A 57671-nucleotide genomic window follows, 5' to 3' on the forward strand; every position below is an offset into this window, starting at 1 on the left:
CTTCATGAAGTTTGATCGCCTGTTTTTCCAGTTCATGAACAGTGTGGAGTATTTCCCGCCCTTTCTCTAATAGCATTTTTCCGGTGCGGGTAAATTTAGCGCGGTGTCCGCTACGATCGAGTAATTGAATATTAAGGTCGCTTTCCAGCTTATGAACGGTATAACTCAGAGCGGACGGCGTCTTGTAAAGTTTGGCCGACGCCGCCGCAAAACTGCCTTCCTTTTCTAAGGCATCGAGGATCATCAACACATCCAGCAGTGGTTTCATACACGCCCCCTTGCAGTGTATGCGGCGTCCTGCTGGCGTGATCGTTTACTCCAGCGGCATTACCAGCGGATCGGGATACTGGTATTCAAATCCCAGTTCATTACAGATCCGACTCCCATCAACAATTTTACCTTTGCCGCTGTCCAGACTGTTTCTGAACTGCGGAGGCTCCAGCCCCAGTAAACGAGCCATCTGCGGATAGAAAACATTGCGCGCAGGGTGAGCTGGCGCACATATATTATAGATGTGTCCGCCTTTAGGTGCCTGTAACAACAGAGTGATAGCGCCAATAACATCTTCTAAATGGACTAAATTCACACCATGTTCACCGTCCGGTGCTGTTTTTCCGGCAAAGAAGCGTCCAGGATGACGCCCAGGTCCGACCAGACCAGCAAGACGCAAAATATCAACCGAAGTACCAGGTAAATTGTGCAGCCAGTCTTCCAGCTCTTTTAACACTCGTCCACTATGGGTCAGCGGATTACGCGGGGTGGTTTCTTTCACAGTGCCTTGTGCGTCGCCGTAGACAGACGTTGAGCTGGTAAAAATAATGCGGGGAATATGGTGAGCCAGCGCACTGTCTACCAACTCCTGCACAGCTTGTAAATAGAACTCATCGCCGGAGCCGCTACGACGTGCCGGAAGCGTAATCACCAGCGCGTCAGCATCCATCAGGGCATCCAGATCGTCAGAATCGCAAACTAATTCGGGCTCCATGCGAAGCAGATAGCTATCAATCCCACTCATTTGGGCCGCTTCGACACCATCTTGTGTCGTTTTACTCCCGGTGACTTGCCAGCCTCGCGCTGAAAGTGACATCGCCAGCGGCATGCCTAACCACCCTAACCCGACAATTGCGACCTTTTTCATCCGTTTTCTCCTGATACACCTTAGATCTATAAGGCTACGCTAGCGTATCAAAACTGACAATTCATTCTATGAATGAATCTCTTCAATAATGATAACGACATGCTGCAATGAGCAGTGAATCATCAGTAACCGCGTATACCAGACGGTGTTCCTCTGTAACGCGTCGGGACCAGAAGCCTGACAAATTATGTTTCAGGGGTTCTGGCTTCCCCTTACCTTCAAATGGTGTTCTGCGGGTATCTTTGATAAGTTCATTGATCTTTTTAACAATTCGCTTATCTGTTTCCTGCCAGTACAGATAATCATCCCATGATTCCTCAGACCAGATTAGTTTCACTCAATAATGTCCTTTTCCGTTCCTTTGCCTGATTTCAGGCTATCGATTGAGTCCATCAATCTCCGGGCGTTAGCGGGGGAACGCAGTAGATAAGCCGTCTCTTCCAGCGAGTTGTATTCTTCGAGTGACATCAGAACACAAGCCTCTCCATTCTGACGAGTAATAAGGATCGGGGCATGATCTTCAACGGCTTTCATCATTGTTGCCGACAAATTCTGACGCGCTTCGCTGTAGCTAATTGTACGCATGTCAATCTCCTCTTTTGTACATTTCATTGTACAATGATGGGCGTTAATTAACTATTTATTAATTAGTTTGTAGATCAAGACATTGTCAGCGAGACGAAAAATCAGACTTTGCTATTTTTGGTGCCGTCAGGTTAGAGGACAGTCCTCTTAGCCCCCTCCCTTCCCTGCTCATTCATTAAACAAATCCATCGCCACAAAATATATAAAAAAGCCCTTGCTTTCTAACGTGAAAGTGGTTTAGGTTAAAAGACATCAGTTGAATAAACATTCACAGAGAATTTTATGACACGCGTTCAATTTAAACACCACCATCATCACCATCATCCTGACTAGTCTTTCAGGCGATGTGTGCTGGAAGACATTCAGATCTTCCAGTGGTGCATGAACGCATGAGAAAGCCCCCGGAAGATCACCTTCCGGGGGCTTTTTTATTGCGCGGTTGATAACGGTTCAGACAGGTTTAAAGAGGAAGAAGAAAATGACAGACAACACTCGTTTACGCATAGCTATGCAGAAATCCGGTCGTTTAAGTGATGACTCACGCGAATTACTGGCGCGCTGTGGCATTAAAATTAATCTTCACACACAGCGCCTGATCGCGATGGCAGAAAACATGCCGATTGACATTCTCCGCGTGCGGGACGACGACATTCCCGGTCTGGTGATGGACGGCGTGGTTGACCTTGGGATTATCGGCGAAAACGTGCTGGAAGAAGAACTGCTTAACCGCCGCGCCCAGGGAGAAGATCCGCGCTACTTTACCCTGCGTCGTCTTGACTTCGGCGGCTGCCGCCTTTCGCTGGCAACGCCGGTTGATGAAGCCTGGGACGGCCCGCTCTCCTTAAACGGTAAACGTATCGCCACCTCTTATCCTCACCTGCTCAAGCGTTATCTCGACCAGAAAGGTATCTCTTTTAAATCCTGCTTACTGAACGGTTCTGTTGAAGTGGCCCCGCGCGCCGGACTGGCAGATGCGATTTGCGATCTGGTTTCCACTGGCGCCACGCTGGAAGCCAACGGCCTGCGCGAAGTGGAGGTTATCTACCGCTCGAAAGCCTGCCTGATCCAGCGCGATGGTGAAATGGAAGAATCCAAACAGCAACTGATCGACAAACTGCTGACCCGTATTCAGGGCGTTATCCAGGCGCGCGAATCAAAATACATCATGATGCACGCACCGACCGAGCGTCTGGATGAAGTGATCGCCCTGTTGCCAGGCGCAGAACGCCCAACCATTTTGCCGCTGGCAGGTGACCAACAACGCGTAGCCATGCACATGGTCAGTAGCGAAACTCTGTTCTGGGAAACCATGGAAAAACTGAAGGCGCTGGGAGCCAGCTCGATTCTGGTCCTGCCGATTGAGAAGATGATGGAGTGATGGCCATGAGCTTTAACACAATCATTGACTGGAATAATTGTACTGCGGAGCAACAACGTCAACTGCTGATGCGCCCGGCAATCTCCGCCTCTGAAAGCATTACCCGCACCGTTAACGACATTCTCAATAATGTTAAAGCACGTGGAGATGACGCCCTGCGGGAATACAGCGAGAAGTTTGATAAAACCACGGTTACTGCGCTGAAAGTTTCTGCTGAAGAAATTGCCGAAGCCTGCGAACGCCTGAGCGACGAGCTAAAACAGGCGATGGCGGTCGCAGTAAAGAATATTGAAACCTTCCACACTGCGCAAAAACTGCCGACAGTAGATGTCGAAACTCAGCCTGGCATACGTTGTCAGCAGATAACGCGACCAGTGGCTTCGGTAGGTTTGTATATTCCTGGCGGATCTGCCCCGCTCTTCTCAACGGTATTAATGCTGGCGACGCCAGCGCGTATTGCGGGCTGTAATAAAGTGGTGTTGTGCTCGCCGCCGCCGATTGCCGATGAGATCCTCTACGCGGCGCAACTGTGCGGCGTGCAGGACGTGTTTAATGTCGGCGGCGCACAGGCCATTGCCGCGCTGGCGTTTGGTACTGAATCTGTGCCGAAAGTGGCCAAAATCTTCGGGCCAGGTAACGCCTTTGTCACCGAAGCAAAACGTCAGGTTAGCCAGCGTCTGGACGGCGCAGCGATCGATATGCCAGCGGGTCCATCGGAAGTGCTGGTGATTGCTGATAGCGGCGCTACGCCGGATTTTGTCGCCTCTGATTTACTCTCCCAGGCCGAACACGGCCCGGATTCACAGGTGATCTTACTGACGCCTGACGCCGATATGGCACGTCGCGTTGCAGAAGCCGTCGAACGCCAGCTGGCAGAACTGCCGCGTGCCGAAACCGCACGTCAGGCACTGAGCGCCAGCCGCCTGATCGTGACCAACGATTTAGCGCAATGCGTGGCGATCTCCAACCAGTACGGCCCGGAGCACCTGATCATTCAGACCCGCAACGCCCGTGATCTGGTCGATGGCATCACCAGCGCCGGTTCGGTATTTCTTGGTGACTGGTCACCGGAATCGGCGGGCGACTATGCCTCCGGCACCAACCATGTTCTGCCGACTTACGGTTACACCGCCACCTGTTCCAGCCTCGGGCTGGCGGATTTCCAGAAGCGCATGACCGTGCAGGAACTGTCGAAAGAGGGGTTCTCCGCGCTGGCTTCGACCATTGAAACACTGGCCGCCGCCGAGCGCCTGACCGCCCACAAAAATGCCGTTACTTTGCGTGTTAACGCCCTGAAGGAGCAAGCATGAGCACCGTGACTATTACCGATTTAGCGCGTGAAAACGTCCGCAACCTGACGCCGTATCAGTCGGCGCGTCGTCTGGGCGGTAACGGCGACGTCTGGCTGAACGCCAACGAATATCCCACAGCCGTCGAGTTTCAGCTTACTCAGCAAACGCTCAACCGCTACCCGGAATGCCAGCCGAAAGCGGTAATTGAAAATTACGCGCAGTATGCGGGCGTGAAGCCGGAGCAGGTTCTGGTCAGCCGTGGTGCGGACGAAGGTATTGAACTGCTGATTCGCGCTTTTTGCGAACCGGGTAAAGACGCGATTCTCTATTGCCCGCCAACGTACGGCATGTACAGCGTCAGCGCCGAAACCATTGGCGTTGAGTGCCGAACAGTGCCGACGCTGGAAAACTGGCAACTGGACTTGCAGGGCATTTCCGACAAGCTGGATGGCGTAAAAGTGGTCTATGTTTGCAGCCCCAACAACCCGACCGGGCAACTGATCAATCCGCAAGATTTTCGCACGCTGCTGGAGTTAACGCGCGGTAAGGCGATTGTGGTTGCCGATGAAGCCTATATTGAATTTTGTCCACAGGCATCGCTGGCGGGCTGGCTGGCGGAATATCCGCACCTGGCTATTTTGCGTACTCTTTCGAAAGCCTTCGCTCTGGCGGGTCTTCGTTGCGGGTTTACGCTGGCAAACGAAGAAGTCATCAACCTACTGATGAAAGTGATCGCCCCCTACCCGCTCTCGACGCCGGTTGCCGACATTGCAGCTCAGGCGTTAAGTCCGCAGGGAATCGTCGCCATGCGTGAGCGGGTGGCGCAAATTATTGCAGAACGCGAATACCTGATTGCCGCACTGAAAGAAACTCCCTGCGTGGAGCAGGTTTTCGACTCCGAAACCAACTACATTCTGGCGCGCTTTAAAGCTTCCAGCGCAGTGTTTAAATCTTTGTGGGATCAGGGCATTATCTTACGAGATCAAAATAAACAACCCTCTTTAAGCGGCTGCCTGCGAATTACCGTCGGAACCCGTGAAGAAAGCCAGCGCGTCATTGACGCCTTACGTGCGGAGCAAGTTTGATGAGTCAGAAGTATCTTTTTATCGATCGCGATGGAACCCTGATTAGCGAGCCGCCGAGTGATTTTCAGGTGGACCGTTTTGACAAACTCGCCTTTGAACCAGGCGTGATCCCGGAGCTGCTGAAGCTGCAAAAAGCGGGCTATAAGCTGGTAATGATCACCAATCAGGATGGTCTGGGAACGCAAAGTTTCCCACAGGCGGATTTCGATGGCCCGCACAATCTGATGATGCAGATCTTCACCTCGCAAGGCGTGCAGTTTGATGAAGTGCTGATTTGCCCGCACCGGCCTTCCGATGAATGCGACTGCCGTAAGCCGAAAGTAAAACTGGTGGAGCGTTACCTGGCTGAACAGGCGATGGATCGCGCCAATAGTTACGTGATTGGCGATCGCGTGACCGATATTCAACTGGCGGAAAACATGGGTATTAATGGTTTACGCTACGACCGCGAAACCCTGAACTGGCCGATGATTGGCGAGCAACTCACCAGACGTGATCGTTACGCCCACGTGGTGCGCAACACCAAAGAGACGCAGATTGACGTTCAGGTATGGCTGGATCGCGAAGGCGGCAGCAAGATTAACACCGGCGTTGGCTTCTTTGACCACATGCTGGATCAGATAGCCACACACGGCGGTTTCCGCATGGAAATCAGCGTTAAAGGCGATCTGTATATCGACGATCACCACACCGTCGAAGATACCGGGCTGGCGCTGGGCGAAGCGTTAAAAATTGCCCTCGGCGACAAACGCGGTATTTGCCGCTTTGGTTTTGTGCTGCCGATGGACGAATGCCTTGCCCGCTGCGCGCTGGATATCTCTGGTCGCCCGCACCTGGAATATAAAGCCGAGTTTACCTACCAGCGCGTGGGCGATCTTAGCACCGAAATGATCGAACACTTCTTCCGTTCGCTCTCTTACACCATGGGCGTGACGCTGCACCTGAAAACCAAAGGTAAAAACGATCACCACCGTGTAGAGAGCCTGTTCAAAGCCTTTGGTCGCACTCTGCGCCAGGCCATCCGCGTGGAAGGCGACACCCTGCCCTCGTCGAAAGGAGTGCTGTAATGAACGTGGTGATCCTTGATACCGGCTGCGCCAATTTGAACTCGGTGAAGTCTGCCATTGCGCGTCACGGTTATGAACCAAAAGTCAGCCGTGACCCGGACGTGGTGTTGCTGGCCGATAAACTTTTCTTACCTGGCGTCGGCACCGCTCAAGCGGCGATGGATCAGGTGCGTGAGCGCGAACTGTTTGATCTCATCAAAGCCTGTACCCAACCGGTGCTGGGCATCTGCCTGGGGATGCAACTGCTGGGGCGACGCAGCGAAGAGAGCAACGGCATCGATTTGCTGGGCATCATCGACGAAGATGTGCCGAAAATGACCGACTTCGGTCTGCCGCTACCACATATGGGCTGGAACCGCGTTTACCCGCAGGCTGGCAACCGCCTGTTTCAGGGGATTGAAGACGGCGCCTATTTTTACTTTGTGCATAGCTACGCGATGCCGATCAATCCGTGGACTATCGCTCAGTGCAACTACGGCGAACCATTCACCGCTGCAGTGCAAAAAGATAACTTCTACGGCGTGCAGTTCCACCCGGAACGCTCTGGCGCTGCTGGTGCTAAGTTGCTGAAAAATTTCCTGGAGATGTGATGATTATTCCGGCATTAGATTTAATCGACGGCACCGTGGTGCGTCTCCATCAGGGCGATTACGGTAAACAGCGCGATTACGGTAACGACCCGCTGCCGCGCTTACAGGATTACGCCGCACAAGGTGCCGAAGTGCTGCACCTGGTGGATCTGACCGGGGCAAAAGATCCAGCTAAACGGCAAATTCCACTGATTAAAACCCTGGTCGCGGGCGTTAACGTCCCGGTGCAGGTTGGCGGCGGTATGCGTAGCGAAGAAGACGTGGCGGCGTTACTGGAAGCAGGCGTTGCGCGCGTGGTGGTTGGCTCCACCGCAGTGAAATCACCCGACGTAGTGAAAGGCTGGTTTGAACGCTTCGGTGCGGATGCATTAGTGCTGGCGCTGGACGTGCGCATTGACGAGCAAGGCAACAAGCAGGTGGCAGTGAGCGGCTGGCAAGAGAACTCGGGCGTTTCGCTGGAACAACTGGTGGAAACCTATCTGCCCGTCGGCCTGAAACATGTGCTGTGTACCGATATTTCGCGCGACGGCACGCTGGCAGGCTCTAACGTCTCTTTATATGAAGAGGTGTGCGCCAGATATCCGCAAGTGGCATTTCAGTCCTCCGGCGGCATTGGCGACATTAACGACGTGGCTGCTCTGCGTGGTAGTGGCGTGCGCGGCGTAATTGTTGGTCGTGCATTACTGGAAGGTAAATTCACCGTGAAGGAGGCTATCGCATGCTGGCAAAACGCATAATTCCGTGTCTCGACGTTCGTGATGGTCAGGTGGTGAAAGGCATACAGTTTCGCAACCATGAAATCATTGGCGATATCGTGCCGCTGGCAAAACGCTACGCCGAAGAAGGCGCAGACGAACTGGTATTCTACGATATCACCGCTTCCAGCGATGGTCGCGTGGTAGATAAAAGCTGGGTATCTCGCGTGGCGGAAGTGATCGACATTCCGTTCTGCGTGGCGGGCGGGATTAAATCGCTGGATGACGCAGCCAAAATTCTTTCCTTTGGCGCGGATAAAATCTCCATCAACTCCCCTGCGCTGGCAGACCCGACATTAATTACTCGTCTGGCGGACCGCTTTGGTGTGCAGTGTATTGTGGTCGGCATTGATACCTGGTTCGACGCCGGAACCGGCAAGTATCACGTTAATCAATATACCGGCGATGAAAGCCGCACCCGCGTCACTCAATGGGAAACACTCGACTGGGTAGAGGAAGTACAAAAACGCGGCGCTGGAGAAATCGTCCTCAACATGATGAATCAGGACGGTGTGCGTAACGGTTACGACCTCGAACAACTGAAAAAAGTGCGTGACGTCTGCCACGTGCCGTTAATTGCCTCTGGTGGCGCAGGTACCATGGAACACTTCCTTGAAGCCTTCCGTGATGCCGACGTTGACGGGGCGCTGGCAGCTTCCGTCTTTCACAAACAAATAATCAATATTGGTGAATTAAAAGCGTACCTGGCAACACAGGGCGTGGAGATCAGGATATGTTAACAGAACAACAACGCCGCGAACTGGACTGGGAAAAAACCGACGGGCTGATGCCGGTGATTGTGCAACACGCGGTATCCGGCGAAGTGTTGATGCTGGGCTATATGAACCCGGAAGCCTTAGACAAAACCATTGAAAGCGGCAAAGTCACCTTCTTCTCGCGCACTAAACAGAGACTGTGGACCAAAGGCGAAACGTCGGGCAATTTCCTCAACGTAGTGAGCATTGCGTCGGACTGCGACAACGACACGTTATTGGTGCTGGCGAATCCCATCGGCCCAACCTGCCATAAAGGCACCAGTAGCTGCTTCGGCGACACCGCTCACCAGTGGTTGTTCCTGTATCAATTGGAACAACTGCTCGCCGAACGCAAATCTGCCGACCCAGAAACCTCCTATACCGCCAAACTGTATGCCAGCGGCACCAAACGCATTGCGCAGAAAGTGGGCGAAGAAGGCGTGGAAACCGCACTGGCCGCGACAGTACATGACCGCTTTGAGCTGACCAACGAGGCGTCTGACTTGATGTATCACCTGCTGGTATTGCTGCAGGATCAGGATTTGGACTTAACAACGGTGATTGAGAACCTGCGTAAACGGCATCAGTGAGTTGCAGGCTGACCGGATGCGACACTGTTGTCGCATCCGGCAACAAAAAACGGGCACGGTGTCGCCACCCTGCCCGTTTTCTTTAAAGCTAAAAAGATTACTTCGCGTTGTAATTACGCAGCGCGTTACGCCCAAGCACAATCCCCGCGCCGACCATACCGCCCAGCAGCACAGCCAGAACCAGAGTGATGCCCTTTTTCGGACTATCGCGACGTACTGGCAGTGTAGGTTTCATGACGTAACGGTAGGCATTTATATCAAGATCATCAACCTTCAGACTTTCGATATCCAGCAGGTTTTGACGAGTCTGATAGTAGCCAGGCGAGAAAACCAGAGGACGAGTTGATTCATGCTTGATCATCGACTCCAGTGCATCGCTACCTAACAGAAACAATGTGTCTTGCGTGATATCTTCACCAGTCTGCTGGATCTGCGGCTTTGCCAACTGCGCCTGATTTGCATATTGCAACGCTTCCTGAATCTGGCGGATACGCAGATCTTTTTGCTCCTGCGCCACCACTTCCTGCGTTTTCAAAGAGTCTTTCAGGTTTTTCATACCCAAAGCAATATTATCTTTCAGGTCCTTTTCCAGCTCTTTATTTACCTGGTCATCAACCTGTTGAATATATTCAGCCAGCTTCTTCTGTGCGCCCGCCGCAGTTTGCCCGACATAAGAAACAGCTAGCGGTAACGGCTGGTTTTTAACAGAAGGCTCAATGGTCAGTTTTTCTGGTTCTTCCTGATTATCCAGCGTTTCGGCTAATGCAGAGAAGGCAGAACTGAAGCGACCAATTAACGCCTCCTGTAAATCCGACACTTTCGGTGCAGCCTGACCATAGATAACATTCATGGCATTGTTATAACCAGCAATTTGCCCCACATCTGGCTGAGTAATAATGGCTGTCGACGTCCATTTCTCTTTCGCTACCGCCAGATATCCGATAGCCAGCGCGATAGCCACAATGACAGTGATGAAGATTGTCATCTTCCCACGCCACAGTTGCATCAGTAAATCAATTAAATCAATCTGCTCCGGGTCATTGTTATGCCCAGAAATATTATTATTTTCAACTTTCATCATTACCCTAACAGACGGAAAATTTCAGGTCGCCATAGTTTAGCGATAATCTGCATGAATGCTATAGGATAAATGATAAAAACAATGAATTGTTATACGAGTTACAAAAGACAATCAGGGCGAAAATAGCCCTGATTACAGAAGGTTAGTCGCTGCCAAAGAGATCGCGAGTATAAACCTTGTCTGTCACATCCTTAAGCTCTTCTGCCATACGGTTGGAAATAATGACATCGGCTTGTTGTTTGAAGGTGGCGAGATCACGTTCCAGTCGTGAATTGAAAAACATTTCTTCCTTCATTACCGGTTCATAGATAATCACTTCTACCCCCTTAGCTTTGATACGCTTCATGATCCCCTGAATGGAAGACGCACGGAAGTTATCTGAACCGCTCTTCATAATCAGGCGATATATCCCGACGACTTTTGGTTTACGCGACAAGATAGCATCGGCTATAAAGTCTTTGCGGGTACGGTTAGCATCAACGATGGCAGAAATGATGTTGTTTGGCACAGACTGATAATTTGCCAGAAGCTGCTTGGTATCTTTCGGTAAACAGTAACCACCGTAACCAAATGATGGATTGTTGTAATGGTTGCCGATACGCGGATCAAGACAAACACCTTCAATGATTTGACGGGTGTTCAACCCCAGGCTTTCTGCATAACTGTCCAGCTCGTTAAAGTACGCCACGCGCATGGCAAGGTAAGTATTGGCAAAAAGTTTAATGGCCTCTGCTTCTGTTGAATCAGTAAACAGAGTAGGGATATTTTTCTTAATCGCCCCTTCCTGTAATAACGCGGCAAAACGCTGTGCACGTTCAGAACGTTCGCCTATCACAATACGGGAAGGATGAAGGTTATCGTAAAGGGCTTTGCCTTCTCGGAGGAATTCAGGGGAGAAGATGATGTTTTCAGTCTTGAACTTTTTTTGCATCGCGGCCGTAAAACCTACCGGAACCGTGGACTTAATAATCATCACTGCATAAGGGTTTATTTCTGTAACATCTTTAATTACAGACTCTACGCTAGATGTATTGAAATAATTGGTTTTAGGATCATAGTCGGTCGGGGTTGCGATGATTACATAATCAGCATTCCGGTAGGCTTCTTTTTTATCTAACGTCGCATTAAAACGTATTTTGTCTGATTGCAAAAATTGCTGAATTTCTTTATCAACAATAGGAGATATCCGATCATTCAGCATTGCAACACGAGTTGGTAAAATATCTAATGCTGCAACGTTATGATTTTGTGCGATTAAGAGCCCATTAGACAGGCCAACATAACCGGTTCCGGAAATGGTGATTTTCATTTCATGCTCTCAGAATTAACTTAACTATGAATCATGATGTTTTTAGCACCCTGATAAGAGTTAAAAGTTTTAACGCCACGATGAACCTTGGTCAACGAAACGAAAAACATTTCAGATTTTCTTTATAAGAATAGCTGCTATTTATTAAGTTAGTATTAAGCAATGAAATTAAATCAATAAGATTGATGGCAAAAAAAAGCCCGGCGATAAATGCCGGGCCTTAGTGCATTGATAATTAAATCAGATTAATCCAACCATTCGGTATGGAATACGCCATCTTTATCAATGCGCTTATAGGTATGCGCACCGAAATAGTCACGCTGTGCCTGGATCAGGTTCGCAGGCAGTACTGCGGCACGGTAGCTATCGTAATAAGCAACCGCTGCAGAGAAGGTAGGTACGGGAATACCGTTCTGCACAGCATAAGCAACAACATCACGCAGAGCTTGCTGGTAATCGTCGGCAATTTTCTTAAAGTACGGAGCTAACAGCAGGTTAGCAATCTTCGGATTTTCGGCGTAAGCATCCGTGATTTTCTGCAGGAACTGAGCACGAATAATACAACCGGCACGGAAGATCTTCGCGATTTCACCATAGTTCAGATCCCAGTTGTACTCTTCTGACGCGGCACGCAGTTGAGAGAAGCCCTGAGCGTAAGAAACAATCTTACCCAGATACAGCGCACGGCGAACTTTCTCGATGAACTCTGCTTTGTCCCCTGCTGGCAGCGCTTGAGGACCTGACAGTACTTTAGATGCAGCTACACGCTGATCTTTGAGAGAAGAGATGTAACGTGCGAACACTGATTCGGTGATCAGCGACAAAGGCTCACCGAGATCCAGAGCGCTCTGGCTGGTCCATTTACCCGTACCTTTGTTCGCTGCTTCATCCAGGATCACATCAACCAGGTAGTTACCGTCTTCATCTTTTTTGGTGAAGATGTCTTTAGTGATGTCAATCAGATAGCTGCTAAGTTCACCGTTATTCCACTCGGTAAAGGTCTGTGCCAGTTCTTCGTTAGAGAGATTTAGACCACCTTTCAGCAGAGAATAGGCTTCAGCAATCAGTTGCATATCACCGTATTCAATACCGTTGTGAACCATCTTCACATAGTGACCTGCGCCATCAGCACCAATATAGGTAACGCACGGTTCACCATCTTCAGCCACGGCGGCGATTTTGGTCAGGATAGGCGCAACCAGTTCGTAGGCTTCTTTCTGCCCACCAGGCATGATGGAAGGCCCTTTCAGCGCGCCCTCTTCACCACCGGAAACACCCGTACCGATGAAGTTAAAGCCTTCTGCAGAAAGCTCGCGGTTACGACGAATGGTGTCCTGGAAGAAGGTATTACCACCATCAATGATGATATCACCTTTATCGAGATATGGTTTAAGGGAATCAATAGCAGCATCCGTGCCTGCACCTGCTTTCACCATTAACAGGATGCGACGAGGCGTTTCAAGAGATTCAACGAACTCTTTCACCGTATAGTAAGGAACCAGTTTCTTGCCTGGATTTTCGGCAATCACTTCTTCCGTCTTTTCACGGGAACGGTTGAAAATAGAGACGGTATAACCACGGCTTTCGATGTTGAGCGCAAGGTTGCGTCCCATCACTGCCATACCGACGACGCCGATCTGTTGCTTTGACATTGTTTACTCCTGTCAGGGGTGGTCACCGCGGGGTGTGCGGCTTGAATGTAATGCAGATGTTACGTGAATCATTGCAATAAAAAAACTGTAATTTTATTTATTACTTTGAAGAATCTGTTCTTTTTTAACTTTTCGGTCTCACTAATTATCATATAGCTGTCTGACCTTATTATTTCTTTTAACTAATCCATAATTTTTCAGAATAAATGATCGTGCATTGGTGGATTGCTGTGCAATCAGTTCTGGCTTACCAACATATGACATAATTTTTTGAGATAACAACTGATAATCTCTAATTTCAAACAAACAACCATTATAGCCATCTTCTATTAAGCTATTATTGCCTGGAATATTGGTGACTATACATGGTAGTCCACAGCTCAATGCCTCTAAAATTGCTAATGGCATGCCCTCCCAAAGAGAAGGCAATATAAACAGATCATTAACTTTCAAAACATTAACAATATTATCTGACCATCCATGAAAAATTATACGCCCATCTTGCCGTTTGAACCTGCTTTCTAACTGTTCTTTTAATTCACCATCTCCTACAAGTGTCAGCTTAACATTAACATTTTCATTCAATAGTTTTTCAACAGCAAGCAATAATGTCTCAGGATCTTTTTGCTTTGATAATCTACCAACCATTACTAAATTCAAGGCGCTACTATAAGTTTTATTTTCTAAAGGCGAAAACTTATCAGTGTCTACTCCATTAGGAATTAAAAAGACTTTATCCCGTTTGAATTTTAATTTGTTTATTGCTATATATTCATCATCTTTATTCAAGACAATTAACTTATCCGTAAAAAACTTTGCTATCCATTCCATGAAAAAATAAAGGTAATAACTTTTTTTACTAGATGCTGCTGGAAAAGAAAACCCATGTACAGTGTGGATCACCTTTCCAACACGAGCTAATTTGGCTGCAACTCGCCCCAAAACGCCTGTTTTTGAAGAATGCGTATGCACAATGTCAAATTTTTCTTTTTTTATAAACTTATAAAGCTTGAACAATGCTTTAAAATCATTCTTTACGGTAATTTCTCTCGTAAGTTCGGGGATACAATGACAATCGACATCATATTCCAGCAATGCATTGGTTAGCGGACCATTTTTTGAGCAAACTAGTGTATAATCATAGTCAGTATATAAAGCACTAATTTCGTTTAATGTTACCCTTTGAACACCACTTAAGAGTGGGAGTAATTGTAAGTGCAAAACTTTAGTTGTACTAGCTGTCATATAATAGTTTACCGTTTACGAAAAAACACCATTCAGAATTATTGTGGAGCATTGCTATAAAAAATTGGCAATTAAAATATAAAACACTTTAATATTATAATTAATAAATTATCATTGTTTATAAAATTATTTAAATGTGCACTAATAAAAAACGCTCTAAACAAACTTATCTACACATTTGCGCAAAAAAAACAAATAATATAATTTTCATTACCAAATTTTCAATGGCACATTACAAAAACACAATCGACCAGGGTTGTCTGGTATATATCAAAACATTATTTTCACACACTGCTACTTGCCCCAACATTTAACACAATACAATATATTAACATATAAGTTTGTGAGCATCTAATAGTTAAATAAAAACCTTTCCCTTTATATATTCAAGATGAGTTTTGGCTAATGAGTATAGATTTAAGCCCCGATAGCAAAAAGTGAATTATTAGTATTAAATATACTTTAGACACTACTTTTTCTTTGTGTTGATTATGGCACAGCAAATAAATGAATATCATCTATTATTTTTATAATTACCATATCTCCCACGAATGCCATCATATATTCCTTGACCTATTTTCGTTAACACATTAACTTTATTATCACTTATTGCCAAAGAAATTATAGAACGTAAAAAATTAAAGAAAATTTCGCGAATTTTATATCCCATAGGCACATAGTGCAACCTTAACATATAAAAACTATTTCTAACCAAATAATAACGTCTTAAGGGGCTATGCACCGATATTGTCCGACCAAGAATCGTAATTCTCGAATCACCAATTGTATGAGCCATTAAAGCCCTATTAGTCATGCACACTCTGTATCCCATATTTTTTGCTCTAAGAGACCATTCAACATCAATATAATCTACAAAAAGTTCAGATTTCATTCCTCCAATTTTTTTAAAAACATCTGATGAAAAAAAGGAGCCCGATGCAATGACAAAAGTCACGTCGGTAACCTCACCGATAGGTTTACGACTAATAAAAGGTCCTTTATAACAAGTTCCAAAATAAACTTTATTATTTTGAGGATCATAAAATGAAGGACCTAAAATGCCAACATTATACTTTGTATATATGTACTTCATATTCTCAGAAAATTTATCTTTCAAGATACTATCTTGGTCTAACAACAATAAATATTGTGTACCCAAAGACATAGCATATTCTATGCCTCTATTTTGTGCATATGCGAGACCATAATTCTCATTAAATTGAATAAGATAAAAATCAAACTCATGATTTAAATTTTTAATCTCGATAATATTATTTGAGCCATTATCAACAATTACACATAAATCAACCTGCTTACATACTGATAAAAGCTGCTGCCTGAGGCACTCAATATCTGGGTTGTATGTAACTGTAATCGAACTAATCACTTGGTTCTCCATTGGATGGGTTAATTTTGTCCATGCTTAATTATTTCAAAAAATCATATCTATCTTGTTCCAACATACTTCCCATAATTTCTTTTAATGCCATCCGACCAACCTTTTAGAATAAAATCAATATAAGTTTTCTTATTATTGACAGTTGATATAAATATCATTGTTCTCAACACTGAAAACAAAATCTCTCTTATTTTATACCCCAGAGGGACGTATGGTAAACGAAGCATATAAATAGAATTTCTTGCTAAATAATAACGTCTCAAAGGACTGTGAATGCTAATTTCTCTACCCAAAACTGATTTACGCTCATCACCTATGGCATGACTCATTGTTGCACCAGGAATTGCGTAAAAGTTAAACTTTTTACTTGCAGCTCGGAGACACCATTCAATATCGACATAGTCAATGAATAATTCCTCCTTCATTAGCCCAACATCTTTTAATGTGCTTACTGGTACTAGCATACCTGAGTTTATCAAGAATGAAACTTTGAGTGGCACATTATCTGTTGGAAAAACCTTCTTAGCTCGCATTCCTTTTAAGAGGATAAATGGATATTTGGTTCCTGTCCTTGTGTCGTAAAAAACAGGTCCAATAGCACCAATTTTTTCTCCCTGTAGGGCCAACTTCGACATAGACTCTATCAAATTAGTAAAAAATGCATCTGTGGGAGAAGTATCTTGATCAAAAAAAAGGACTGCTTCGCAGTCTGTTCTTAATATTTTTTTCAGACCTGCATTTTGTGCCCCAGCCAATCCCATATTTTCATCAAGGTATAATATATTGGATTCGTCCTTATATTTAGCTTTTAATATGTTTGAATTTTCACTAGCATTATCAACGAGAAATATATCTAAATTGTATTTTGCTTTTTTTATCTTTCCTATTAGATCATCCAATATACTTATAACCGGATTATACGTTACTATCAAAACTGCTATTTTCGACATCCCCCCTCCCAAGTCATTACATAGCCAGTAATTATAAGCAATAACCAGTTTGATAACCATGTAAGATATTGATCATCAAATAACTGCATTGCTATTGCATAAAAAGTTATCGGGTATACAATATAATAAATGCGTTTTTTCCTATACTTTTGCACATATATTCTTCCCGAAAAAAAACCAAAGATAATTGGGAATAATAATGAAAAATAACCAAAATCCATATAGTAAGGGCGAAGATACGTATATACATTGACAGGAAATGGGACATTTACCCATTCTTGAAGAATGTTGGCGATCTCCACTGGATAGAGCACATTTAACCAAAGGTAAACGTTTCTGAAAGAATAAAAACCAAAAACTTGATTATATGAATCTGGCAATTGGGAAAAAGCCAAAAAACCACCTGAAATATAATTATATAGGTAATATAAAATTAAATCAAAAGATGCTTCTGGGTATCGAAGTCTCATTATCCCAATAAAGAAAATAATAAATAAGCTAACAAAGATTAGTAGCTTTGATATTTTTAGCCTGTTTGGAGTTAAAATTAGTATCGTTATTAAATACAATAAAACCAAAGTTTTTGCACTTAGTATAATAATTATAGGAATGCTCAAAACGGTACTAATTAAGAAAAGTCTTCGACTTCTCAAAAGCAAAAAACAAGAAGAGAAGAGCGATAACATTGCGATACGCCCTAGTAAACCATAATTAGCCCCATCGTCAGCAACCAGATAATCTCGGAACGCTGATATGTTTGATAATACATTCAAATTATAGGTTATTAGTATAATCAAATAAAATAATATTATTAAACAAAATGGTAGTGCTTTTACATAAGATTCTTTATCAATATTTAACTTAGAAACTTTATTTTTATTAAAAAGACTAATTCCACCGATAAAAGAAAAAATAAAAAACATTGAATTTGCTATAACTATATAATAGTTATTCGGCAAGTATTTTTCTTCAGCAAAAACAAGAATTAAGCTTGCACTTATAAGCCAAATTATCGTATGTACAACTGCTGGATGTGTTATTTCAAGCTTAAAGTAGAAACATATAATTAGGTAACAAAGGTATATTATAACCATTGCTTGAACGACATTCATATTATATCCTATCCATGTTATAGATACCGATCCTTTCAACCAGGAATAGAATTATAAAATCTAATAATGATCTCAATGAAAAGGCAAACGCCGCTCCAAAAAAAGAATATTTGACGGTCAGTAAATACAAAAGAACTAAGTATGGTATAAATTCTATAATATGTACAATACCAGTCCATTTAGCAAATCCAGCAGACTGAATTCTAGCAAAACATATTTGTGCTACTGAATTGAAAATAAACCCAATTAACAATATGCGGAATACTACCGCTGCATCTCCTCTATACTCATTACCTAACCATATACCTAATATATCGCTTGAAAATAAGAAGAACGGTAACGCTAAAACAATAGATAAACAAAAAACGAGAATTAAAGATCGAAAATAAGTAATTTTGCTCTCTTCTTTAGTTTCAAAACTTAGTTTTGGAAATAGAGCTCTAGCTACAGCGCCCGGAAATAAAGTAAGTCGAGATACCATATCAGACGGCCCTGAATAGTAAGCAACAATATTAGCGCCAGCGAAATGTGAGACAGCAAAACGGTCAATAAACCCCATTAAAGGGCCTATAATATTACTCAGAGTTACCCAGCCACCAAAGCTAATAAGCTCCATCAAAACTTTTTGACTAAATATTCTTTTGAAATTTTTAAGATGGCGCGAACAAAGTTTCCAACTAATAAACGCAACAATCCAACGGCCCAGAATCAACCCTAAGACTGGTGAAATAAGCGTTTGTGAAAACCATGTTGTAATTAATGGTAATAATATTATGAAAGGACTTGTTAGAACTTGTTGAATGTTCAAAGAAGAAAAATTTTCGACGCCTTCAAGATATGCTCGCCATACTTGTGTAAGTAGCAATGCAGGCACACATGCCCCCAGTAATTGGAGAGCTATTACAACTTCATGTCGAATATCCTGTGACACTTTTAAAAAAACAACCAAGTGTGGCGATACTAAATAAGTTAATATTGCTATTAGGATACTTAAAACGGTTACTGTATATAAAGAAGAACCTAAAATAACATTTACTTTTTCATTGTCATTTCTATAAATAGATACAAACCGAATAACTGCACGAGATATCCCACCATCAAAAACACTTGCATATCCCATTAAAGCATAAGCTATAGTGAAAAGACCAAAACGTTCAACACCTAATAACCGAGCTAAGATCCCCATAACGGGGATCGCCATGATAAGTGGAATAACCAGGCCTAAAATATTCCAGCCGGTGTTTTTTAATAAACTCATATAATTCCATTACCGATTATTCTGTTGAAGTACGGCGCATTTTCATCCTTCTTTGATAGAATGATATCGAATGATGATGGCCAATTAATATTAATATCATCATCATTCCAACGTAATGAGCCTTCGGCCTCAGGATGATAATAATTTGTCGTCTTATACAAAAACTCAGCCGTTTCACTCAGTACTAAAAACCCATGCGCAAATCCTTCAGGTATCCACAACTGACGCTTATTCTCAGCTGACAAATTCACCCCAACCCATTTGCCAAAGGTAGGTGACGATTTACGAATATCAACCGCAACATCAAAAACTTCACCTACAACGCAACGTACCAGTTTTCCTTGCGCATAAGGTTCTAATTGATAATGCAGCCCGCGTAAAACACCTTTACTAGACTTCGAATGGTTATCCTGAACAAACTCAACCTTACGCCCTACAGCCTCTTCGAAAACTTTCTGATTAAAGCTTTCCATAAAGAAACCACGCTCATCACCAAAAACTTTTGGTTCAAAAATCAGCACATCAGGAATTTCAGTTTTAATTACGTTCATTTTATTAATAACCTTTAATCATTTTCAGCAGATACTGGCCATAAGCATTTTTCTTCAGCGGTTCGGCTAATACTTTCACCTGCTCAGCATCAATAAACCCTTTACGGTAAGCAATTTCTTCCGGACAGGAAACTTTCAACCCCTGACGCTCTTCAATGGTGGCAATGAAGTTACTTGCTTCAATAAGGCTTTGATGTGTACCAGTATCCAGCCATGCATAACCACGGCCCATCATAGCGACAGATAAACGTCCTTGTTCCATATAAATACGGTTAATATCGGTAATTTCTAGTTCGCCACGGGCAGATGGTTTAAGGTTTTTCGCCATTTCCACAACATCATTGTCATAGAAATAAAGCCCTGTAACTGCATAGTTACTTTTCGGTTGCAGCGGTTTTTCTTCCAGGCTTATTGCCGTACCGTTTTTATCAAACTCCACCACACCATAGCGTTCAGGATCATTAACGTGATAAGCAAATACCGTGGCACCGCTTTCTTTGTTAACAGCATCTTCCATTAGTTTCGGCAAGTCGTGTCCATAGAAGATATTATCGCCAAGCACCAGTGCACAATCATCACCACCAATAAAGTCTTCACCAATGACAAACGCTTGCGCCAGGCCATCCGGACTCGGTTGTACTTTATACTGTAGATTAAGCCCCCACTGGCTCCCGTCTCCCAACAATTGCTGGAAACGCGGTGTATCCTGTGGCGTACTGATAATAAGAATATCGCGAATACCCGCCAGCATCAGTGTTGAGAGCGGGTAATAGATCATAGGTTTATCATAAATCGGCAGCAGTTGTTTGCTCACTGCCATAGTCACAGGATAAAGACGAGTGCCGGAACCACCAGCCAGAATAATACCTTTACGCGTTTTCATTTCACCATTCCTTTTAATTCATCCCGCCCTGGCATCATGAGCGAGATGCAAAAATTTGTTAAATTGCCGTAGTCGTAAATAATTCGTTGAGCATACGTTTCACGCCCACCTGCCAGTCAGGCAAGACAAGCGCAAAGTTCTGCTGAAACTTTTCTGTATTGAGGCGAGAGTTATGGGGACGACGGGCTGGTGTGGGATAGGCCGTTGTTGGCACGGCGTTGAGTTTGTTAAGGGCAAGGTTGATCCCTGCTTTGCGCGCTTCTTCAAATACCAGAGCAGCATAATCGTGCCAGGTTGTTGTACCACCAGCAACCAGATGGTACAAGCCTGCGACTTCCGGTTTATTCAGTGCCACGCGAATGGCATGTGCGGTGCAATCAGCCAGTAATTCAGCGCCTGTTGGCGCACCAAATTGATCATTAATCACAGCCAGTTCTTCGCGCTCTTTTGCCAGACGCAACATCGTTTTGGCGAAGTTATTTCCTTTGCCTGCATATACCCAACTGGTACGGAAAATAAGATGCTTTGCGCAATGTTTTTGTAACGCTTTTTCCCCAGCTAGCTTGGTTTCACCGTAAACATTTAACGGCGCTGTTGCATCCGTTTCCAGCCATGGCGTGTCACCGCTGCCTGGGAAAACATAATCAGTGGAGTAGTGTATAACCCAGGCGCCGACTTCATTTGCTGCTTTTGCAATCGCTTCGACGCTTGTCGCGTTAAGCAATTGTGCGAAATCCGGTTCTGATTCCGCTTTGTCTACTGCAGTGTGAGCAGCCGCATTAACAATAACATCAGGACGAATTTTTTTGACGGTTTCAGCTACACCTTCGGGATTACTAAAATCACCACAATAATCAGTGGATTGAACATCAAGAGCTATCAGATTACCCAGCGGTGCCAGAGCACGCTGCAGTTCCCAACCCACCTGCCCTGTTTTGCCAAAAAGCAGGATATTCATTACTGACGGCCCTCATAGTTTTGTTCAATCCATGACTGATAAGCACCGCTTTTCACATTCTCAACCCAATTTGTATTGGACAGGTACCATTCCACCGTTTTCCGAATACCGCTCTCAAATGTTTCTTGCGGTTTCCAGCCCAATTCGCGGCTAATTTTATCGGCATCAATCGCATAGCGGCGATCGTGTCCCGGGCGATCGGCAACATAAGTAATTTGTTCACGATAAGATTTCTCTTTCGGGACTATCTCATCCAACAAATCACAAATAGTCAGTACAACATCGATGTTTTTCTTTTCGTTGTGTCCGCCAATGTTATAGGTTTCACCCGCTTTACCTTCAGTAACTACGGTATATAACGCTCGAGCATGATCCTCTACATACAACCAGTCGCGGATCTGATCTCCTTTACCATAAATAGGTAATGCCTTACCTTCCAATGCATTAAGAATAACCAATGGAATAAGCTTTTCCGGGAAATGGTAAGGACCATAGTTGTTCGAGCAATTAGTCACAATTGTCGGTAAACCATAAGTCCGCTTCCATGCACGAACCAGATGATCGCTTGACGCTTTAGAAGCAGAATACGGGCTACTTGGCGCGTAAGCTGTCGTTTCCGTAAATAGCGGTAACGCTTCGTTATTATTTACTTCATCCGGATGGGGTAAGTCACCATACACTTCATCAGTAGAAATATGATGGAAGCGGAAGCCTTTTTTCTTTTCATCATCCAGACCAGACCAATAATTGCGCGCAGCTTCTAAAAGTACGTAAGTACCTACAATATTGGTTTCAATGAATGCCGCAGGGCCAGTTATTGAACGATCAACGTGGCTCTCTGCTGCCAGGTGCATCACCGCGTCTGGCTGGTGCTGTGCGAAAATACGCGCCATCGCTACGGCATCGCAGATATCTGCATGCTCAAATGAATAACGTTCAGAATCAGAAATTTCAGCGAGCGATTCCAGGTTTCCGGCGTATGTTAATTTATCGACATTAACAACACTATCTTGCGTATTATTTATTATGTGACGAACAACAGCAGAACCAATAAATCCTGCGCCACCAGTAACAAGTATCTTCACTTTTTTATTCCATATAGCTATAGAGCATGCTGTGAAATAGACTGCTCGAGATTTGATTAATAGGGTATTAATGCACGCTACCGCCCCTGGCTTAACAGCTACCAGAGCACTGCATACATTTCCACGATGTGACGAGCGTAACCCACTCGTGCCAAATATGAAAAATTCAAACGCTAATTGTCTTACCAAACAGCTGTAGAAACAAGGAAAATCCTGGAAAAATTTGAACTATGATCGCATGCTAACATACTGTTTTCATTGTATTTATAAAAACAACAACGGCAGTAAGATTCAATGAGCAAAACTTATGCTACGAATCTTCACTGCCGTTTTTAATTACTTACTGACCGATACTTCCTGTCGGGAATTTGTTACTCGCTTAACAACTTCTCAATGCCTTTGCGAAATTTCGCCCCTTCTTTCAGGTTGCGCAGCCCGTACTTCACAAACGCCTGCATATAACCCATTTTTTTGCCGCAGTCGTAGCTGTCCCCTGTCATCAGCATTGCATCGACGGCTTGTTTTTTCGCCAGTTCAGCAATGGCATCCGTCAACTGAATACGTCCCCATGCCCCTGGTTGAGTACGCTCCAGTTCAGGCCAAATGTCTGCGGAAAGCACATAGCGACCTACTGCCATGATGTCTGAGTCCAGGGTCTGCGGCTGATCCGGTTTTTCGATAAATTCAACAATGCGGCTGACTTTGCCTTCGCGATCAAGCGGTTCTTTAGTCTGGATGACGGAGTATTCAGAGAGATCGCCCGGCATGCGTTTTGCCAGAACCTGGCTGCGGCCAGTTTCGTTAAAGCGCGCAATCATTGCGGCCAGGTTGTAACGCAGCGGGTCCGCACTGGCGTCGTCGATAACAACATCCGGCAGCACCACGACAAACGGATTGTCGCCAATGGCTGGTCTGGCGCACAAAATGGAGTGGCCTAAACCTAAAGGTTCTCCCTGACGCACGTTCATAATGGTCACACCCGGCGGGCAGATAGATTGTACTTCCGCAAGCAGCTGGCGCTTCACGCGCAGTTCAAGGAGAGATTCTAATTCATAAGAGGTATCGAAGTGATTTTCGACCGCGTTCTTGGACGCATGGGTTACCAGGAGGATTTCTTTGATCCCTGCAGCCACAATCTCGTCAACAATGTACTGAATCATTGGCTTGTCGACGATCGGTAGCATCTCTTTAGGAATCGCCTTAGTTGCAGGCAACATATGCATCCCAAGACCCGCTACAGGAATAACTGCTTTTAAATTCGTCATTATTTCATCCACCTGTAAAATGGTTGCTGAATTATAGCTTGTTCGTTTTTTTTCGCCAGCATCAATTACCCTGAACTGATTGCTGATTTCCTTTCGATGTTACGCCGCTTTGCTCAGGATTGCAGTAGAGTTATTCTTAAGTATGGTGCCATTTTTCCAGGAATGGTCGCAAATCTATCGCCCCCGTTTCGGTAACGTGAAGTTTATCTTTTCCACATTAACGATATGGTGATTAATCCTGTCGATATCGACGGAGCTTTGCCCATTTTCATTCACCGCATGAACACTTATCAGTGACAGCAGCGTCTCGTTCTTTGCCATAAAGACACCACGAACGTCCTTACGCAGGTCGAAATTCATGGTCAATGCCGGGCCCGCGGTGGATTCTTGCATTACGTTGATATTACGCATAAAAAGATGCTGCGGCTTGTTGTGAAGCTCCAGCGAAGCACGCTTCATTTCAATGTTGGTCAACGCCACGAATGAGACAGCATTCCCTGCGGAAATTTGGATTCCGCGCAATTTCCAGGCAAGGTGAGTATTATCAAGATGAATATTATTCAGTCTGAAGTTTTGTGGTATTGAGAGATACTTACCTTTAATGACTCCGTAACCGATTAACATTCCGGCACTATTGGTCATTTCTATATTGTCAATAACAAAGTTATCACATCCATATATCGCTACCGTGGCGTTATCAATACCCGCTTTCTTGCTGAAAGCTGGCGTAATATTATGAGCCTTGATATTACGGATGACGAAGTGTTTACCGTTCTCAACATGAATCAATTGCCGACAATCCGATCCCGTGATATTCGCCACGACAAAGTTTTTAACCGCCTGGTCTTCCGGGTAGTTATTATCATAAGTACTTCCTGCCAGCCCTATTCCGATACCCCAGTTGATTTTGCCATTAGTACAGTTGATGCGCTCAATAACGTGGTCTGATATCAAAATGTCGCGATCATTGATTGCCACGTTCCATTCGATGGCGTCGCCCTGTAAGTCGGTGAATTTACAGTTAGTGATTTTGGCACCGATAATCTGGTTATGAAATCCCTGGCGTAAGATGGCGTAGTTAGCGTGGCTGACAGTGAGGTTATCAATAGTCAGGTTACGCATGACCCGTTTGTTTTTGCCGCCGATATAAATTTGCGTTACCGGGCCAAAGCCGCTCATCGCCAGCCCTTTAATGGTGCAGTCAGAACCGCGCACATCAAGGGTGATGTTATGCATACTGCCGCCCTTCTCCCCTGTCACCTGGCTGCCGTCCTGCAAGACAAATCGCCCTCTGCCGTTGCCGCGCAGACTTCCCTGGACTCGCAGTGTTTTGCCTGGTGGAATGAAGATACCAGTGTTGATATTGTCGCAAACGAATCCGGCAGGCACGACGACCGTTTGCCCTTCGCTGAAGGCCTGCTTGAACGAGGCGATCCAGTCGTGCGGATTGTAGTCGTTGATATTAACGCTTTGTCGCGTAGAAAGTGCGCGGGCGAAAGGAGTATGGAGGAAGGCAAGCGCAGAGCTTGCCGTCAGAAAGGCGCGTCGGGAGAGTTTTTTCAATGGCATACGTTCTCCTCTATAAAGCCTGCAGCAAGCTGGCGAGTTCTCGGTTAATCACCTGCTGGTTAAAATCATGTTCGACTTTTTCGCGAGCGCGTTTGACCACCGGAGCCAGTTCGTCGGTGTCCAGTTGGCTAAACGCCGCCAGTCGTTGCGCCAGTGCGCGAGCATCGTTCTCAGGCACCAGCCAGCCAGATTTATCGGCCTCCACCAGTTCCGGAATACCGCTATGCAGAGTAGAAACCACCGGAATGCCGACCGCCATCGCTTCCATTAGCGCCACGGGTATCCCTTCCATATCGCCGTCCGCTCCCGTAACCGATGGCAACAGGAAGACATCCGCGTCGTCGAGCATCGCCTTAACTTCGTGGCTCGGTTTAAAACCCGGCATCTCCACCACATCTTCCAGTTGATATTGCTCGATGAGTGTGCGCAGGCGTCGTTCCCACGGGCCGATGCCGAGAATGCGATAGCGAAACGCCACGCCCTGCTCTTTCAACTGACGGCAGGCTTCGATCGCCACATGCAGCCCTTTCTTCTCGGTTAAGCGTGCGACGGAAATAATCTCCAGCGGTGTTGCGGGCGCTTTAACCGGACGCGGGCTAAAGCGCGTCGTGTCCACGCCCATGCGCGATACGGCGATTTTTTCCCTCGGACAGCCCATCTTTTGTAGCCTTCCGGCCCACAGATCGCTGATCGGTAACATCAAATCGCCACGGCGGAACAATTGCTGATATTCGGGTGTGTAGTGGTTGAGCACTTCCCGGCTGGAGATATCGATGCCGTGGAAGATGGTAGCGATTTTGCCGCCTATTACGCCAAGTTCGCGCAATTTTGCAGCGGTTACCCCCGCCGGACCAAAGTGAGCGATAAAGACATCGGCGCGAAACGGTGTTGTAACCTGCCCGCAAATGGCAGACAAAATCAGGTTCCGCGACTCGGCGCCATAGCGTTTTATGTTAAGCGCCTGCCAGGTATTTTTACGATGAATGCCGCGTAACGTCTGGCTGGCGCGGTGGCGCAGCTTCGCCACTTTGCCCGTAGGTTCGTCCTGCAACCAGCGGGTTCTGGCGGCAAGGTTGTATTTCGTCCACGCCGCATGGGTATTTTGCAAGTCCCCTTTTTGCAACGCGACAATCTCCACCTCAAAGCCCATATCAATAAACGCGGTAATTTGGTTGAGGACGAAGGTTTCCGACGACAGCGGAAATTTCAGTAAAAAGAAGCCGACCTTCATTTCACCTCCCCAATGCGTTCCAGTACGGATTGCACCATCTGCATCCCCGTCTTTCGCTCACGGTTGATGGCTTCGCTAACTCGTGCGTTCAGCGCCGGAAGCTGGCCTAAGGTATCCGCAACCATCGCTTGTAGGCTGCCGTCTAATAAATGACGGATATCAATCGCCAACTCAGGCAGTCCCAGTTGCTGCATAATCCCGGCGGATTTATGTTCGTAGTTGATAGCAATTGCCGGAGTGGCAAAGTTCATGGAGATAATGGCGGAGTGCAGACGCGTACCGACGGTGAGTTCACAGGCACCAAGAATTTTGCCCATTTCCAGATCGTTAAGTTCATCCATCACCACGTGGTAACGGGCAGGATCGTTGATATGCTGACGCAAGTTGAGCGCTACCATGCGGTCGTCTTTGTTATAGCTGTCGATACCCGTACAGGTTGAGAGCGCGATGACCTGATACCCTTCGTCGAGAATGCGATTGACCACCCCGGCAAAGGCTTGTTCATACGCGTGTTGTGTGGTGCCGAGGCGTTTGTCGAACGGTGCCAGTTCGCGCAGGGTAATTGCCACGGTTTTCTGTTGTGCGGCAACGTCCAGCCAGTGTTGAACAGCATAGCTGGCGGTGAAATCTTCGGTGTGATGATCGACCAGCCACGCAGTGTCGACGCCATGTTCGACTTTTGCGGTGGTGATATTGCTGCGTTTCATCAGATCATGACTGACCGATTCGCGCAGGATCAGCGCGTCGCAGTGACCGAAAACGTAGTTCGCCAGTTGGTTAAATTGCTCATCCTGGAACGGGCCGACGCTGTGACCAATCATAAACAACGGCTTTTTCGCCATAAACGTGCAAAGCGCGTGTTCAAACTGCGGCACGCCGTAGAGATCGACAAAAAACGATCCACCAACCTGGATAATGGCGTCGTAACCTGACAGCAGACGCACGAAGTCGGTGAATCCCTGGGCGATGGCGATATTACGCAGCTTGCCGGTGTCGGTCACACGGGAAAGCAGTACCTGGTGTTGATAGCGGCGACGGAGGACTTTTTTAACGCGCCCGACAACGCCCGCTGCGCTGTTGTGTTGTTTCATTTGCAGGAACAGCGGATCGCCCATTACCGGGCGATTAAGCAGCCAGGAAGAACTGACCGGATAGCGACTCATCACGTCCACTTCTGCGTTTGGATTGAGGATGTTGATGGCATCAAGTAAGCCGCGCAGGATGGCGCTGTCGCCGCGATTGCCGCAAGTGTGGTTGCCCAGAATAAGTAATTTCATTTTTCCCTCATAATTTTGATGCCAGGTGAGGTTGTGTTTGTTGTTTTCGTTGCCGCTTTTTGCCTGATGCGACGCTGGCGCGTCTTATCAGGCCTACAAAACCCGAGCCGGAACCGAAAACAACAACTCACCCCGCCCGTAAAAGCATTTTCATTTTTTCGCTGCGACAAAACTGACGCTTCACTTCTACCACCAGCGGATGGCGCGACAGCACAATCATCACCACAAACGCCAGCACGCCAGCGGCTATTTGCACCGCCAGCAGCGTCCCCAGCGTCAGTTGCCCTTTCAGCAACACGCCCAGCGCATAACTGACCATAAGCGTCGGTAACGAGAGATAAAACGGTAGCCACAAACTCAGGATGTACTGGCGATAACTGGAACCGAGCACCGGTTTAATCATCACGAAGTAACTGAGAATAGTGTTGATAATCTGCACCAGCAGGAAGCCGAGCGTGACGCCAATAGCGCCTGCCATCTGCCCCCCGATAACAATCGCCGGAATAAACAGAAAGGTTTTGAATACGTTGAATTTAAAGCTGATATCGACCCGCGCTTTCGCCATCAGCAGCGAGCCAATCGGGTTACCCACCGAACGCAGCAGCCCCACTACACACAGCAGCTGTAGCACCGGAATAATGCTGTTCCACTTTTCACCAAAGACCAGCGGCACAAAATTATTCGATACCACCATCAGCCCCAGCAGGGCCGGAAAGTTGATAATCCCCACCACCGACAGCAGCTTGTAGAAGTTAACGCGCAACTTTTCGGTGTCGTCCTGAATTTTGGCAAACGCCGGAAACAGCACGCGGGTGATGATTGGGTTCAGCTTCATCGGCGGCACAACAGCCACGTTGTACGCCAGGTTGTAGCCCCCTGCCACGCCCGCGCCGAGAATACGCGCCAGCACCAGCGTTGAAAGGTTGGTATTGAGATAGTTGATGATGCTGTCCGCCGTCAGCCAGGCACCAAAGCGTAAGTTCGGTGCCACCGACGCCAGCGAGAAATGCAGACCCGGGCGATAAATTTTGCGACCGAAGTAACCAAACAGCAGCGTTCTCACCGCACTATTGACCAGATAACCGAGGATCGCGGTCATCGCCAGCGGCCAGAAATGGGCGCTAACCACCGTAAAAGTAAAGCCCGCCAGCACCGCGCTGGTTTCGATCATGCCGATTTTGTTGAACTCCAGCTCCTTTTGCATCAACGCGCGGAACTGCTGCCCGTGGGGGATCACCACAAACGCCAGCGACAATGTTTTAATCAACGGCGCCAGATCCGAGTTATTCAGCACGTCACCAATAGCATCACTCAACAAAAACACCGCCACGCACACCACAATCCCCAGCCCGACGTTCAGCCAGTACAGCGTGGTGAGTTCAAGGTGGCTAATCTCTTTACGCTGAATAATGGAGTTAGCGATGCCAAAGTCAGAAAGCGTATCTGCCAGCGCAATGATCACCAGCGACACAGTCAGCAGGCCGAACTGGTGGTTGTCGATAATCCGCGCTAACACTGTCATCTGCACCAGCCCGAGGCCGATGATGATCACCGTGGCAATCGCCGACCACTTCGCGCCGCTGATGGTTTTTTCTCGTAAGCTCATATCAATATGCCGCTTTGTTAACGAAGCCTTTGAATACCGTCAGGAAAACGATTTTGATATCGAACCAGACACTCCATTCGCGGATGTACTCAAGGTCGAACTCGACGCGTTTTTCCATTTTCTCCAGCGTGTCGGTTTCGCCGCGCCAGCCGTTAATCTGCGCCCAACCGGTAATTCCCGGTTTCACTTTATGGCGCAGCATGTAGCCTTCAATGAGCTGGCGATACTGTTCGTTATGCGCCACCGCATGCGGACGCGGGCCAACAATCGACATCCCACCGGTCAGCACATTGATAAACTGCGGCAGTTCGTCCAGCGAAGTGCGGCGCAGAAAGTTCCCCACTTTAGTGACGCGCGGATCGTTCTGCGTCGCCTGAGTCACCACGTTGTCATTCTCCATCACTTTCATGGAACGGAACTTCCACACTTTGATCGGCTTGCCATCCATGCCGTAGCGAGTCTGGCGGAAAATAACCGGCCCCGGTGAACTGAGCTTCACCGCCAGCGCGATGCAGCACAGTACCGGGGAGATCAGCAGCAAAATAAGCGTCGCCAGCACAATATCTTCCGCACGTTTGAGCAGGCGGTTAACCCCGGAAAGCGGCGTGTCATACAGCGGCACCACTGGCACGCCGTTCATCTCTTCGATACGTGAATGGAGAATGTTGAAGGTAAAAACATCGGGGATCAGCAACACCGAACAGGTAGTGTCCGCCAGTTCATGGACCAGCTTCTTCACCCGCGCGCCGTCGCACATCTGCATTGCGATATAGACGTTATGAATCTTGCCCGCTTTCGCATCCTCGACCAGTTGTTGCAGATTGCCCGCCCAGTCGTTAGAAACGCCGCCCGGTTTCGGGTCGTGGTAAACGCCCACCACGTCAAACCCTAACCACGGCTGATTACGGAAGCTCTCCATCAGCATTTGCCCGGCAGCTAAATCCCCCGCCACCGCGACCATGCGCTTGTTATAGCCATGATTACGCAGCCAGCCCGCACCGATGCGAATGCATGAACGGCAAATCACCAGACCAATGCTGGTCAGCCCATACCATGCCAGCCAGATTTTCAGTTGCGTATCGAAATCATTATTAAACGCCACCAGTCCGGCGCTGAAAATCACGCTTAACGTCCAGTTTTGGAGCAACAGGGCAAATTCTGTCGTTGCCCGAACACCGCGCCAGGAGCGATAAAAATCGGTAATGCCGCCCAGCATCTGGAACACCACCAGCGTAATCAGCGCCACCGACAGGTGCATGTAGAGAAATGGCAGTCCGCTCACTTCACAAACCAGCCATAGCCCGGCAAACATGATGGTGATATCTGAAAAGCGTTGCACCATAGAGATTAACGATGCATTGGTTTTCGCTCTCTCGCGCTTTTTTAGATTTGTCATCGTTGTTCCTGTTATCAGCCCCCTACCCGCAATGGGGTAAGGGAAAAACAGACATTACTCGTTCAGCAACGTCAGTAGAGTTTGCGTTCGGGCTTCCATCAGCGGCACATCACCGCGCGATTCCACATTCAGACGCACTACCGGTTCGGTGTTGGAGGAGCGCAGGTTAAAGCGCCAGTCGGCAAAGGTCATGCTGATGCCATCGGTGCGATCCACTGCCAGCGCCTCGCGACTAAAATGCTGTTCCACGCGGTTAATCGCCTCAACGGGTTGCGCCAGTTTGCTGTTGATCTCACCGCTTGCCGGAAATGCCGCCATCCGGTCGCGCACCAGTTCGCCCAGCGTTTTCTCTTTCAGACACACCAGTTCGGCTACCAGCAGCCACGGGATCATGCCGCTGTCGCAGTAGGCAAAATCACGGAAGTAATGGTGCGCGCTCATTTCGCCACCGTAGATGGCGTCTTCCTTACGCATACGTTCTTTAATAAAGGCGTGTCCGGTTTTCGACATTACCGGTGTGCCGCCTGCAGCAGTCACCACATCAACGGTGTTCCAGGAAAGACGCGGATCGTGGATGATCTTTGCACCGGGATTTTTTTCGAGGAACGCTTCTGCCAGCAGGCCGACGATGTAGTAGCCCTCGATAAACTGCCCTTTTTCGTCAAACAGGAAGCAACGGTCGAAATCGCCATCAAAGGCAATGCCCATATCCGCACCGTGTTTGATAACCGCATTGCGGGTGTCGTCGCGGCATTCCGGCAGCAGGGGATTAGGAATACCGTTGGGGAAATTGCCGTCCGGCGTATTGTGCACTTTGATTAATTCCACAGGTGCGCCGAGGGCTTTAAAACGAGCTTCGATGGCATCCACCACTGGCCCCGCAGCGCCGTTACCGGAGTTGATCACCAGTTTGAGCGGCGTGAGGTTTTTGACGTTGATATAGCCGAGCAGGTGATCAACGTAAGCGTCGCGCAGGTTGATTTGCTGATAACTACCGCGCGTTGCTTCATCGACAGGCGGGAAATCGTTGGCCTCCGCCAGGCGCTGGACGTCGCGCAGTCCGGTATCGCCGCTGATCGGGCGAGCCCCTTCGCGCACCAGCTTCATGCCGTTGTAATCCATCGGATTATGGCTGGCGGTGACTTCAATACCGCCATCCACGCCGAGATGGAAAGTGGCGAAATAGATCTCTTCGGTGCCGGACATGCCGATATCCAGCACATCAACGCCCGCATCCTGTAACCCCTTCGCCAGCGCCATTTTTAAGGTTTCGCTGGTGAGGCGGACATCGCCGCCTAAAACAATGGTTTTCGGTTTAAGAAATTCGCCATAGGCGCGACCAATGCGCCAGGCGATATCTTCATTCAGTTCTTCGCCTAATTTTCCGCGAATATCATAGGCTTTAAAGCAGGTTAATTTTTTCATATCGTTACCCTTTTTCAGGCAATAGTTGACCCTGACCGAAGCGGCCAATTTTGTTTTTGTCGTTATTTACATCGCGATTCGGTATTCATTGCCTGATGCGACGCTGCCGCGTCTTATCAGGCCTACAAATCCGAACCGTAGGTCGGATAAGGTGTTTACGCCGCATCCGACAGCCAGCGCCTGATGCGACGCTGCCGCGTCTTATCAGGCCTACAAAATTCGAACCGTAGGTCGGATAAGGCGTTCACGCCGCATCCGACAGCCAGCGCCTGATGCGACGTTCACACCCGTCCGTAGCGATCCGCGAAGCGCACCACATCATCCTCTTCGAGATAAGAGCCGGAGCGTACTTCAATTAAATCGAGCGGAATTTTCCCCGGATTTTCCAGGCAGTGCGTTGCCCCCAGCGGAATATAAATCGACTCGTTTTCACCAAGCAGTTTGATATCACCGTCAATAGTGACTTTTGCCGTTCCCGCTACCACCACCCAATGTTCCGCGCGGTGATGGTGCATTTGTACCGACAAGCCTTCGCCCGGCTTCACGGTGATGCGTTTCACCTGGTAGCGGTCGCCTGCGTCGATAGAGTCATATTTGCCCCACGGGCGATATACTTCGCGATGAACCCGATGCTCATGGCGGCCATCGGCTTTGATCTGCTCGACCACTTTTTTCACATCCTGTACTGCATTACGGTCGGCAATCAGCACCGCGTCTTTGGTCTGCACCACCACCAAATCTTTCACCCCGACGGTGGTCACCAGGCCAGATTCGGCATACACATAGCTGTTTTCGGTTTTGTGATTAATCACATCACCGTGGCAAACGTTACCCTCGGCGGTGTGGGCGCTGATCTCCCATAATGAAGACCAGGAACCCACGTCGCTCCAGCCCGCATCCATCGGCACCACAACGGCATCAGCCGTACGTTCCATGACTGCGTAATCCACCGACTCTTCCGGGCAGGCGAGAAACGCTTCTTCATCCACGCGAATAAAATCGAGATCCGGATCGACGGCGCTCATCGCTTTTTCACAGGCGTTGTGAATATCCGGGCGATATTTTTTCAGTTCTTCGAGATAGCGTCCGGCGCGGAACAGGAACATGCCGCTGTTCCAGTAATAATCACCGCTTGCCACATAGGCCTGCGCGGTTTCCAGATTCGGTTTTTCGACAAACTGCGCCACTTCAAAGGCCACCGCATCCTGCTCGCCCGCAGACACTTCACCACGACGAATATAGCCATAACCAGTTTCTGGTAAGTCCGGCACAATGCCGAAAGTCACCAGTTTTCCCGCTTCGGCATACGGCATAGCGTTACGCACGGCGGCGCGAAAAGCGTCTTCATCAGCAATCACATGATCCGCCGCCAGCACCAGCATTAGCGGGTCGCTCTCCGGGCTATGACGTGTTGCCGCCAGCGCCGCCAGCGCAATAGCGGGCGCGGTGTTGCGCCCTGCCGGTTCGAGAATAATGTTCTCGGTAAGTTTATTCAGTTGACGCAACTGTTCCGCAACAATAAAGCGGTGCTGTTCATTGCAAATCACCACCGGGCTTTCGCACTCCACGCCGTTCAGGCGGCAGATGGTGGTTTGCAACATGGTGAGATCGCCTTTCAGGCATAAAAACTGCTTGGGATAAAGTACGCGGGAAAGCGGCCATAAGCGGCTACCGGAGCCACCTGCCATCACGACTGGATAGAGTTTCGACTGCGCCATAATTATCCCCGAATATCATTTATAAATTGACGTAACACGCTCTCTTTATCGAGCGTGCGTTCGGCATATTCACGTGCCACCGTGTTGTGTTTGGGCAGCAGCAGCGCCTGGCGAATCCCCGCCACCAGCGCCTCGACCGATTCCGGTTCTACGCAAACCGCAATCCCCGGAAAGGTTTCGCAAAGCTGCCCCAGTTCTGTGTGAGCTTCTGCGGTAATCACCGAGTTACCGCCTACCGCCAGAATATTGGTCAGCTTCGACGGCAATACAGCATCTGCCGCACCGCGTTTTTGCACCACCAGATGGCAATCGCCCATCTTCAGCAGCGCAGGCAAGGCTTCATACGATTGCAGCGGGAAAAATTGCAAATTGGTCAGTCCACGTTGCTGTGCCATTTTTTCCAGCCTCGCTTTGCCGCCGCCCTGCCCGACAATGGCAAAAATCAACGGTTCATCGCGCAGGCGATCGGCGGCTGCAATAACGTTTTCCAGCCCCTGCTTTTCACCAATATTGCCGGAGTAAAGAATGATTTTTTTGTTATCCGGCAGGCCAAGCTGGTTACGAAGGGCATCAACATCGGCCTCTGCGACATACTGAAAACGGGCAATTTCCGACCAGTTGGGGAAGAAGATGACGTTTTCCGCCGCCACGCCTTTTTCAACGGCTTTATTCATCATCGAGCGCGAAATCGTGGAGACGTTATCGACGTTATGCAGTCCGCTACGTTCGAAGGCTGTCGCCAGCTGTGCCACTTTGCCGCCTTTGCCTTTTCCGGCAAGGCCCAGTCCCAGCATGGCGTCCACTTCGTAATCCTGAATATGCAGCACAGTGCGCGCACCAGAGAGTTTCGCCAGCAGGCGCATTCCCGGTGTACAAAACAGCGTTGGCACCACGCCGATAATGCGATCCGGCTTCCAGCGACGTTGCGCCATCAGCGGAAAAAAACTACTGGCGGCAAAACTGCCGAGATGTAACAGGCGTTTCAGGGTGCTGGGCTGTTTTGGCACATACAGCGGGCAGCGCCACACCGTGGCTGCGCCCTCTTCTCGTTTGTAACGCCAGGCGGAATAATTCTCGCCCACCTGCCATTGCGGGTAGTACGGCGGTGCAGTAATGACCCGCACCTCGTGGCCTTGTGCCGCCAGCCATTCCACCATCTCGCCAGTATATTTGCCGATACCGGTTAATTCCGGCGAGTAGTTAATGCCGTAGACCAGTATTTTCATAATCCGGGTACTCCGGCACGCTTCTCTGCGAGAAAATAAGCGCGGCTGTTAGCGTGAACATTGTCACTGGCGAGCAGCGCGTCCGGCGTCAGCCAGCGGTAATCGTCATGCTGCTCATCCGGCAGAAACAGCTCCTCTTCCGTCACTTTCAGGCGAAAACCGAGCACCACATAGTGAGTGGTGAAATCCGTGCCGGAGAAGTTATCGTCATAAAAATGCTGCCAGACGCCGTAAAACTGGCCTGCTGTCATCGGCAAGCGCAGCCCCAGTTCCGCCAGCGTCAGCCGCTCAAATGCGGCGTCCAGCGTTTCGTCTTTCTGCACGCGCCCTCCCGGCACAAACCAGTAACCCTGCGCCGGGCGGTTGGTTCTTTTGCCAAGCAGAAACTCGCCGCGACTGTTCTCGACAATAAAGTCGAGAGAGACAAGCGGAGTCGAGCGCACTACCGTGGCAAAGTCTTCCTGACGTAAAAACATCATTACCCCCGAAAGCGGTCTTGATTCTCAAGGAACCACTGGTAGGTGCTGGCAAGCCCCGCTTCCAGTGAGATTTCGTGATACCAGCCAAGCTGATGCAGGCGCGTTACATCCAGCAGTTTGCGCGGCGTACCGTCCGGTTTGCTGGCATCGAAAACCACACGCCCTTTATAGCCCACCACTTTGGCGATGGTTTGCGCCAGTTCGCGGATGGTGCAGTCAACGCCCGTACCGACGTTAATGTGTGACAGCATCGGCTGGGTATTTTCCAGCCAGACTTCGTGCGCCAGCTCCATCACGTGAATGCTTGCTGCCGCCATATCATCGACATGCAGAAATTCGCGCATCGGTGTACCGCTGCCCCACACCACCACGTCCGGCGCATTCTGTGCCGTCGCCTCGTGGAAGCGGCGCAGCAATGCGGGGATCACGTGCGAGTTACTCGGATGGAAGTTGTCGTGCGGCCCGTACAGGTTGGTCGGCATGACCGAACGGTAATCGCGTCCATACTGGCGGTTGTAAGATTCGCACAGTTTGATCCCGGCGATTTTGGCAATGGCGTAAGGCTCGTTGGTCGGCTCCAGCGTACCCTGCAACAGCTCGCTTTCTGCCATCGGCTGTTTTGCCAGTTTCGGGTAGATGCAGGACGATCCGAGAAACAGCAGTTTGTTCACGTCGTTCAAGTGCGCGGCGTGAATGATGTTGCTCTCAATCATCATGTTCTGGTAGATGAAATCCGCCGGATACGTGTTGTTGGCAACAATACCGCCCACTTTCGCCGCCGCCAGATAAACCTGGTCAATGCGCTCGCGGGCAAAGAAATCATGCACCGCGCGGCTGTCCAGCAGATTCAGTTCGTCGCGGGTACGTAATACCAGTTCCACATCACCGCGCTGTTCGAGCTGCCGCTTGATGGCGGAACCGACCATCCCGCGATGGCCAGCGATAAAAATTCGTTGTTTACTCATGCTTATGACTCCAGCGCGATCGCCACGTCGTAGCCGTGAGATTTCAGCAGAGAGTGTTTTTTCGCCGCTTCGAGGTCATTAGCCACCATTTCAGACACCATCTCTCTGAGGGTGATTTCCGGTTTCCAGCCCAGTTTTTCGTGCGCTTTGGTCGGGTCGCCGAGCAGCGTTTCAACTTCAGCCGGACGGAAGTAACGCGGGTCAACGGCGATAATCACATCACCCGGTTTAACGCCCGGCGCGTCATGTCCGGTGACGGAAACCACAATGCCCTTCTCTTCAACGCCCTTGCCTTCAAAGCGCAGTTTGATGCCCAGCTGTGCCGCCGCCATTTCCACGAACTGACGTACGGAATACTGAACGCCGGTAGCAATAACGAAATCTTCCGGTTGTTCCTGTTGCAGCATCATCCACTGCATTTTTACGTAGTCTTTGGCATGGCCCCAGTCGCGCAGGGAATCCATATTGCCGAGGTACAGGCACGACTCCAGCCCCTGGGCGATATTGGCGATTGCGCGGGTGATTTTGCGGGTAACGAAGGTTTCGCCGCGGCGCGGGGATTCATGGTTGAAGAGAATACCGTTACAGGCGTACATGCCGTAGGATTCGCGGTAGTTAACGGTGATCCAGTAGGCGTACAGTTTGGCGACCGCATACGGAGATCGCGGGTAGAACGGCGTGGTTTCTTTCTGTGGGATCTCCTGCACCAGACCGTACAGTTCAGAAGTGGAAGCCTGATAGAAACGGGTTTTCTTTTCCAGACCGAGGAAGCGGATCGCTTCCAGCAGACGTAGGGTACCCATCGCATCAACGTCAGCGGTATATTCCGGTGATTCAAAAGAAACCGCAACGTGGCTCATCGCACCCAGGTTGTACACTTCGTCGGGTTGCACTTCACGCAAAATACGCGTCAGGTTGGAAGTATCGCTCAGGTCGCCATAATGCAGATGGAATTTCGGGTTGCAGGTGTGCGGATCCTGATAAATATGATCCACGCGCTCGGTGTTGAATGACGATGCACGACGCTTAATACCATGCACTTCGTAACCTTTCTCCAGCAGCAGTTCTGCCAGGTAAGAACCGTCTTGTCCGGTTACACCGGTGATGAGAGCGACTTTTGACATGTCTTATTCCTCTGTATTTTTTGAATTTATTCAGTTTCAACGCGTTCGCGTATCACCACTGCGGGATTCCCCCGGCAAATGGCATTTGCCGGAAGCGATTTAAAAACACTGCTACGCGCCCCCACGACGGTGCCGTCGCCAATCGTGACGCCAGGGGCAACAAAGACATCGGTTGCCAGCCAGCATTTCTCACCAATCACAATGGGCGTGGCGTTAATGGTGAAATGTCGACTTGCATGGTCGTGGCTGCCGGTGCACAAATAACTTTTTTGCGATATCACCGAATGCGCGCCAATGGTTATTTCGCCGAGGGTATATAAATTGACCTCATCACCAACCCACGCGTAATCCCCTAAGGTTAATTTCCACGGATAGGTAATTTTTACCGATGGGCGAATGACTACGTTTATTCCTATTTTTGCGCCGAATAAACGTAATAAAAATGCCCGCCAGCGATACAATACTTGTGGCGACCAGACAAATAATGTTGCCTGTACCGCCCACCATAATTGAACTTTAATAGCGTTGCCGCCCCGGAACCCTTTCGGCACCGAGAAACCACTTAAATCTTGCATCGTTTCCCCTTATATTCAGCTTTTGTTATATAAGGCTTTCGTCTTTGAGGTAGTACGTTGGCGTAAATGCCAGGATAATTCAGCCCAAAAGCCAGGCACATGTAATATTTGCCGTTGGACTTTTTTGGCGTCAACACACAACTCCATATTATTGGTGGTAGATACTCCACCCATAGAAAATTCAGACACCAGCCCATTGAGTTTTTTAAACGCATAACCAGCTTTATACATTTTGGCCGCCAACGCGTAATCGGAAGAAACTTTATATTCCAGGTCATAACGCCATTTTTTCAAGCCGGATACCGGGAAAAATATCGCCTGATGACTGGCGGGCAGGCTGTGATAAATATACCAACCCGGTTTGGCGCTACGTTTAATTTTATGACCGTCGCCAAAGTCCAGCAGCGCATCGCCGGTGATCATCACGTTATCTTGTTGCATTTTTAACTTACGGACAAAATTTGCGGCATCCTGATGAAAAATATCGCCCGAGTTGAGAAACAGCGCAAACTTACCTTGCGCCATCTCAATACCTTTGTTCATGGCGTCGTAAATGCCGTTATCCGGTTCACTAACAAAGCGTAGGTTATAGACACCATTGAGATTTTCCAGATACTCGCAGGTACCATCGTTAGAACCGCCATCCACAACAATCCATTCGAAGCTGATATCGTCCGCCTGCGCCAGATGCGCCAGCGAGGCATAGGTTTTAGCAATCCCTTCAAGATTACGAAACGCGACGGTGATTATACTAAGCAACATGTTCTTACCTCGTAATACCCGTCATACTTCAAGCTGCATGTGCGTTGGTTTTCCTCACTCACCCCAGTCACGTACTCGTGTACGCTCCTGGGGATTCGCTGCGTCACCAACTTCCTGCAACTCGAATTATTTAGGGTGTATATTTAACGCTTTTCGCAAAATAAACGGACAGACGATTAAAAATGCATATTCCGGGCTAAATATCGAACCGGTAAAAAACAGCGACACCGGCGTAAAAAGATAAAGCTGCACGCGAAAATTGCGATTATCGCCAAAAGCGTTGAGCATCATTTTTATCACTTTCCCCATGTACCACAGCGATAAAAACACAGCAAACCAGGAAAAATAAATAATCAGCAGATACAAACCATTGTCTATGGTTTTTCCGACATCCGCACCGTTAAATATTCCGAATGATGCGACATATTCATAAAGTGAGCCAAATCTGACTACACCGTCAATATGGGTCAAAGAATAACCGACCATCACCAGCGGACCGACAATACGATAATACGATGACGATCCTTCCGTACCTAAATCTCCCAGACGGGTGGAAATATAAGGAAAAGCAATTACCACACCAACCAGGAATACAGCCAGAGAAATCAATGCTAACGGTAACTTTTTCTTAATCGCTTCTTTGTTCAGATATTGAAATGCCCACTCCAGCAAATAAAACAGGATAAAAGTCATAACCCCTGAAAACGATCCGGATAATATTATTCCTGCGAGAATCATAGCATCTGTTTTAGGCGTTTTGATACCAAACTGTTTGATACTGAGCCAAATTGAGATTAATGCCAGAGCGAAAAATGCCGGTTCGAAATAAAGTGCCGTAGTTCGCTTGCCGCCGAATTTAATGAAATTCAGTACATAGCTATTGCTGTAAATCAGATATTTCGAAATCGACTCCATAATACTGCTGCCGCCAGTGAGGATAATTTGCGCCATCTCCACCGCCGCCAGCGCCACCACCAGCCCGACCACCAGATAAAAGAAACGTAATATCTTGCGATGGTTGTGTGGCGAAATCGTTTTAAAGCGAATACTCCACACCATGCCAATAATGATCACAATATAGACAAACAGCATGGTTGAAGTGACGTATTTACTGGCATCCAACGACTGACCAAACAGGTAGTTGAACGCAGTGAGTCCCGCACCAACCCCTAAGGCAATCATCAATTTTTTAACGCTGATGCGCTCTAAAAACAGCAGTAACAAGACGGGTAAAAAAGTGACGATGGTGATGGGGAAACTTTCGCCAAGTTGGGCGATTTTGACGTTAACCAGCAGGTAAATCAGCGGCAGCAGCAGGTAGCTACAGATTCTGATAGAAGTTGACATACTCCTCCAGCATCTGTTGTCCACTGTAGGCGGCGCGGCTGCGTTGGCTGAACTCAGCCAGCGTGGTACCAAATATCGCCTGTGCGATTTCCGGTTTGCTTAACTGCACCAGTTGCAGCACATCTTCTTCGCTGACGGTTTTACCACCGGATTTTTGCAGCACTTCCCGCGCCGCATCGCTATGGGTGGCGATCACCGGCACGCCAATCGATAGCGCCTCACACAAAATCAGCGGGTAGTTATCGACACGAGAACTGAACACCAGCGCATCCATCTGGTTGAGCGCACTCATCAACTTGCGCTTGTCAGTTTCAAAGCCGTGATTAACAACGTTACCAGCGGTGAACGGCGAGAACTTACCGAAAGTATGCAGTTCGATTTTGTCGCCCAGCGCCATCATCTCGCGTACCAGTTGCTGGTTAGTCTTGCCGTCGTAACGCAGGTCATGCGCTACCACCGCGATTTTCGGCTTGCCCTGAGTTTCCCGCACCGGAGGCAAGTCCGCCAGAATCGCTTCGGTTGCCACATCAATACCGTTATTGATAATCCGGCAGCGTCCTGGTCCGTACAGGCTATTAAAAGCATCAGCGACATGCTGACTGGGGGAAATAAACTGACAGCCCAGCGCCAGCATCTCGCGGAACAACTGGCGTTTACCCGCCACCAGCTGGTGTGCGCGATCAATCTTTACCGGCGGATAGTTATTTAAGGTCGGGCATTTCTGACAGCCCGTTTTCCAGCCTTCGCAACCGTCGGTAAAGGCGCAGCGCCCGGTAACACTCCAGTGGTCGTGCAGCGTCCAGACCAGGGTGACATCCGGTTTGTGGTTTTTCACCTTTTCGCAAAAGCGCACTACGCTGTTAAGATTCAACCAGTAGCTGTGCAGTACATGAAAATGCAGGACTACCGGCCCCGATGTGCGGGTAATGGAACGGTATAACTCATTGAAATTGCCGAACAGATCGCGATTAAACAGACGAAACAGTGCAATGTTCACCATCGCCGTCATCCGCGGCGTATGTTTGATTACCTGCGGATAGTTTTGATGGCTGACGCTCTCTTTGCCGCCTTTGCCGTAGCCGTAGACAAAATGTGACGCCAGCCCCTGTTGCAGCGCGCGCTGGTGGAGATCTAACGCCACGCCAGCCGCCCCGCCTTCCGCCAGTCGCACATTAAATTGCAGAATATTCATTTAATTACCTTCACTCGCGCTTTTTCTCCCACCACCAGCGCGTTGTCCGGGACAGAGTCGAGCACCACGCTGCCCGCGCCCACGGTGACGTTGTTACCAAGCGTGATATCACCAAGAATAATGACGTTGGCACCAAGTTCGACGCCGTTGCCAATTTGCGGACATGCCATGTTGTCGGCGCCTCGATTGCCAATAGTGACGCCGTGGCGAATGATGAAATCATCCCCCGCCACCACGTTTTTATTGATCACCACGGCGTAACCGTGATGGATAGTAAAACGGCGGCCAATAGTCGCGGCGGCCTGGATTTCATAACCGAAAAAGCCTTCGGTGATAATGCGATACAGCACCAGCAGCGGAGCCGCCCACAGATTGTTAATAATGTTCTTTTTGCGCCACACTGAGCAAAAATGGGCGACGCGATAGGCGAGAACCATACAGCACGGGCGTAAACTCCAGCTGTTGGCGCGCAGATCTTCCAGCATCGTTAGCGCCCCCGAATTCCATCAGCCAGCCGTTTGCCGTTACGCACCGACAGTAGTGTTAGTAAGGTGCGCCAGGTCATGCGCTTATTGCGGATCTGGTAGAGGGTAAACAACTGATATTTTTTGCTGGCGCGGTCAAATTTGTCTTTGTGCTTGCGGTAAAAATGGAAGTATCCGGAGAATTTTTTTGGTGACGAAGTGATCTGCATTTCGCCATGATTGATATGCAGGATCTGCGTCGCCTCTTCCACTTTCCACGGTTCGCCGTACTCCACCACCATTCGCAGGAAGATGTCGTAATCCTGCGCTGCTTTCAGTTCGGTATCGAACAGGCACTCTTTGAAACGCCACGCCCAGGTAAAAACCTGGTTGCCGATGATATTGCGTTTGTAGAAAAGGCGGCGTGAATAGGGTGATTTGGGATACAGCGGCAAACTTGCCGGTTGGGAATAGACTTCGCCCTGGCAAACGTAGTCGTTGGCGTACAAGAACGCATGAGTGACCAGTTGCTGTTTATGGGCGAGGAAGACGCTCAGTCGATTGGGTGTCCATTCATCATCATCATCGATCCCGGTGATGTACTCCCCTTGCGCCAGCATAATCGCCTGATTGCGTACCGCGCACGCTCCGCTGTTATTGTCGTTGTGAATGTAAGTGATACGCGGATCGTTGAGGGCGATGACGTACTGCTGAAGCTGTTCCCAGGACGTGGAGCAATCATCCACGATGATCATCTCCCAGTTGCTGTAGTCCTGGCGCAGGACCGATTTTATCGCCCGAATCGCCAGTTGTTGGCGGTTCCAGGTTGGCATATAGATTGAGATTAGCGGATTGTCTTTCATAGGTTGTTCTCCCGGCTTATGAGCTGGTTTGCTTGCCGGATGCGGCGTGAACGCCTTATCCGGCCTACGGGACGGTGTGAATGCTGGTATCGGGCAACCGCCTCGTTATTTCGCATCCGACTTATATTCGTACTCGTAATAACCGTAATCCTGATACGCACTGGCGCGGCGGAAAATGGAGTTCAGAATCACTCCTTTCACCGGGATCCCGTTCTGCTCAAAGCGGCTCAGGCTGGTTTCCACTTCTTTCAAGGTGTTGACCGCATAACGCGCCACCATCAACGTGGTTCCGGCGTGACGACCAACAATCGCTGCATCGGTTACCGCCAGAATCGGCGGCGTATCAATCAACACCATGTCGTAGTTTTTACTTGCCCAGCTCACTAATTCGGCAAAGCGTTCGCTCATCAACAGTTCAGAAGGATTCGGTGGCACCTGCCCGCGTGGGATCAGGTCAAATTTGGCAATAGAGGTCGGTTTAGCTGCGGCGGTAATATCGCCCTGACCAAGCAAAATCTCCGACAGGCCATTAACGTTATTGGTGCCGAGCAATTCGTGGGTGTAGCCTTTGCGCATATCGCAGTCGATCAACAACACGCGTTTATTGGTCTGGCTAATGACCGCCGCCAGGTTGGCACAGACAAAGGTTTTACCGATTGATGGGCTAACCCCGGTCATCATCAACACATTGTTCTGCGCCTGCATCATCGCAAAATGCAAACTGGTACGCAGGCTGCGGATGGCTTCAATCGCCAGATCGGTTGGATTCCCCACTGCCAGCAACTGGCTCTGTTTATAGCGTTTGACCCCTTTGATGGTTTTGACGCTATCGCGCGCTTTTTGCCACTCCGACAGCGGGATGCTGGCATAGACGCTGATACCGTGTTCTTCCAGCACTTGCGGGCTTTCAATGCCGCGATTAAACAACGAGCGCAGCAGCACACCAACGATAGAGAGCATCAGGCCGAGGATAATCGCCCCAAGGATAATCAGCCCTTTCTTCGGTTTCAGTACACCTGGCTGGGTGATTGCCGGGTCAACAATGCGCACATCGCCTACGGTGCTGGCTTCGGTGATTTTCAGCTCCTGCTCTTTATTCAGCAGTTGCATATAGACCTGCTGACCAGACTCGACATCGCGGGTCAGGCGCACAATCTCCTGCTGGGTTTTCGGCATCGCCGTTACGCGCCCGTTAAGTTTGGCTTTTTCGTCTTCCAGCGCCTGCCGTTTCTCCAGCAGCGTGCGGTACGCCGGATGAACTTTGGTGAACAGCTTAGAAATTTCCGCCTCTTTAAAGGTCAGTTCGTTCAGCTGCGCGTCGATGTTCACCATCGAATCGAGTACCGCTTTTGCTTCCAGCGGCAGATCAACAGAATCTTTATCCTGACGGAAGGCGTTCAGTTTGTTTTCGGCAACATCAAGGCGGTTGCGCACTTCCGGTAACTGTTGTGCGAGGAAGGCGAGGCTTTTCGACGCTTCCGCCGATTTGCGCTCAATATTTTGTTCCTGGTAGTTACGGGCGATGCTGTTAAGAATGTCGCGGATCTGTTCGCGATCTTCACCGGTATAAGTGAGGCTCAGTACGCCTGCGTCTTTGCCGTTCTCCGTTACCGTCAGGCTGTTTTGCAGTTGATTGATCATCCCCAACGTGGAGTATTTGGTGACGGTAAACTCACTGCCCGGGCTGGCGTGAATGGCTTCAACCATCAGCGTGACGCCTTCTTTTTTCAGCATCTGGCCCGCTTGCCCACGGGCGCTAAAGCCGCCGTCGCTACTCAGTGTGTAGTTTTTGTTGTCCAGAACATTAAGCGTAAACACCTGATCCGCCATCTCTTTTGGGCGGTTAAAGGTAGTCACTTTCACCGTCTCATTCTGACGTCCCATCAGACGATCCCAGCCCGCACCGAAGACAGGGAAGGTGTTTTTACTCACCGCAATATCGAGGTCAAGATCGTCCACCGTTTTACCGAGCACCAGGCGCGAGCGAATCAACTGGATCTCAGCATCCGAGGCTGGCGGTTTGTTGGCTAACGCCGAACCAATGTCCTGCACCAGCGAATTGCCGCCGCTTTGTTCGATTTGTACCAGCGCGTCGGCGCTATAAATCGGCGTGGCGAAGAAGGTGTAAATCACAGCACAGAGGGCGAACACAGCGGTGATGCCAATCACCCACCAGCGCGCTTCAATGACGGTACCGACCAGGCGACCGATATCGATTTCATCACTGCCCGTTACCGGAGCGGCATGTTGTTTTACTTTTTCTGTCATTCTTATACCTGCTCTGCGTTCAATGCCTGCGCCCACTGGCGGGCAGATCGTTCAAGTAATGTGTACACCGCTGCAAATGTTTCCCGACTTTTGCGATACGGATCGGGGATTTCACATTCGTTATCCCAGTGACCAAACAGCATCACTTTGCCGCGCATCTCTGGCGCCATCTCACATAAGCGTTCGATATGGCGCTTTTCCATGGTCAAAATCAGGTTGTAGTTGCGACACAGGCGGCGGCTGATTTGCCGGGCGCAGTGGCCTTCCAGTGACAGTTGATGCTCGGCGGCGACGCTGATGGCAGTAGGATCAGCGCCCTTACCGACCAGCGCGCCGAGTCCAGCAGACTCCACATTCAGTTCCGGGTGATAACGTTGCAGTAAGCGTTCCGCCGTCGGGGAACGGCAAATATTGCCGACACAGACAACTAAGATGTTGTTAAACATGACGATTACCAGTTATGAATGTCGCTGGCTGTATCCGTCATGTAACGGACACCGCTAATAGTTGGCAGCAACTGATTGATCAGACGGTTCCAGCGGGAAACCGGAGCGGTGGTGACGTACACCACGTCATAAGGCTGCAGGCGGAATTCCGTCGCCATCACCAGCGAAGTGGCATCGGACATATCCAGCTGGTAAATGTTGGCAATTTTGCCGTTACGCCCGCCCTCGCCTTTCAGTGGACGAATGACAAAGATGCCGCTGGCGTTGGAGGTGGTCATGTCGATACCTTCGGCATTGCCCAGGGCTTCGGTCAGGGTCATGCCACTAAAGTCCATTTTCAGGGTGCTCTGTTTCTTCACTTCCCCCATCACAAACACTTTTAGATCATCATTACGCGGCACGTAGAGGATATCGCCGGGGTAAAGCAGTCGGTTCTGATTGAGGTCGCCGTTTTGCATCAGCGCCTGCAAAGAAATGCGTTCTTCACGACCATTGTGTGTTAGCACCACGTTGCGCCAGTCAGCGGTATCGGTCAGGCCACCTGCGGCGTTAATGGCGTCGAGAATGGTCAGTGGTACGTTGGTGATGGCCTGTTGACCGGATTTATTCACCTGACCGGAGATATAGGCCTTTTGCGAGCGGAAGGCGGCGATATTAACGTCCACCTGCGGGTCAGCGATGTACGTCGCTAAACGCCCGGTAATATCACTGCGGATTTCAGCGAGCGTTTTCCCCACCACGTGAACCTTGCCGATATACGGGTAGAACATGGTACCGTCAGGCTGTACCCAGTTGCCGGTGTCGCTGGAGCTGCGGTACTGACCAGCTGGCGTGGTGAGTTCCGGGTGATCCCAGACGGTGACATTAAGAACGTCGCCCGGCCCGACGCGATATTGATAATTAGCAATCTCGCTTTCCAGCGTCATATTGGGACGCGCGACGTTGGGGCGTGGGCGTAACTGATCAATCAGGCGCGGGGTCAGCGGATAAACATTCACCATTTTGTCGAGATCGAAATCAGCGTCCTGCTGTTTGATGACGTCTTTACCCATCGTAGACATATTGCTGCCCGGAAGTACTGTGCAACCGCTTATCAAGGTTACTGACACCAATAATGGCATCAATTTCATTTTGGATTTCGTCATTGTTTATTTATCACTTTGGCAGAGTAATTATCCTGTGCGCTATTAATAGCAATGTCGCATGCACATTTACCTTGCAGTTAATTGAATAAAAATTTAACTGGCATCAGTCCTAAAAAAATTGATTTCATCCGCAGGCTATTGACAGAATAATTCAGACTGGTCTTTCAGGCATCCAGACACGCTACCGCCCCTGGCTTTTAGCTACCAATACACTGATTTATCTTAGATTTTCCAACTCTTTCATCATGCAGCCGTTTATGAAAAAGCGTTATTCCGTAAATTAATTTTCCAGATATAAGGTGGCATTATGGTATTTGAATATTGGCTCTCCAATAATGCAGGAGGAAGTGTTACAGCTAACGGAATAGCAGGCAAGGTAACAAATCGGCAATTGGCTATTTTTAAGAATTATATTAAGTTTATTCTGCGGTGTTTTTTAGGAGTTTCTTTATGTTGACAATATTTAATATAGTATCTCTATATGCGATATTTCTTAAATAACGTTTAATTATTACCGCTTTTAATTCAGGGATAATGCGATGTTATAGCCCTCAAATAAAGTGAGATAAATAGTGCAGCAACATTGCATTTTGGCCCCGAATTATCCATGATCGAATTGTGACATTTGTCATACAACGAATAGGTTTTGTACTTACTATGGAATGGATTGCCGATCCGTCTATCTGGGCCGGGTTAATCACGCTGATTGTGATCGAACTGGTCCTCGGCATTGATAACCTGGTCTTTATTGCCATCCTCGCCGAAAAACTACCGCCGAAGCAGCGCGACCGCGCACGGGTTACCGGGCTGTTGCTGGCAATGTTAATGCGCCTGTTACTGTTGGCGTCAATCTCCTGGCTGGTCACCCTGACCCAACCACTGTTCAGCTTCCGCTCGTTTACCTTTAGCGCCCGCGACTTAATCATGCTGTTCGGTGGTTTCTTCCTGCTGTTCAAAGCCACGATGGAGTTGAACGAACGACTGGAAGGGAAAGACAGCAATAATCCCACGCAACGCAAAGGTGCGAAGTTCTGGGGCGTAGTCACGCAGATAGTGGTTCTGGACGCGATCTTCTCACTCGACTCGGTGATTACCGCCGTCGGAATGGTCGACCATTTACTGGTTATGATGGCCGCCGTCGTTATCGCTATCAGCCTGATGTTGATGGCCAGCAAGGCGTTAACTCAGTTCGTTAATAGCCACCCAACCATCGTTATTCTCTGCTTAAGTTTCTTGTTGATGATTGGCTTTAGCCTGGTGGCGGAAGGTTTCGGATTCGTCATTCCGAAAGGCTACCTGTACGCTGCAATTGGCTTCTCGGTGATGATCGAGGCGCTCAATCAGTTGGCTATCTTTAACCGACGACGTTTTCTCTCCGCTAACCAGACGCTGCGCCAGCGGACTACCGAAGCGGTAATGCGCTTATTAAGCGGGCAAAAAGAAGATGCGGAACTGGATGCCGAAACTGCGTCCATGCTGGTGGATCATGGCAACCAACAAATCTTTAATCCGCAGGAACGGCGGATGATTGAGCGGGTACTTAATCTTAACCAGCGTACTGTCAGCAGCATCATGACATCACGCCACGATATTGAACATATCGATCTCAACGCGCCGGAAGAAGAGATCCGCCAGTTGCTGGAGCGAAATCAGCATACGCGACTGGTGGTTACCGACGGTGACGACGCGGAAGATTTGCTCGGTGTTGTTCACGTGATTGACCTGCTACAACAGTCGCTGCGCGGCGAACCGCTCAACCTGCGGGTACTGGTTCGCCAGCCGCTGGTGTTCCCGGAAACCTTACCGCTGTTACCTGCTCTGGAGCAGTTCCGCAACGCTCGTACGCACTTTGCTTTTGTGGTGGATGAATTTGGCTCGGTAGAAGGGATTGTGACATTAAGTGACGTCACCGAAACCATTGCCGGTAACTTACCGAACGAAGTGGAAGAGATCGACGCCCGTCATGATATTCAGAAAAATGCCGACGGTTCCTGGACGGCGAATGGTCATATGCCGCTGGAAGATCTGGTGCAATATGTGCCACTGCCACTGGATGAAAAACGGGAATATCACACCATCGCCGGGCTGCTGATGGAATATTTACAGCGTATTCCAAAACCTGGCGAAGAAGTACAGGTGGGGGATTATTTGCTCAAAACGTTGCAGGTGGAAAGCCATCGCGTGCAGAAGGTGCAGATTATTCCACTGCGTAAGGATGGCGAGATGGAGTACGAGGTGTGATGGCATGTAGGCCTGATAAGACGCGTAAAGCGTCGCATCAGGCGTTTCATTCAACCGGGAGAGTATGTGACATTAGAAGCTGTTCCGTTCACTTTATGTTCCTCGCTATTTTGGAACGCTCAAGCCGGTGAACGTGCCAGGGTGGCTCAATCGCCACCACCCTGGCAACCCGGGCTCCCGGCGGTAAATCGCCGCTAGCGCGGAATATTCGGCCCATCCCTGGGCCTCACCCCTTCGGGGCCAGCGCAGGCGCTGTTCAAAATTGCTCCCGGCAATTTTGTCCTCATCTTATTCCTTTCGGCTATCAGGTACGGGCGCGAGGTAACATCCCTGTAAAACGCGCCCTCAGCCCACATCCATGTGGGCTGACCCGGCCTACAGGAAACGATTCGGCGATTTACAGCCGGACCAACACCTTCGCTGAAGTATCTTACTTTTACTGATAATTCATCTGTGCTGAAAGTAATCTAAGTGATTGCCTGATGCGACGCTTTACGCGTCTTATCAGGCCTACAGCATATGTCATCTGGAAACTTACATCTTCTCCAGCAACTTCTTCACATCTTTGCTATTGCGGGAATCTTTATTCCGCTCGGCCCAGTCGTTAAGACGGCGTTTGGCTTCATCCTGTAAGTGTTTACGCAGTAACTGATCTACTTGCAGGCTGTAATTGAGTTGCTGCCAGTTGCCATAAACCCGCAGAGGAACCGGCGTTTCTTTGAGGAAATCAATCAGTTTGCTTTCCCCGTTCCAGCCACCAATCACACGAATGTCAAACTGGGTGTCGCAGGTTTGCTCTGCCAGATTCAACGTGCCAGTCCCTGAAAGCGCCAGCACTGGCGATTGACCTTGCATGTCGTTTAACGTCACGACGCCATCCTTCAACGTCAGATCGGTGGTAAAGCTATCAAGCCGCGTCACGTTATCGAAGTTTTCAGCGACCTTCACATCACCGCCATTACGTTCTACCGCTTGTTGGATCATCTGCTGGAAGTTCATGCCTTCCATGCGCGTATCAGCCATTTCGACATGCGCCTGTCCTTGCCAGGTGTGACGGAATGCGTTGGCATCAATGTCAGCACCAGAGAAATCCCCTGCCAGCGACATTTTCCCCGTTAGTGAGATGGGGTAGTTGAAGGCATTCAGAATGGTGCCAATCTCGACATTTTCCAGCCGAGGATGGAAGACTATCCGTGGATGTGAGGCTGTTGCATCCAGCGTACCCGGTAACGACACGACACCGTCGTTAAGTTTGCCCTGCAACTGAATAATCTCCAGCAGCCCCGACCTGTTGGTCATTTGCGCAGTGACATCGGTAAAATCCATTCCACGCCAGCGCACATTATTGGCCTGCAACAGAATATCTGCCGCAAAGCCTTTCAGCCCCTGATACGCGGGCTCATCAATGCGTGAGGAAATTACCGGACGAGGCAACGTTGGCTGGTTTTGTCCCTGTTGAGCAACGCCATTTTGCGTAGTCATCGCCTCATTCATTGGCAGCAAATTATCCAGATTTAACTGGGCAAATTGCAGTCTGAGCAGCCATTCTGGCTTCTCAAGCAGCGCTACCTGCGCCTGACCGGTCAGATTACTGTCATTAGCGGTTAAATTGATTTGTTCAAAAGCGAGACGTTTTTGCGCTTCCTGCCACTGAGCCTTGAACTGACCATGACCCTGAATCCCCTGCTTCGGGAGATCTGCGCCCTGCAGTTGCCAGTCAATCTGTTGAATATCCGCCGTTAAATCATGGGGGTAATCAGAAGCATCAACAGTCCCCTTGAGCGCTAACGTGAGATCGCGTTGGTCGCGATTTACCCGACCAGAGAATTCAAACGATCCGCGATGTTGTGGATCCTGCTCCATTTGCAGGCGGATATCACGTACCGTAACCTGTTCGTCATTTTCATGCTGGAACACCAACACGCTGTCACTGACTCGCAGACTGGCGATATCGAACGACCAGCCACGATCTTCCGCGTCATCGGGTAAGGTATTGTCTTTCGGGGCTATTGGGGCGTCTTCACTGCGCACCGCTTCTGTTTCCGGCGTCAGTTGAATGACCGCCCCTTTGAGCATGACTTGCTTAACGCTGAGTTGATGACTCAATAAAGGCCACAAGGCCACATCAAGGCGCATATTATCGGCACGTACCAGCGGTTGGCTGGCCCCGTTAGCCGTTAATATCATGCGACCAGAAAGGATACTAAGCTGCGGCCAGACGTGCCAACGCAGTGGCCCGTCGAGCTGCAATTGATAACCGCTACGTGCAGCAACCTGCTTGACCATATAGTCACGGAAATCATTCGGATTCACCAGCAACACCAACGCAGATAACCCAGCCACCAGCACGGCCAGGAGTATCATCAGCGTCGTCAGAAATCGTCTCATGGTATCCTCAGTGAGCCTGAATTAGTCTTTATCGATACGACTGGCGACCGCGCCCTGCTGGTTGCGATATTTCGCATCTTCACGGCGGTTATACGGACGCGCTGCCGGACCTGAAAGCGGCTCAAAACTCAGCGCGCCAATAAGCATGCCCGGACGCAGGGCCAGCGGCAGTTTACCGGAGTTGTAAAACTCAAGCACAATGCAGCCTGACCAGCCAGGATCGATACGGTGCGCGGTAACGTGCACCATCAGCCCCAGACGCGCCAGTGAAGAACGCCCATCCAGCCAGCCCACCAGATCGGCTGGCAGCGTAACCGACTCCAGCGTCACCGCCAGCGCCAGTTCTCCCGGATGGAGATAAAACGCCTCGCCCTCATCAAGCACAATTTCATCGCTCATCACCCGGTCAAGCGCAGCGCTCACTTCGTCTTTGGGACCGCTCAGATCGATAAACGCTGCCGTGTGACCACGGAAGGTACGAAATTTATTGCCCAGGCGTACATCCACCGTCGCGCCATTAATACGCTCCACTGGTGGACGTGGGTTGATCGACAAACGGCCTTCATCAAGCCAGGCTTCAATATCTCGGTCACACAGACGCATGGCATTTTCTCCTTTCGCGCATCACTCCCTTAACGCCAGTTACGTCAAGGGCATACCAGGTTATCACTGAACGGTACACAATTTATCAAGCTTATTCAAAGAACTGACTTATTTTCGCTTTCAATATATCGATCGCGATGCGGTTTTTACCGCCGCGCGGCACGATGATATCTGCATACTGTTTAGAAGGTTCAATGAATTGCAGGAACATCGGGCGCACGGTTTTTTGATATTGCGCCATTACAGAATCCATCGAACGACCACGCTCATTAACATCGCGCTTAATGCGACGCATCAGGCAGATATCCAGTGGGGTATCCACAAAAATCGAGAAGTTCAACTCGTCGCGTAGACGCGCATCCGTCAGCAGCAAAATGCCTTCAAGAATAATGACTTTCTTCGGTTCAACCTTCACCGTTTCTTTCATACGCGTATGTTCAACATAGCTGTAAACCGGCAGGTCGATAGCCGAGCCGCGTTTCAGCGCCTGCAAATGTTGCAACAGCAGGCTGTGATCCATCGCGCTGGGGTGGTCATAATTAGTTTTAACCCGTTCTTCCATCGACAGATGGCTTTGATCTTTGTAGTAACAGTCTTCCGGAATAACGCCGATGTGTTCATCGCCGACTTGTTCACGTAATTCACGATAAAGGGTACTGGCAATGAGACTCTTGCCGGAAGCCGATGCGCCTGCGATACCGATAATGACGCACTGATGAGACTGATCAGTCATAAATTTAGCGACCTGATTAACCTGGATGTTAGGAAGGGGGCGCCGAAGCGCCAAACGCGGCAATTATAGGGATTTCATCCGCGTGATACCAGTCGAATAGCGTTGCCTTGCTCTCAGAGTTAATTGTTGACGATCAATTCCCTGATGCAAATTTAATTGCTCAGTTATGACGCAAGGTGAAAAATGTTATGCATAGTTGCGCAAATTATCCGCCATTACGTCACTTTATGAGCAATTTGCATATAAAATGTAAAACTTTTGTACTAGCATAAACACAGATACTAATACTGACGGCCTTGCCATACGGATAGAGCGGTAATGAGTAAACCATCACAGCGTGTTTTAATTACCTTGCCTCATCCCCTGCTTCACCTCGTCAGTTTAGGTTTAGTCTCGTTTATCTTTACCCTTTTTTCGCTTGAGCTTTCGCAATTTGGCACTCAGCTTGCGCCGCTATGGTTCCCCACTTCCATTATGATGGTGGCGTTTTACCGCCATGCCGGACGCATGTGGCCAGGCATCGCGTTAGCCTGCTCGCTGGGAAACATAGCCGCATCCATGCTGCTCTTTTCCACCAGTTCGCTCAATATGACCTGGACGGCTATCAACATTATTGAAGCCATCGTGGGCGCAATGCTGCTGCGAAAATTATTACCGTGGTATAACCCGCTACAAAATCTGGCTGACTGGCTTCGTCTCGCATTTGGCAGCGCCATCGTGCCGCCAGTATTAGGCGGCGCGCTGATTATCCTGCTTACGCCAGGCGACGATCCCCTGAGAGCATTTCTCATTTGGGTGCTTTCTGAATCCATCGGCGCCCTGGCGCTGGTACCGCTGGGCCTGTTGTTTAAACCGCATTATCTATTACGCCATCGTAACCCACGACTGTTGTTTGAAACGCTGCTGACGTTAGCTATCACATTGACGTTAAGCTGGCTTTCGATGCTGTACCTGCCGTGGCCTTTCACTTTCATTATTGTGCTGCTGATGTGGAGCGCCGTTCGCCTGCCACGAATGGAAGCCTTTTTGATCTTCCTCACTACAGTGATGATGGTGTCGTTAATGATGGCTGCCGATCCCACCCTGCTTGCCACGCCGCGAGCGTACCTGATGAGCCATATGCCGTGGCTGCCATTTTTGCTGATCCTGCTTCCCGCCAACATCATGACCATGGTGATGTACGCCTTCCGCGCGGAGCGTAAGCATATTTCCGAAAGCGAAACCCGCTTTCGGAACGCCATGGAGTATTCCGCTATCGGCATGGCGTTAGTGGGTACTGAAGGGCAATGGCTGCAAAGCAACAAAGCCCTATGCCAGTTTCTCGGCTACAGCCAGGAAGAACTGCGTGCTCTCACCTTCCAACAGCTGACCTGGCCGGAAGATCTCAATAAAGATCTGCAACACGTTGAGAAGTTGATTAGCGGTGAAATCAATACCTACTCGATGGAGAAACGCTACTACAACCGCCACGGCGACGTAGTTTGGGCGCTGCTTGCCGTCTCACTGGTACGCCACACCGATGGCAAGCCACTCTACTTCATTGCGCAGATAGAAGACATTAACGAACTAAAACGCACCGAGCAGGTGAATAAGCAACTGATGGAACGCATCACGCTGGCTAACGAAGCTGGCGGGATTGGTATCTGGGAATGGGAGTTGAAACCAGATATTTTCAGTTGGGATAAGCGGATGTTTGAACTATATGAAATTTCCCCGCATATCAAACCAAACTGGCAGGTTTGGTATGACTGCGTGCTGCCGGAAGATCGCGAACACGCCGAAAAAGTGATTCGCGATTCGCTGCAGGCTCGTTTGCCTTTTAAACTGGAATTTCGCATTACGGTAAAAGACGGTATTCGTCATATCCGCGCACTCGCCAATCGGGTTCTGAACAAAGAAGGTGAAGTCGAACGCCTGCTTGGCATCAATATGGATATGACAGAAGTAAAACAGCTCAACGAGGCGCTGTTCCAGGAAAAAGAACGTCTGCATATCACCCTGGACTCTATCGGTGAAGCCGTGATCTGTATTGATATAGCGATGAAAATCACCTTTATGAATCCAGTCGCTGAGAAAATGAGCGGCTGGAAGCAAGAAGAGGCGTTGGGCGTTCCGCTGCTGACGGTATTGCATCTTACAACTGGCGACACCGGACCGTTAATTGAGAACATTTACAGTGCCGACACGTCACGTTCTGCTATTGAACAGGACGTGGTCCTCCACTGCCGTAGCAGTGGCAGCTATGACGTCCATTACAGTATTACGCCGTTAAGCACCCTGGATGGTAGCAGCATTGGTTCGGTGCTGGTGATTCAGGACGTCACCGAATCACGCAAAATGCTACGCCAACTTAGCTATAGCGCCTCCCATGATGCCCTGACGCATCTGGCGAACCGTGCCAGTTTTGAGAAACAACTGCGAATACTGCTGCAAACCGTTCACAGCAGGCATCAACAACATGCACTGGTGTTTATCGATCTTGATCGCTTTAAAGCGGTAAATGACAGCGCCGGACACGCGGCAGGCGATGCTTTGCTGCGCGAGCTGTCTTCGTTGATGCTGAGTATGCTGCGCTCCAGCGATCTACTGGCACGGCTCGGTGGTGATGAATTTGGTCTGTTGCTGCCGGATTGTAATGTCGAAAGTGCTCGTTTTATCGCGACGCGCATTATCAATGCGATTAATGATTATCACTTTATGTGGGAAGGTCGGTTACATCGGGTAGGAGCAAGCGCCGGGATGACGTTAATAAACGACAGTAATCATCAGGCAGCAGAAGTTATGTCCCAGGCCGATATCGCCTGTTATGCTTCGAAAAATGGTGGTCGTGGTCAGGTCACCGTTTATGAACCACAGCAGGAAACGGCACATAATGAACGGACAGTGATGTCGCTCGATGAACAGTGGCGGATGACTAAAGAGAATCCGCTTATGATGATTGCCCACGGCATCGCTTCGCCACGAATCACGGAAACGCGTAGTTTGTGGTTGATTTCGCTTAAGCTCAGGAGTAGCAAAGGCGAGTTGATTGATGAACAGACATTCCGCCGTAGCTTCAGCGATCCGGCACTCAGCCACGCGCTTGACCGCCGGGTATTACGTGAATTTTTCCAACAAACAGCAAAAGCGGTTGCCAATAAAGGTTTAAGCATCGCCCTTCCCCTTTCCGTTGCGGGGCCTCACTGCGTCACTCTGGTAGACGAACTGCTTGAGCAACTGGAACAAAGTTCATTACCGCCACGATTGCTCCATTTGATTATTCCCGCAGAAGCGATTTTCGACCACGGGCTGGCTGTGCAAAAACTTCGGCTTGCCGGATGCCAGATCATACTCAGCCAGGTAGGGCGCGACCTGCAAATATTCAATACGCTCAAAGCAAATATGACGGATTATCTCCTGCTTGACGCCGAGTTATGCGCCAGCGTACAGGGCAATTTAATGGATGAGATGCTGATTTCTATCATTCAGGGTCATGCCCAGCGGTTGGGCGTGAAAACCATCGCCGGGCCAGTCGCGTTGCCATTGGTGTTGGATACGCTTTCTGACATTGGTGTTGACCTGATTTATGGCGATGTGATTGCCGAGGGCCAGCCGTTGGAATCACTGGTTAATAGCAGTTATTTCGCAATTAACTGAGTATTGCACTCCCCCTTTGCCTGATGCGACGCTGACGCGTCTTATCAGGCCTACAAATCGCTCATTCCCCAGGACGGATAAGGCGCCCGCGCCGCATCCGGCAACCAGAATCAGGTATCTTCGGGTAGCCAGCCTTCCGTATACCAGATATGCAGCAACGCATAAGAGCGCCAGGGTTTCCAGCGTTCGGCATAACGGCGAATTTGTGCCGGCGTCATTCCCGCAAACCGCTGTTTAATCAGATAATCATCCGGCAGGAAAACGTCCTTCGCCTGCCAGCCACGTAAGGCAAAATAATTCGCAGTCCAGCGCCCGATACCAGGAAAAGTTTGCAGCGTTTTCATCGCTTGATCCACATCGCCCGGAATCGTCATTGGTAAGGAACCATCCAGTGTCGCATTTGCCAAATGGATCAGTGCCTCTGCCCGTTTCAGCGGCATGCCCAACGCTTTTAATGCCAGCGGGTCGGCTGCTGCCAGCCGCTGAGGCGTGGGAAAGCAGACATAATCCGGAAAATCATCCAGCCGTTCGCCATAAAGCTGTGCCACTTTAGCGGTCAATTTTGCCGCCATCGCCACGCTCACCAGTTGGCCTAAAATGGCGCGCACGCCCTGTTCAAAAGCATCAACGCTGCCAGGTAAACGCAATCCAGGCCGCGCCGCGCCTAACTCGCCCAACGCCTCGTTAACAATCTGCGGGTTACATTGCAGATCAAATAAGCGGCTCATTTTCGCCAGACACTCAGCGGCAACGGGTTCTAAACCAGCACTTAAATTTATGTGCAACGTATGGCTGGTGATATCCGGAATAGCCGTCACCACGCCACGATATTCGCCCACAGCCAGGCTACGGGCATAATAATCGTCAGCGACCGTTTCCACACCGCTCACCGCACGGGCAGCAAGAAATCCCAACATCCACGACCAGTCATACGGCGGCTGCCAGTTCAGGGTATACATCGCATCTCCTTATTCATCCGCTTTCAGCATAAACGTTATTCAGACGCTGC

At 49.0% G+C, this 57671-nt stretch carries 52 protein-coding genes and 1 other annotated feature (1 of these 53 only partly in view); of the genes, 11 read left to right on the forward strand and 41 right to left on the reverse strand.

All coding sequences use genetic code 11. The features are described from left to right. The 4 genes from A9180_RS14660 to yefM all read right to left on the reverse strand — a co-directional run. On the reverse strand, positions 1-268 hold the start of the coding sequence (locus A9180_RS14660; protein WP_064529417.1) for a LysR substrate-binding domain-containing protein. 662 nt of this gene lie to the left of the window's left edge; only the first 268 of its 930 coding nucleotides appear in the window; its start codon is at positions 266-268; its stop codon lies beyond the left edge, outside the window. 45 nt (positions 269-313) lie between these two features. Then, positions 314-1138 (reverse strand): SDR family oxidoreductase, encoded by an 825-nt coding sequence (locus A9180_RS14665; RefSeq protein WP_064529418.1) that lies wholly within the window; start codon positions 1136-1138, stop codon positions 314-316. 82 nt (positions 1139-1220) lie between these two features. Continuing rightward, entirely contained in the window at positions 1221-1475 is a 255-nt protein-coding gene (gene yoeB / locus A9180_RS14670; RefSeq protein ID WP_064529419.1) for a type II toxin-antitoxin system mRNA interferase toxin YoeB, read from the reverse strand. Then, complete coding sequence (yefM, locus tag A9180_RS14675; RefSeq protein WP_001259255.1) at positions 1472-1723, reverse strand: YoeB-YefM toxin-antitoxin system antitoxin YefM; 252 nt, start codon at positions 1721-1723, stop codon at positions 1472-1474. The genes yoeB and yefM overlap by 4 nt, the downstream gene beginning before the upstream one ends. Before the next feature lie 282 nt (positions 1724-2005). Here yefM and hisL point away from each other — a divergent pair, with 282 nt between their 5' ends. The 9 genes from hisL to hisIE all read left to right on the forward strand — a co-directional run bounded on the left by hisL (position 2006) and on the right by hisIE (position 9235). After that, a complete protein-coding gene (hisL, locus tag A9180_RS23235) occupies positions 2006-2056 on the forward strand; it encodes a his operon leader peptide (RefSeq protein ID WP_001364200.1) in 51 nt (16 codons plus the stop codon). Further along, positions 2032-2155, forward strand: a sequence feature (His leader region). Its footprint overlaps the gene before it by 25 nt. A gap of 46 nt (positions 2156-2201) precedes the next feature. Further along, on the forward strand, positions 2202-3101 hold the full coding sequence (gene hisG / locus A9180_RS14680) for an ATP phosphoribosyltransferase (protein WP_000131782.1): 900 nt from the start codon (positions 2202-2204) through the stop codon (positions 3099-3101). A gap of 5 nt (positions 3102-3106) precedes the next feature. Then, the gene (gene hisD, locus A9180_RS14685) at positions 3107-4411 is read left to right on the forward strand and encodes a histidinol dehydrogenase (RefSeq protein ID WP_064529467.1); all 1305 of its coding nucleotides are present in this window, start codon (positions 3107-3109) and stop codon (positions 4409-4411) included. After that, positions 4408-5478, forward strand: a complete 1071-nt coding sequence (gene hisC / locus A9180_RS14690; RefSeq protein WP_064529420.1) for a histidinol-phosphate transaminase — start codon at positions 4408-4410, stop codon at positions 5476-5478. Before hisD ends, hisC begins: the two co-directional genes overlap by 4 nt. Beyond that, positions 5478-6545, forward strand: a complete 1068-nt coding sequence (hisB, locus tag A9180_RS14695; RefSeq protein ID WP_064529421.1) for a bifunctional histidinol-phosphatase/imidazoleglycerol-phosphate dehydratase HisB — start codon at positions 5478-5480, stop codon at positions 6543-6545. Before hisC ends, hisB begins: the two co-directional genes overlap by 1 nt. Continuing rightward, positions 6545-7135, forward strand: coding sequence for an imidazole glycerol phosphate synthase subunit HisH (gene hisH, locus A9180_RS14700; protein WP_064529422.1), 591 nt, complete (start codon positions 6545-6547; stop codon positions 7133-7135). The genes hisB and hisH overlap by 1 nt, the downstream gene beginning before the upstream one ends. After that, positions 7135-7872, forward strand: coding sequence for a 1-(5-phosphoribosyl)-5-[(5-phosphoribosylamino)methylideneamino]imidazole-4-carboxamide isomerase (hisA, locus tag A9180_RS14705; RefSeq protein WP_064529423.1), 738 nt, complete (start codon positions 7135-7137; stop codon positions 7870-7872). Before hisH ends, hisA begins: the two co-directional genes overlap by 1 nt. Then, entirely contained in the window at positions 7854-8630 is a 777-nt protein-coding gene (gene hisF, locus A9180_RS14710; RefSeq protein ID WP_064529424.1) for an imidazole glycerol phosphate synthase subunit HisF, read from the forward strand. The genes hisA and hisF overlap by 19 nt, the downstream gene beginning before the upstream one ends. Continuing rightward, on the forward strand, positions 8624-9235 hold the full coding sequence (gene hisIE / locus A9180_RS14715) for a bifunctional phosphoribosyl-AMP cyclohydrolase/phosphoribosyl-ATP diphosphatase HisIE (RefSeq protein WP_064529425.1): 612 nt from the start codon (positions 8624-8626) through the stop codon (positions 9233-9235). The genes hisF and hisIE overlap by 7 nt, the downstream gene beginning before the upstream one ends. A gap of 97 nt (positions 9236-9332) precedes the next feature. Here hisIE and wzzB read toward each other — a convergent pair whose 3' ends face one another. The 33 genes from wzzB to wza form a co-directional block, all read right to left on the reverse strand. Beyond that, the gene (gene wzzB / locus A9180_RS14720; RefSeq protein WP_064529468.1) at positions 9333-10313 is read right to left on the reverse strand and encodes an LPS O-antigen chain length determinant protein WzzB; all 981 of its coding nucleotides are present in this window, start codon (positions 10311-10313) and stop codon (positions 9333-9335) included. Between the two features lie 145 nt (positions 10314-10458). Continuing rightward, positions 10459-11625, reverse strand: coding sequence for a UDP-glucose 6-dehydrogenase (ugd, locus tag A9180_RS14725; protein WP_064529426.1), 1167 nt, complete (start codon positions 11623-11625; stop codon positions 10459-10461). Between the two features lie 245 nt (positions 11626-11870). Beyond that, entirely contained in the window at positions 11871-13277 is a 1407-nt protein-coding gene (gndA, locus tag A9180_RS14730; RefSeq protein WP_064529427.1) for an NADP-dependent phosphogluconate dehydrogenase, read from the reverse strand. A gap of 141 nt (positions 13278-13418) precedes the next feature. Continuing rightward, on the reverse strand, positions 13419-14522 hold the full coding sequence (locus A9180_RS14735) for a glycosyltransferase family 4 protein (RefSeq protein ID WP_064529428.1): 1104 nt from the start codon (positions 14520-14522) through the stop codon (positions 13419-13421). A 514-nt stretch (positions 14523-15036) separates the two neighbouring features. Then, positions 15037-15909 carry a glycosyltransferase family 2 protein gene (locus tag A9180_RS14740; protein ID WP_077883530.1) on the reverse strand — a complete coding sequence of 291 codons (873 nt, stop codon included), beginning with the start codon at positions 15907-15909 and terminating at the stop codon, positions 15037-15039. 59 nt (positions 15910-15968) lie between these two features. Further along, on the reverse strand, positions 15969-16871 hold the full coding sequence (locus tag A9180_RS14745; RefSeq protein WP_064529430.1) for a rhamnosyltransferase: 903 nt from the start codon (positions 16869-16871) through the stop codon (positions 15969-15971). Continuing rightward, positions 16859-17983: an O-antigen polymerase gene (locus tag A9180_RS14750; protein WP_064529431.1), complete on the reverse strand. Its 1125-nt coding sequence runs from the start codon at positions 17981-17983 to the stop codon at positions 16859-16861. Before A9180_RS14750 ends, A9180_RS14745 begins: the two co-directional genes overlap by 13 nt. Position 17984: 1 nt before the next feature. Continuing rightward, complete coding sequence (gene wzx, locus A9180_RS14755) at positions 17985-19241, reverse strand: O19 family O-antigen flippase (RefSeq protein ID WP_064529432.1); 1257 nt, start codon at positions 19239-19241, stop codon at positions 17985-17987. Continuing rightward, positions 19238-19792, reverse strand: a complete 555-nt coding sequence (gene rfbC, locus A9180_RS14760; protein WP_064529433.1) for a dTDP-4-dehydrorhamnose 3,5-epimerase — start codon at positions 19790-19792, stop codon at positions 19238-19240. Before rfbC ends, wzx begins: the two co-directional genes overlap by 4 nt. Before the next feature lie 4 nt (positions 19793-19796). Next, positions 19797-20675: a glucose-1-phosphate thymidylyltransferase RfbA gene (rfbA, locus tag A9180_RS14765; protein WP_064529434.1), complete on the reverse strand. Its 879-nt coding sequence runs from the start codon at positions 20673-20675 to the stop codon at positions 19797-19799. Positions 20676-20733: 58 nt separating this feature from the next. Then, the gene (rfbD, locus tag A9180_RS14770; RefSeq protein ID WP_064529435.1) at positions 20734-21633 is read right to left on the reverse strand and encodes a dTDP-4-dehydrorhamnose reductase; all 900 of its coding nucleotides are present in this window, start codon (positions 21631-21633) and stop codon (positions 20734-20736) included. Then, complete coding sequence (gene rfbB, locus A9180_RS14775) at positions 21633-22718, reverse strand: dTDP-glucose 4,6-dehydratase (protein ID WP_064529436.1); 1086 nt, start codon at positions 22716-22718, stop codon at positions 21633-21635. Before rfbB ends, rfbD begins: the two co-directional genes overlap by 1 nt. A gap of 371 nt (positions 22719-23089) precedes the next feature. Then, complete coding sequence (galF, locus tag A9180_RS14780; protein ID WP_016248888.1) at positions 23090-23983, reverse strand: UTP--glucose-1-phosphate uridylyltransferase GalF; 894 nt, start codon at positions 23981-23983, stop codon at positions 23090-23092. A 174-nt stretch (positions 23984-24157) separates the two neighbouring features. Continuing rightward, positions 24158-25552 (reverse strand): colanic acid biosynthesis protein WcaM, encoded by a 1395-nt coding sequence (gene wcaM / locus A9180_RS14785; RefSeq protein ID WP_064529437.1) that lies wholly within the window; start codon positions 25550-25552, stop codon positions 24158-24160. A 10-nt stretch (positions 25553-25562) separates the two neighbouring features. Further along, positions 25563-26783 (reverse strand): colanic acid biosynthesis glycosyltransferase WcaL, encoded by a 1221-nt coding sequence (wcaL, locus tag A9180_RS14790; protein WP_064529438.1) that lies wholly within the window; start codon positions 26781-26783, stop codon positions 25563-25565. Beyond that, positions 26780-28060: a colanic acid biosynthesis pyruvyl transferase WcaK gene (gene wcaK / locus A9180_RS14795; protein WP_064529439.1), complete on the reverse strand. Its 1281-nt coding sequence runs from the start codon at positions 28058-28060 to the stop codon at positions 26780-26782. The genes wcaL and wcaK overlap by 4 nt, the downstream gene beginning before the upstream one ends. A gap of 127 nt (positions 28061-28187) precedes the next feature. Then, a complete protein-coding gene (wzxC, locus tag A9180_RS14800) occupies positions 28188-29666 on the reverse strand; it encodes a colanic acid undecaprenyl disphosphate flippase WzxC (protein ID WP_064529440.1) in 1479 nt (492 codons plus the stop codon). A 1-nt stretch (position 29667) separates the two neighbouring features. Then, positions 29668-31062: an undecaprenyl-phosphate glucose phosphotransferase gene (wcaJ, locus tag A9180_RS14805; RefSeq protein WP_064529441.1), complete on the reverse strand. Its 1395-nt coding sequence runs from the start codon at positions 31060-31062 to the stop codon at positions 29668-29670. 54 nt (positions 31063-31116) lie between these two features. Then, positions 31117-32487 carry a colanic acid biosynthesis phosphomannomutase CpsG gene (cpsG, locus tag A9180_RS14810; protein WP_064529442.1) on the reverse strand — a complete coding sequence of 457 codons (1371 nt, stop codon included), beginning with the start codon at positions 32485-32487 and terminating at the stop codon, positions 31117-31119. A gap of 281 nt (positions 32488-32768) precedes the next feature. Next, positions 32769-34205, reverse strand: coding sequence for a mannose-1-phosphate guanyltransferase (gene cpsB / locus A9180_RS14815; protein WP_064529443.1), 1437 nt, complete (start codon positions 34203-34205; stop codon positions 32769-32771). Positions 34206-34207: 2 nt separating this feature from the next. Further along, entirely contained in the window at positions 34208-35431 is a 1224-nt protein-coding gene (wcaI, locus tag A9180_RS14820) for a colanic acid biosynthesis fucosyltransferase WcaI (protein ID WP_064529444.1), read from the reverse strand. Next, entirely contained in the window at positions 35428-35907 is a 480-nt protein-coding gene (gene gmm / locus A9180_RS14825; protein WP_064529445.1) for a GDP-mannose mannosyl hydrolase, read from the reverse strand. Before gmm ends, wcaI begins: the two co-directional genes overlap by 4 nt. Before the next feature lie 2 nt (positions 35908-35909). Next, positions 35910-36875 carry a GDP-L-fucose synthase gene (gene fcl, locus A9180_RS14830; protein WP_064529446.1) on the reverse strand — a complete coding sequence of 322 codons (966 nt, stop codon included), beginning with the start codon at positions 36873-36875 and terminating at the stop codon, positions 35910-35912. Between the two features lie 2 nt (positions 36876-36877). After that, on the reverse strand, positions 36878-37999 hold the full coding sequence (gene gmd / locus A9180_RS14835) for a GDP-mannose 4,6-dehydratase (RefSeq protein ID WP_000048205.1): 1122 nt from the start codon (positions 37997-37999) through the stop codon (positions 36878-36880). Positions 38000-38025: 26 nt separating this feature from the next. After that, positions 38026-38574: a colanic acid biosynthesis acetyltransferase WcaF gene (gene wcaF / locus A9180_RS14840; protein WP_064529447.1), complete on the reverse strand. Its 549-nt coding sequence runs from the start codon at positions 38572-38574 to the stop codon at positions 38026-38028. Between the two features lie 15 nt (positions 38575-38589). Then, complete coding sequence (wcaE, locus tag A9180_RS14845; RefSeq protein WP_064529448.1) at positions 38590-39336, reverse strand: colanic acid biosynthesis glycosyltransferase WcaE; 747 nt, start codon at positions 39334-39336, stop codon at positions 38590-38592. A gap of 126 nt (positions 39337-39462) precedes the next feature. Continuing rightward, a complete protein-coding gene (gene wcaD / locus A9180_RS14850) occupies positions 39463-40683 on the reverse strand; it encodes a colanic acid polymerase WcaD (RefSeq protein WP_064529449.1) in 1221 nt (406 codons plus the stop codon). Continuing rightward, positions 40658-41875, reverse strand: a complete 1218-nt coding sequence (wcaC, locus tag A9180_RS14855) for a colanic acid biosynthesis glycosyltransferase WcaC (RefSeq protein WP_064529450.1) — start codon at positions 41873-41875, stop codon at positions 40658-40660. The genes wcaD and wcaC overlap by 26 nt, the downstream gene beginning before the upstream one ends. Beyond that, positions 41872-42360 carry a colanic acid biosynthesis acetyltransferase WcaB gene (gene wcaB, locus A9180_RS14860; RefSeq protein ID WP_064529451.1) on the reverse strand — a complete coding sequence of 163 codons (489 nt, stop codon included), beginning with the start codon at positions 42358-42360 and terminating at the stop codon, positions 41872-41874. Before wcaB ends, wcaC begins: the two co-directional genes overlap by 4 nt. A gap of 2 nt (positions 42361-42362) precedes the next feature. Then, positions 42363-43202 (reverse strand): colanic acid biosynthesis glycosyltransferase WcaA, encoded by an 840-nt coding sequence (gene wcaA, locus A9180_RS14865; RefSeq protein WP_064529452.1) that lies wholly within the window; start codon positions 43200-43202, stop codon positions 42363-42365. 105 nt (positions 43203-43307) lie between these two features. Further along, positions 43308-45470: a tyrosine-protein kinase Wzc gene (gene wzc, locus A9180_RS14870; protein WP_064529453.1), complete on the reverse strand. Its 2163-nt coding sequence runs from the start codon at positions 45468-45470 to the stop codon at positions 43308-43310. Positions 45471-45472: 2 nt separating this feature from the next. Then, positions 45473-45916, reverse strand: coding sequence for a low molecular weight protein-tyrosine-phosphatase Wzb (gene wzb / locus A9180_RS14875; protein WP_064529454.1), 444 nt, complete (start codon positions 45914-45916; stop codon positions 45473-45475). A 5-nt stretch (positions 45917-45921) separates the two neighbouring features. Beyond that, positions 45922-47061 carry a polysaccharide export protein Wza gene (wza, locus tag A9180_RS14880; RefSeq protein WP_064529455.1) on the reverse strand — a complete coding sequence of 380 codons (1140 nt, stop codon included), beginning with the start codon at positions 47059-47061 and terminating at the stop codon, positions 45922-45924. 657 nt (positions 47062-47718) lie between these two features. Between wza and A9180_RS14885 the strand changes: the two genes are divergently transcribed. Beyond that, positions 47719-49302 carry a TerC family protein gene (locus tag A9180_RS14885; RefSeq protein WP_064529456.1) on the forward strand — a complete coding sequence of 528 codons (1584 nt, stop codon included), beginning with the start codon at positions 47719-47721 and terminating at the stop codon, positions 49300-49302. A 534-nt stretch (positions 49303-49836) separates the two neighbouring features. On the opposite strand, the gene asmA is transcribed toward A9180_RS14885, so the two are convergent. From asmA to udk, 3 genes are all read right to left on the reverse strand, one after another. After that, complete coding sequence (gene asmA / locus A9180_RS14890; protein ID WP_064529457.1) at positions 49837-51690, reverse strand: outer membrane assembly protein AsmA; 1854 nt, start codon at positions 51688-51690, stop codon at positions 49837-49839. A gap of 21 nt (positions 51691-51711) precedes the next feature. Beyond that, complete coding sequence (gene dcd, locus A9180_RS14895; protein ID WP_001234767.1) at positions 51712-52293, reverse strand: dCTP deaminase; 582 nt, start codon at positions 52291-52293, stop codon at positions 51712-51714. Between the two features lie 91 nt (positions 52294-52384). Beyond that, complete coding sequence (gene udk, locus A9180_RS14900; RefSeq protein ID WP_064529458.1) at positions 52385-53026, reverse strand: uridine kinase; 642 nt, start codon at positions 53024-53026, stop codon at positions 52385-52387. A gap of 318 nt (positions 53027-53344) precedes the next feature. On the opposite strand from udk, the gene A9180_RS14905 reads away from it, so the two are divergent. Next, on the forward strand, positions 53345-56662 hold the full coding sequence (locus tag A9180_RS14905) for a diguanylate cyclase (protein ID WP_064529459.1): 3318 nt from the start codon (positions 53345-53347) through the stop codon (positions 56660-56662). Between the two features lie 110 nt (positions 56663-56772). On the opposite strand, the gene alkA is transcribed toward A9180_RS14905, so the two are convergent. Next, positions 56773-57621, reverse strand: coding sequence for a DNA-3-methyladenine glycosylase 2 (alkA, locus tag A9180_RS14910; RefSeq protein ID WP_064529460.1), 849 nt, complete (start codon positions 57619-57621; stop codon positions 56773-56775). Positions 57622-57671 lie beyond the last annotated feature (50 nt).

Origin of the sequence: Escherichia sp. B1147 (genome assembly GCF_001660175.1) — a bacterium.
In the GTDB taxonomy this organism is placed as follows: Bacteria; Pseudomonadota; Gammaproteobacteria; order Enterobacterales; family Enterobacteriaceae; genus Escherichia; species Escherichia whittamii.

Coding starts and splice junctions, on each gene's coding strand:
- A9180_RS14665 (WP_064529418.1), bottom strand. CDS start 1,138: ATGAAAAAGGTCGCAATTGTCGGGTTAGGGTGGTTAGGCATGCCGCTG.
- yefM (WP_001259255.1), bottom strand. CDS start 1,723: ATGCGTACAATTAGCTACAGCGAAGCGCGTCAGAATTTGTCGGCAACA.
- hisG (WP_000131782.1), top strand. CDS start 2,202: ATGACAGACAACACTCGTTTACGCATAGCTATGCAGAAATCCGGTCGT.
- hisD (WP_064529467.1), top strand. CDS start 3,107: ATGAGCTTTAACACAATCATTGACTGGAATAATTGTACTGCGGAGCAA.
- hisC (WP_064529420.1), top strand. CDS start 4,408: ATGAGCACCGTGACTATTACCGATTTAGCGCGTGAAAACGTCCGCAAC.
- hisB (WP_064529421.1), top strand. CDS start 5,478: ATGAGTCAGAAGTATCTTTTTATCGATCGCGATGGAACCCTGATTAGC.
- hisH (WP_064529422.1), top strand. CDS start 6,545: ATGAACGTGGTGATCCTTGATACCGGCTGCGCCAATTTGAACTCGGTG.
- hisA (WP_064529423.1), top strand. CDS start 7,135: ATGATTATTCCGGCATTAGATTTAATCGACGGCACCGTGGTGCGTCTC.
- hisF (WP_064529424.1), top strand. CDS start 7,854: ATGCTGGCAAAACGCATAATTCCGTGTCTCGACGTTCGTGATGGTCAG.
- hisIE (WP_064529425.1), top strand. CDS start 8,624: ATGTTAACAGAACAACAACGCCGCGAACTGGACTGGGAAAAAACCGAC.
- wzzB (WP_064529468.1), bottom strand. CDS start 10,313: ATGAAAGTTGAAAATAATAATATTTCTGGGCATAACAATGACCCGGAG.
- ugd (WP_064529426.1), bottom strand. CDS start 11,625: ATGAAAATCACCATTTCCGGAACCGGTTATGTTGGCCTGTCTAATGGG.
- gndA (WP_064529427.1), bottom strand. CDS start 13,277: ATGTCAAAGCAACAGATCGGCGTCGTCGGTATGGCAGTGATGGGACGC.
- A9180_RS14735 (WP_064529428.1), bottom strand. CDS start 14,522: ATGACAGCTAGTACAACTAAAGTTTTGCACTTACAATTACTCCCACTC.
- A9180_RS14745 (WP_064529430.1), bottom strand. CDS start 16,871: ATGTCGAAAATAGCAGTTTTGATAGTAACGTATAATCCGGTTATAAGT.
- A9180_RS14750 (WP_064529431.1), bottom strand. CDS start 17,983: ATGAATGTCGTTCAAGCAATGGTTATAATATACCTTTGTTACCTAATT.
- wzx (WP_064529432.1), bottom strand. CDS start 19,241: ATGAGTTTATTAAAAAACACCGGCTGGAATATTTTAGGCCTGGTTATT.
- rfbC (WP_064529433.1), bottom strand. CDS start 19,792: ATGAACGTAATTAAAACTGAAATTCCTGATGTGCTGATTTTTGAACCA.
- rfbA (WP_064529434.1), bottom strand. CDS start 20,675: ATGAAAACGCGTAAAGGTATTATTCTGGCTGGTGGTTCCGGCACTCGT.
- rfbD (WP_064529435.1), bottom strand. CDS start 21,633: ATGAATATCCTGCTTTTTGGCAAAACAGGGCAGGTGGGTTGGGAACTG.
- galF (WP_016248888.1), bottom strand. CDS start 23,983: ATGACGAATTTAAAAGCAGTTATTCCTGTAGCGGGTCTTGGGATGCAT.
- wcaM (WP_064529437.1), bottom strand. CDS start 25,552: ATGCCATTGAAAAAACTCTCCCGACGCGCCTTTCTGACGGCAAGCTCT.
- wcaL (WP_064529438.1), bottom strand. CDS start 26,783: ATGAAGGTCGGCTTCTTTTTACTGAAATTTCCGCTGTCGTCGGAAACC.
- wcaK (WP_064529439.1), bottom strand. CDS start 28,060: ATGAAATTACTTATTCTGGGCAACCACACTTGCGGCAATCGCGGCGAC.
- wzxC (WP_064529440.1), bottom strand. CDS start 29,666: ATGAGCTTACGAGAAAAAACCATCAGCGGCGCGAAGTGGTCGGCGATT.
- wcaJ (WP_064529441.1), bottom strand. CDS start 31,062: ATGACAAATCTAAAAAAGCGCGAGAGAGCGAAAACCAATGCATCGTTA.
- cpsG (WP_064529442.1), bottom strand. CDS start 32,487: ATGAAAAAATTAACCTGCTTTAAAGCCTATGATATTCGCGGAAAATTA.
- cpsB (WP_064529443.1), bottom strand. CDS start 34,205: ATGGCGCAGTCGAAACTCTATCCAGTCGTGATGGCAGGTGGCTCCGGT.
- wcaI (WP_064529444.1), bottom strand. CDS start 35,431: ATGAAAATACTGGTCTACGGCATTAACTACTCGCCGGAATTAACCGGT.
- gmm (WP_064529445.1), bottom strand. CDS start 35,907: ATGTTTTTACGTCAGGAAGACTTTGCCACGGTAGTGCGCTCGACTCCG.
- fcl (WP_064529446.1), bottom strand. CDS start 36,875: ATGAGTAAACAACGAATTTTTATCGCTGGCCATCGCGGGATGGTCGGT.
- gmd (WP_000048205.1), bottom strand. CDS start 37,999: ATGTCAAAAGTCGCTCTCATCACCGGTGTAACCGGACAAGACGGTTCT.
- wcaF (WP_064529447.1), bottom strand. CDS start 38,574: ATGCAAGATTTAAGTGGTTTCTCGGTGCCGAAAGGGTTCCGGGGCGGC.
- wcaE (WP_064529448.1), bottom strand. CDS start 39,336: ATGTTGCTTAGTATAATCACCGTCGCGTTTCGTAATCTTGAAGGGATT.
- wcaD (WP_064529449.1), bottom strand. CDS start 40,683: ATGTCAACTTCTATCAGAATCTGTAGCTACCTGCTGCTGCCGCTGATT.
- wcaC (WP_064529450.1), bottom strand. CDS start 41,875: ATGAATATTCTGCAATTTAATGTGCGACTGGCGGAAGGCGGGGCGGCT.
- wcaB (WP_064529451.1), bottom strand. CDS start 42,360: ATGCTGGAAGATCTGCGCGCCAACAGCTGGAGTTTACGCCCGTGCTGT.
- wcaA (WP_064529452.1), bottom strand. CDS start 43,202: ATGAAAGACAATCCGCTAATCTCAATCTATATGCCAACCTGGAACCGC.
- wzc (WP_064529453.1), bottom strand. CDS start 45,470: ATGACAGAAAAAGTAAAACAACATGCCGCTCCGGTAACGGGCAGTGAT.
- wzb (WP_064529454.1), bottom strand. CDS start 45,916: ATGTTTAACAACATCTTAGTTGTCTGTGTCGGCAATATTTGCCGTTCC.
- wza (WP_064529455.1), bottom strand. CDS start 47,061: ATGACGAAATCCAAAATGAAATTGATGCCATTATTGGTGTCAGTAACC.
- A9180_RS14885 (WP_064529456.1), top strand. CDS start 47,719: ATGGAATGGATTGCCGATCCGTCTATCTGGGCCGGGTTAATCACGCTG.
- asmA (WP_064529457.1), bottom strand. CDS start 51,690: ATGAGACGATTTCTGACGACGCTGATGATACTCCTGGCCGTGCTGGTG.
- dcd (WP_001234767.1), bottom strand. CDS start 52,293: ATGCGTCTGTGTGACCGAGATATTGAAGCCTGGCTTGATGAAGGCCGT.
- udk (WP_064529458.1), bottom strand. CDS start 53,026: ATGACTGATCAGTCTCATCAGTGCGTCATTATCGGTATCGCAGGCGCA.
- A9180_RS14905 (WP_064529459.1), top strand. CDS start 53,345: ATGAGTAAACCATCACAGCGTGTTTTAATTACCTTGCCTCATCCCCTG.
- alkA (WP_064529460.1), bottom strand. CDS start 57,621: ATGTATACCCTGAACTGGCAGCCGCCGTATGACTGGTCGTGGATGTTG.